Genomic DNA, 57,671 nt, shown 5'->3' with positions numbered 1-57,671 from the left:
ACGGTCCAAAGCCGCCATGGCGAGGGCTGGCGCGGCTGGATAGAGCGTCTGCTTAATCCTCTGCCCCTTTTAGGAACTGCACGGCGCTATTTGGCTCTCGCCCGCCTCTCGGCCGCTCTGGAAGCGCTCCTAAGCGCCGGGGTGACTATCATCGAGGCATGGGAGCTGGCTGGGGCTGCTAGTGGCTCGCCCGCCCTGCGCCGCCTGGTCCTTTCCTGGCGCCCGCTCGTGGACGCGGGGCAGACCCCGGCAGAAGCCGTGCGGGCCTCAGCGAGTTTTCCAGACTTGTTCGTCAACCAATACGCCACTGGCGAGATCAGTGGAAAGCTGGACGAAACCCTCCGGCGGCTGCACGGCTATTATCAGGATGAAGGGTCGCGCAAGCTCCATACAGTGACGCAATGGGTCCCACGGGCCATTTATTTGTGTGTGATGGCCCTTATCGCGTTTTGGGTGATTAGATTTTACGTCGATTATTTTCACCAGGTCGCAGCAGCCGGTGGATTTTGAAAATCGCTAGAATTCTTTAAGGGGATTTCGGCGGATGTGGACGGCTCTGGACAGCACGCCAGGGTCTTGCGTATTTTTTTGCGATGACATTAACCGACCTGCTCTCCAAGGAAGAATTGCGCCGGCGTGAATTTCCGGTCACGCAGCACAAGGTCTTCCTGGCGCACGCGGCCGTTTGCCCTTTATCGCGGAGGGTGTGCGAAGCAGTCGCTTCTTTTGCCCGGCAAGGCGCTACAGGAGATCAGGAGGCATTCGTTTATCCGGCCATCCTGACCCAAGCCCGCAGTCTGGCGGCCCAGTTGCTGCACTGCCAACCCGAGGAAGTCGCCTTAGTGGGCCCCACCTCGCTGGCGTTGAGCTTTTTCGCCAGCGGACTCAAATTGCGGCGGGGCGACAACATCCTGATTTATTTCGAAGATTATCCTTCCAATGTTTATCCTTGGATGGCCCTGGCTGAACAAGGAGTGGAGGTGCGCCTGATGAATACCCGTGGCCTGGGCGCCATCCGCCCCAAAGACGTGCTGGGCCAGGTCGATGAAAACACAAGGCTGGTCGCTCTGGCCTCCTGCCATTTTGTCAGCGGTTACCGGCTCGATTTTCAAACCATTGGCCGGCTCCTGCGCGAGCGGCGAATTCTTTTCTGCCTCGATGCGATTCAGACGCTAGGGGCTTTCCCTATGCCAACCGAACAGGTGGACCTTTTGGCCGCCGACGCGCACAAATGGCTGCTTGGCCCCTGCGGGGCCGGTGTTATGTACGTGCGCCATTCCATCCAGGACCGGCTTAACCCGCCGGTCTATGGCTGGCATAACGTCCAGTGCCCGGATTTCGTTGCTCAGGAAAAAATCGTTCTTCGCAGTGGCGCGGCCAAGTACGAAGCAGGCACGCAGAATCTCCTGGGTTTGGTGGGGCTGAAAGCTGCAATGGAGTTGCTGCTCGAACTGGGTATAGAAAATATTGCCAAAGAATTGCTTCGCAAAAGGGCCTGGCTCGCCCCCGCGCTTCAGGCCAAAGGATACACCGTTTTGCACGCGGACGTTCCGCCCGAGAATACCGGCGGCATCACCTCGTTCCATCAGCCCGGGAAAGACCTGGCCCCGCTTCATCAAAAGCTCCTTCAAGCCAATATCGTCACTTCGTTGCGCGTGGATAGGACGGGCACAAAGTACATTCGGCTCTCGCCGCATTTTTACAACACGGACGAGGAGTTGCATCGTCTGCTCGAATTGCTCTGAACCGGGAGTCATGCTGCCACTCGACATTCAATCCGTCGGCAACGAACTCGCCATCAAATGGGAGGACGGCACGGAGACGTATATCCCACTGGGAAAACTCCGCCGCGCCTGCCCTTGCGCCGGGTGCAAGGGCGAACGCGATGTCATGGGCAATCTCTACAAAGGCCCGGAGCAACCCCTGAGGCCCTCGTCGTTCGAGTTGCGCGCGCTAATCCGAATTGGCGCCTATGCCCTCCAACCTGCCTGGGCCGATGGTCATAACACCGGCATCTACAGCTTCGATTACTTGCGGCGCATAGCTCAAAGCTGACCTGCTCTTAATAATGCGGCGGGGGAGCAGTGGGCGGCGGAACAGCGGGGGCGGATGGGGCTGGTCCGGGAGGTGGCGGCACCGGTTGGTTCAAATAGCTGTTGGGCGTCGGCGCCCCCGGCGGTTGGGCCATCAATTGATCGCGCACATTCCGGTTAATCTGCGGCATTTGATCGATCACATATTGATCAACGCCGTTGTTGCGCAAATAGTCCTGCTGCTCGGGTGTCAATTCAAACACTTGTCCCGTAGCCTGCAACCGTTGGAGCATTTGCTGATCTGACAAACCAGCGCGCTTCATGGCCACAACTTCATCCATTGTGACAAAGCCGTCTCCATTGAGGTCGGCGGTCGGGGCGTTCAAGGCCATTTGGGGAGTAGCCGGGTGGGTTTGTGCGTTGGCAACGGCCTGTTGCGCCGCGCTCGTATCGTGGCCCATGATCTGGTCTTTATTTGCGCCAATCAGATAGCCACCGCCCGCGCCCACGGCGCCGCCCAGCAATGCGCCCAATAACCGATGATGTTCGCCGCCAACCAGGGCGCCCGTCGCCGCTCCCCCCACACCCCCGATGGCCGCCCCTTGCTCTCCCGACGTGCCCGGAAGTTGACGGCAGCCGGTCTCAGTGGCCAAAACGGCAGCCGCCAAGCCGCTGGCTGCCATGATTCGATACAAATTGGTCTTTCGCATAAGACTCCTTTTTCTGCAAAAAACCTCCAACCCCCTTCGCACTTTTAAAATGGGGTGAAATAGGTACAGGGGTTCTTCACAGAAGCAAACCTCGCGGAACTCGGCCCTACTATCTCGCCATAGGCGGGCGCGGCTTGTGGGGATGCTGGGAGTCGGTTTGATGCCGGTTTCCAAAGCGAGCACCGGTCGAGGCCGTTTGAGAGAAAACCGGGCTGTCCAGGCGGCTGGAGGGTTTGCCTGAATTCATCTCCTCGATGAGGTCCGCCACACTTCGCAGCACCCGCGTCGGCTGATAGACGTAGTCAATGACGTTCTCGATACGAGTGGAGCCGCTCAAGACCAGGTAGGATTGCAGACCGGCCTCAACCGCGCCCCGGATGTCTGTCTCCATGGTGTCACCTATGACCACAGTCTCATCGAGTTTGGCGCCGCCGGCCATGTCCGTGAGTTTGCGGCGGGCGCGATGGAACATGTAGCCATTGGGTTTCCCCAGGTAATAGGCGCGCCGCCCGGTGCTGGCTTCGAGAAACGCAGCGGTGGCGCCGGCCCCCGGTCGCGTCCCGTCGCTGGAGACAGGGCACCAGTTGTCGGGGTTCGTCGCCAGGAGCCGCGCGCCCCGCTCAATGCACGAATGGGCCTTGGCCAGTTTTTCCAACGAGGCCGCCCCCTCGCCCACTACAACGTAGCTGGGATGAATGGCGTCATTTGCTATCTTATGTCCATGTAAAGCCGTCAGCAGCCCCCCTTCTCCAATGACAAATACAGTGCAGGCCGGATGGGTTTCATTGAGAAAATCCGCTGTGTTCAGCGCGGAAGTATAAAAATGCCTCGGCGAAAGCCCTGGAATGCCCAAGTGCCCAAGACGCACGGCGAGGTCCTCTGGGGTAGGCGCGGAATTGTTGGTTAAAAAAATAAACGGCGCGCCGTTCATGATGAGCGCCTCGACGAAATCCTTTGCGCCCGGGACGAGGTGATTCTCGCGGTAAATGACGCCGTCCATATCGATCAAATAGCCTGTTTTCATAAGCGAGGCGGCCTGGCCTGTGCCGCAGAAGGGAAAAGAAACACCAATCCTTGGCACGGCGAGAATCGCCTCGACATAAGCAGAGCAAGACCCCTGCCGCCGGGCGCCAAGGCAGAAATGAGGCGTGTGAACCGAGTTACCGCAGCGAAGCTTCCTGGATTTGCGCAGCGTGGATAAAAGGCAACAACAGCTACCCAATATACTCTCGCATCATCCTCAGGTAACGGCGGCAGGTCTCCTTCATGTCACCGGGATTTTTATCCTGTTCGATGGAAGCAAACCCATCGAAGCCGACATCCTTCAGGGCATCGACAATGGCTTTGAAATCCATGACTCCGTCGCCAATCATTGGGAATCTGCGCATCAGGCCGTCGATGTCACGCATATGGAGATTCAGGAGTTGGTGGCGCACCTTGTAAACGGCCACAGGCGGGTATTCGCGCTGCAACATGGTCCAGCCGGCGTCGAGGTTGTACCCAAGAGCCGGGTCGCGAATCTCATCCCAGAGCCGGCGGAATGAGGCGGCCTCGGGCATTAGCGTATGAGTGTGCTGCTCGATGGAGAATTTCAAATCATGCGCCTTGGCCCGCTCCAGGCAGGCCCTGGTCGTTTCGACGTATCCAGCCCAGACGCTGTCCCAATCAAAACCAGAGGCAATGTCGATGTGGAACTTTTCGCCTGGCTTGGGATGAGGTAGTTCGTAATAACGCGGCAAATAATCGCCAGGCCCTCGCAACTCGCGCGCCCAGGGCGCCACGATATTGATAAGGCGCGCGCCCAGCCTTTGCCCGATGCGGCAGCCTGCCTCGAAGTGGTCCAATGCCAGCTCGCGCTCATCCGGTTTCCGGCTCGAAAGCCCTTCGACTACCGGCTGGAACAGGACGAACTGTGACACTTGCAGTTTATTCTGTTCCAGCTTCTGCTTGTAATGGTCCACCCGGGTATCGGTCCAGAAGCCTTTGAGGTCCCGGCTCGCGGTCACGATCAATTCGATGCCGTCGAAGCCCAACTCCCCGACAGTATCGATAGCCCGCTCGGGGTCCACTCCGGGAGAAAAATCGTGAAAGCACCAGCTTAAACAACCCACCTTGGGTTTGCCCTTGGCCGGCGCAGGCTCCGGAGAATTGGCCGCGCTGGATGCCAGCGGCATGGCGGCAGTGGCCAGGGCAGTGACCCGCAGAAAATCGCGGCGGTTGAGAGTGGTTGGTGTATTCATGATGGCGCCCCTTGGGGTTTTGACTGAGAGGACTTTTTCATGCGGAACGGCGGGCATAATGACTCCCGGCGATTCCCAAGTCAATTGAGTCCGATGTGATGCGGGAAGGCGCTGCAAACCTCGTTCAGGGTCACTCCTCGATTTTGGACAGTTTGGCCAGGACGTTGAGGTCTTCGAGCGTGGTGGTGTCGCCCTGGATTTCTGTGCCAGCGGCGATTTGCTTTAAGAGCCGGCGCATGATTTTGCCGGAGCGGGTTTTAGGCAAGGCGTCGGCGAAACGGATATCATCGGGCTTGGCCACTGGCCCGATCTCTTTGGCGACGTGCTGGCGCAACTCCTCCTGGAGCGCGTGGGCCGGCTGAACGTCTCCTTTCAAAGTTACAAATGCGACCAGCGCCTGGCCTTTTAAGGCATCAGGTCTGCCCACCACGGCCGCTTCAGCCACTTTGGGATGGCTCACCAGGGCGCTCTCGACTTCCGCGGTGCCGATGCGATGGCCGGCCACATTCAGGACATCATCGATTCGGCCCACGATCCAAAAGTACCCATCTTTATCCTGCCGGCTGCCGTCGCCCGTGAAATAACTGCCTGGCACTTCACCCCAATAAACCGATTTGTAACGTTGCGGGTCGCCCCAAAGGCCACGCAGCATGCCGGGCCAGGGCCGGCGCAGGACGAGCTTGCCGCCGCTGTTACGAGGGACCGCTTTACCATTGTCATCCACCACCTCGGGCACGATCCCGAAGAAAGGCAGTGTTGCCGAGCCGGGCTTGGTGGGAGTGGCGCCGGGCAGAGGCGTGATGAGGATGCCCCCGGTCTCGGTTTGCCACCAGGTATCGACGATAGGACAGCGCTTGCCGCCGATGACCTCGTAATACCACATCCAGGCTTCGGGATTGATCGGTTCGCCGACGGTCCCCAGGAGCCGCAGGGAGGTCAGGTCATGTTTCTTTGGCCACTCGACTCCCCATTTCATGAAAGCGCGAATGGCGGTTGGCGCGGTGTATAATACCGTCACTCCATACTTTTCCACGATTTTCCAAAAACGATCGGGTTCAGGGAAATTCGGAGCGCCTTCGTACATGAAACTGGTGGCGCCATTGGCCAATGGACCATACACGACGTAGCTATGGCCGGTTACCCAGCCGACGTCGGCTGTACACCAGTACAAATCCTCTTCGCGCAGATCGAAGATCAGACGGGTGGTGAGCTTGACATAGAGCAGGTAACCGGCGGTGGTATGAAGGATGCCTTTGGGCTTGCCGGTTGAGCCGCTGGTGTAAAGGATAAAGAGGGGCGCCTCGCTATCCAGCGGCTCGGCAGGGCAGCGCGCATCTACTTTTGTGAGTTCCACGTGCCACCATAAGTCGCGACCGTCCTGGAATTGTATCTCGTTGCCCGCCCGGCGCAAGACGATGACCTTCTCGATGGTTTTGCCAAGCAGCTTGCCATCGTGGTCTTTGAGGGTAAGGGCCTCATCGACGTTTTGCTTGAGCGGCACAACTGTCCCGCGCCGAAAACCGCCGTCAGCCGTGATAACCAATTTGGCCTGGGAATCCTGGATACGGTCGGCTACAGATTGGGCGCTAAAGCCGCCGAAGACGACCGAGTGGACGGCGCCAATCCGGGCACAGGCGAGCATCGCGATGGCTGCCTCAGGAACCATGGGAAGGTAAATCAGGACGCGGTCGCCCTTTGTAATGCCGTGCCGCTTGAGCACGTTGCCGAAAAGGCAAACCTCATGGTGCAATTGTTTATAGGTCAGAGTGCGTTCCTCCCCGGCCCTGCCGGGCGCTGCGGGTTCGCCTTCCCAGACGAGAGCGGCCTTATTGGCTGTGGCTGTGCCCAGATGCCGGTCGAGGCAGTTGGCGCTGACGTTGAGGCGCCCGCCATTAAACCACTTTGCGAAAGGTTCCTTCCATTCCAACACTTTTGTCCACGGTCTGCTCCAGACCAGCTCGGCTTTAGCTTGTTTGGCCCAGAATTTCTCAGGAGCTTCCACCGATTCCTTGTAGAGCTTGCGGTATTGGGCCAGCGAACGGATGTGGGCGCATTTCGAGAATTCTTTTGGTGGCGCAAAAACCCGGGTTTCCTGCAGGATAGATTCGATGCCGGCTGAGGCGGTTTGAGTATCAGGCATATCAGCGATGGTTCACCCCCATATAGGCGACAGGGTGTGCGCCGTCAACTGTGGAGCCGTGGGCCAAGGCATTCGGGCGATCTGCCAGTGAAAAGGTCGGTTCCCAACCTTTGCAGGAGACGTTAGGAGACGACGTAAGGAGTCGAGTCTCTGATCAAGATTGCCGGCTGGTCGCCTTTGGCTTCACCCGGGAGTTGCTATCAGAGACTCCTTACGTCGTCTCCTACACTCAGGAATGGGCTTCGACTTTGTCATTAGCCCTCCTCGGTCTGGCGATCCAGCACAGGGAACGCTAACGAGCCAAAACGCCGGCGCTCGACTTTGGACGCGCCATGGATAAGCTTCAGCCTTAATGAAGACCGCCTTTGTGTTCCTTTTTCTCGGATTATCGTGCGTACTCTCTTCCCTGGCTGCGGAATCGTTTCCTCTCTGGCCGAACGGGGCTCCGGGCGCATTAGGGAAAGAGGAGAAGGACATCCCGACTTTGACGCCGTATTTGCCGGAGCCGGCGAAGGCCAACGGCGCTGCCATCGTGATTTGCCCGGGGGGTGGTTACGGTATGCTCGCATCGCATGAAGGGGTCGATTACGCGCGCTTCCTCAACGAACAGGGCATCGCCGGTTTTGTTCTGAAGTATCGCCTGGGCTCGGCAGGATACCGCCATCCGGCCATGCTCGAAGACGCGGCCCGCGCCCTGCGCACCGTGCGTGCCCGGGCGCGAGAATGGAATCTAGACCCCCATCGCATTGGAATTATGGGCTCTTCTGCCGGGGGACATCTGGCCTCGACGTTGTTGACTCACTTTGACTACGGCAAGCCGGATGCCACCGACCCAATCGAGCGCCAGAGTTCACGCCCGGACCTGGGGATTCTCTGTTACGCCGTCATTACGATGGGCCAATACACCCACCAAGGGACGAAACATAATTTATTGGGAGACAATCCTTCTCCGGAGCTGGTGCGATTCTTATCAAACGAGACGCAGGTGACCAAGGAGACCCCGCCTTGTTTCATCTGGCACACCTGGGAAGACCCTGTCGTGCCTGTCGAGAATGCCCTGCTGTTCGCCGAAGCGCTGCGCCGAGCCGGTGTGCCTTTCGATTTGCACATCTATCAAAAAGGCGGGCACGGGATGGGATTAGGCACCGCCAAATGGAATCCGGCGGCCAGGCATCCCTGGACGCGCGACTTGGTGTTCTGGCTGGCTCTGCACTTCACCCCTTCGGGCTAAAGTCCCTCATGCGCATTACTGGTGGCAAAGCCGCGCGGAGGCTGCTGAAAGCGCCCAAGGGCCTTGAGGTCCGGCCGACGCCCGACCTGGTGAAACAGGCGGTCTTTAATAGCCTCGGGGCGCGCGTGGCCGGGGCGCGCGTTCTCGAACTGTTTGCCGGCACCGGCGCGCTCAGCCTTGAATGCCTCAGCCGGGGCGCCCTTTCGGTTGTCTGCGTCGAGAAATCTTCGCGCCATGCGGATGTCCTGCGAGATAATTTCCAAAATACCGGTTTTGGACCGGAAACCTTCCAGGTCCGCGTGCAGGACGCCTTTGCGGCGGTGGGCCAACTGGCGGCGGCGGGAGAACGTTTCGATTTCATTATCGCCGACCCGCCTTATGGCGAAAAGAATCTCAATCGGCGCTCGACCTCGCAGGCCCAGCACTTGTTGGATGATGCCAATTTGCCTCAACTGTTTTGCCCGGGCGGCCTTTTCGTCCTGGGTCATGCCCGGCGCGACACCCTCACCATTCCACACAAATGGCATGAGGAAAAAACCCTTCGGCACGGTGACAGCATGATGCGGTTCCTCAGTCCGCGGATTTGAAAGTCCGCACCTCTCATGTCCAAGCGCCTTGCCATCACAATCTCGGGGGCGGTATCGCTCGGCAGTTTCGAGGCCGGCGTGCTTTATGAAATCATTCACGCCATCGGCCAGCACAACCAAAACCCGGACACACCCGCCGAACGCAGGCTCTTCATCGACGTGCTCACTGGCGCCTCGGCGGGTGGCATGAGTGCGACCATTGCGGCCCAGAAGCTCTTGTTTGAAAGAAATTCCCTGGACGGTCCCTATTCGAATGCCCTCTACAGCCCATGGGTGATCGATGCGGACCTTGAATCCCTCCTGGCGATGCATGGGCAGGATGACCCGTCCCAATCCATCTTCTCATCCCAATCTGTAATTGATATTTCCAAGCGCTATCTCACAGCTCGCTACGAAAATGGGCCGTCGCCTGCGCCCATTCGCCACTCGGCCTGCGCGGCCCGGTTGCACCTGGGGCTGGCGCTGGCCAACCTCAACGGAGTCGATTGCGGCCTCGCCCTCCGGCCTGCCGGACAATTCATCTATACGCGCCATCAGGATCAACTGGCTGTCCGCCTCGATGCGATGAATGCACAGGACGATGCTCTTGCGGTTTGGGACCCCCTGCGCAACGCGGCAGTATCCTGCGGCGCATTTCCCTTTGCGTTCCGGGTCATTGAGGTGCAACGCCAGGCCGCCGACTACACCAACCCAGCTCCCATTACACCCCTGACCGGCGCCTGCGCTTTCGCCTACACGGACGGAGGCACGTTTCAAAACGAACCATTGGGCCTGGCCAAAAACCTGGTCGATCAAATCGATGGCCATCTCGATGTCGATAACCGCTTCTACCTGTTCATTGCGCACGGTCCAAAGACCTCGACCGCCAGCGGCTCATTCAATGCCGGCCAGGCCAATTTCCGCAATACGGCCCTGCGCCTGGCCGGCTCGATTTTCGACCAGGCGCGTTTTCAGGATTGGGTGACGGCCGAAGCGGTGAACTCGCAAGTGGCGCTCTTCAACCGGCGGGCCGAGCAACTGCGGGATTGGCTGCGCGAGCCCCTTCCCGAAGCCAATCAGCGCGCCGCTGTTCTGCAACACGCGGCCAGCGCCCTGCTCCCCGGCTTGTTCTCCACCGAATCACCGGTGAGCAACGGGCGTGCGCCGGAGACCCTCGATCAAGCCCGCGCTCGACTGCGCGCACAATTCCTGTCCGATTACAACCGACTGCCCGCAACAACGCGCGATGTTTGGATCGATTCGATTCTGACTTTGGAAAAGGCAGCCAGCCTTGCCTCTCGCGACGAGATGACCATCTTTGGCATCACCGCCGGCCAGAACGAATTGGCTGGGGCCGAGCTTTGCGCCTTTGCGGGATTTTTCGACCGGCGCTATCGGGACCATGATTACGATCTTGGCCGCCAGAAGGCGCAGCAGTTCCTTCAGCAAGAGACCTCCTTTGGGCCGATACAGTACACACCCGAGACGATTCGGCCCATTGATACGGCGCTCAACGGGCTGAAGCTCGAGCAGATGGACCGCCCGCTCCGCGAGCAGGTCCGCGACCGCTTGCGCGTTCGTCTCCGCGAGATGATAAAGGAAGCGGGCCTCAACCCTTGGCTGATTGGCGGGGTAGTGCGAGGTGCGATTGACCTGGTCTTCATCAAACCCGAACTGGAAAAGCTCCTGGGACTCTGAAGGAGATTAATTTTTTGCAGATCTTCTTGACCCGCCAGGGCCCTTTTATTAAGGTGTTAGTTGTGTTAAGCATTCGGCAAGTTGCTCTGTTGCTGGTCGTCGTCGTAAGTGACGACGCCGTAGGGCTTTGTCGAAGCTGAACTGGATTTCGACAAAAACCCACGGCTGGAAACGGTCGTGGGTTTTTTTATGCACTTGCGACCGCTCTCCCGGAAAAACTCGGGGCTCAGCCGCAATTGCAAACAGAACATGAACAAAACTATAAAGACCGCCAGTAAAGCCGCCGACAAAGGCGTGGAGCTTGGGCCACCCATGTCCGGCAGCGAAATCCTCGTGAACGCCCTCGAACGAGAAGGGGTGGATACCATCTTCGCCTATCCCGGCGGAGCGAGCATGGAAATTCACCAGGCACTAACCCGCTCGAAGAAAATCCGCACGGTTCTGCCGCGGCACGAGCAAGGAGGCGCCTTTGCGGCCGATGGTTACGCGCGGGCGACTGGCCGGGCCGGGGTGTGCATGGCGACCAGCGGGCCCGGGGCGACCAACCTCGTCACCGGCATCGCGGACGCCTATATGGACTCGGTGCCGTTGGTAGCCATTACCGGCCAGGTGCCCCAGGCCATGATCGGCAAAGGGGGGTTCCAGGAGACTGATATTTACGGTATGACCCTGCCGGTGGTGAAGCACAGCTATTTGATTACCGACATCAACGATATTCCGCGCGTTGTGAAAGAAGCGTTTCACATCGCGCAAACGGGCCGGCCCGGGCCGGTGCTGATCGACCTGCCCAAAAACGTCCAGCAGGCGCGTACCCAACCGGTCTTCCCAAGCGAGGTCCACATGCGGGGTTATAACCCCGCGCGAAAGGCCAGTGACATCGAGCTGAACGAGATTATCGGGCTGATCGAAAAATCCGAGCGGCCTCTCTTCTATGCCGGGGGTGGCATTATTACCGGCAACGCGAGCGATGAACTGCGCCGGTTTGCCGAAGCCGCCCAAATTCCGGTCACCACCACCATCATGGGTTGCGGGGCATTTCCGGAGTCGCACCGCCTCTCCTTGCGCTGGCTCGGGATGCATGGGGCGGCTTTTGCCAATTGGGCCGTCAACGGCGAGTTCGAGCGGCGCAAAAGCTTCACCGACCCAATGAATCAAATCGCGCCCGGAGCCGATTTGCTGCTGGCTTTCGGTGTGCGCTTCGATGACCGCGTCACAGGCAGGGTGGATAAGTTCTGCGAAACCGGCACTATTGTACACCTGGATATTGATCCGTCGGAGATCAATAAGAACAAACCGGCCAATCTGCCGATCGTCAGCGACGTGAAGTGCGCCCTTGGACGGCTGCTCCAGATGGTTACTGAACGCCCGATCGAGAAGAAGTTCACCGCCTGGCACAAGCAGCTCGAGTCCTGGAAAGCCAAGGCCCCTTTTGGCTACGTGGTGAGCGACGAAGTGATGAAGTCGCAGCACATGCGCGACCACCTCAAGGGGCGCGAGAAAGAGGTTATCCTCCCGCAAATGGCCATCGAGGCCCTGTATGAGCTGACCCATGGCGAGGCGATTATCACTACCGGCGTCGGCCAGCACCAGATGTGGGCCGCCCAATTCTATAAATTCAAATCACCCCGCCAGCTTTTGACCAGCGCCGGGCTGGGCGCCATGGGCTACGGCTACCCCGCCGCCCTGGGCGCAAAGGTGGCTTGCCCAAACCGGCAGGTCGTTGATATCGACGGCGACGGCTCGTTCCTGATGAACGTGCAGGAGTTGGCCACAGCGCACATTGAAAAGATCGCTGCCAAGGCAATTATCCTGAATAACCAGCACCTGGGCATGGTGATGCAGTGGGAGGATAAATTCTATAAAGGCAACCGCGGCCACACTTACCTTGGGGACCCGGACAACCGCCAGCAGATTTACCCCGATTACGTCGCGGTGTGCAACAGTTTCAACGTCAAATGTGAGCGGGTGGTGTACCGGAAGGACTTGCGCCCGGCCTTGCAGCGGATGCTCGATGCCGAGGAACCCTACGTGCTTGACATCGTGGTGCCGTACACCGAGCACGTGCTGCCTTTCATCCCAGCCGGCAAGACGGTTGCCGACATGATTTGGCAGGCCTGAAATACAGTATCGAATTGCTCTTGGGCGGCTACCGGTTTCGCAACCGCCATCCCCTGAGCCGTAACGCATTCCCTATCACCACCAGGTCGGACATGCCCATCGCGGCAGCGCACAAAATCGGACTCAAGAAACCTAGCGCGGCCAGGGGAATGCCAACGGCATTGTAAAAGAAGGCCCAGAACAGATTCTGCTTTATCGTCCTCAAGGTGGCCCGGGCCAAACCAAGGCTTTCCGGGACTGCCTCGATTTCCGATTTCAGGAGGATAATATCCGCCGCTTCACGGGCAATATCACTGGCGCGGCTAACGGCTATGCCGAGGTCTGCCTGTTCGAGGGCAGGGGCATCGTTGATGCCATCCCCCACAAACGCCACCCGCTCGCCCTGCTTCTGCAGGCGCGCCACTAATTCACCCTTACGCTCGGGGCGGACCTGGGCAAAAACATGCTCAGGTCGAATGCCGGCCTCTTGGGCAATACTCGATGCGGTCAGGGCATTATCGCCAGTAACGAGATACGTTTTGAACCCTTCAGCATCGAGTCGCTCAATCACTTCACGCGCGCCGGGTTTGAGTCTATCACGCACTGCAAACAGGCCGGCCAAAGAGCCTCCCAAAGCCAGACCTGCTATTGTCGCCCCCTGGCTGGACCATTCCTGGACAAAACTCCTTCCGGGTTCGAGGTCCACGCCTGATTCAGCCAACCAGGCCAACGAACCTAAGCGAGCCAGAGGGGCCGATGCGGCCCGATCGATGCTATTGACGAACCGCCCCTGGACACCGGCGCCCTGAATTTCCTGCCAATCGCTCAAATCCATGTTCGCTGAAGAAGCTTCTGCCAGCACCCGGCTGATGGGATGTGTCGAGTGCCGGGCCAGTGCAGCGGCCCAAGCGCGGCTGTTTCCGGACAGCCCCGCTGGATTGGCTGAGGGTTGGCTCTCCTGGACTGGCGGTTCCCAGGACTGTGCCAAAGCCGGCTTGCCTAATGTCAGCGTGCCGGTTTTATCGAAAACCACAGCGGTCACCTGGCCGGCCTTTTCGAGGGCGACGCCGTCGCGGATGAGAATCCCGCGTTGTGCGGCGGCATTGGAGCCTGCCATAATGGCGGCGGGAGTGGCCAAGCCCATGGCGCAGGGGCAGGCGATAATCAGGACCGCCGCGGCGCTGATGAAGCCGGCAGCCAGAGGGCCAACCGGCAGCGGAGCGTGCCAGAGGAACTGAGCGAGCCATTGATGAGCCAGGGTTGCTGATTGGGGCGCCAAGCCCCACCAAAGCCCGGCAGCCAAAGCAATGAGAACAACTATCGGCACGAACACGCTGCTGACCCGATCCCCCAACCGCTGAATATTGGCGCGGCTATTCTGTGCCCGTTGAACCGCGGCGATGATGTGCGCCAGGGCCGTCTGCTCGCCGGTGGCGTTCACGCGCATCAGCAGGCGCCCGTTCAGGTTCACGGTGCCGGTGTAGAGCTCAGCCCCCGGCTTCTTATCCACCGCTGCCGATTCACCCGTCAGCATCGATTCATCCACCGCCGAATGGCCTTCCAACACCAAGCCGTCCACAGGCACCCGGTCGCCTGGACGCAAAGCGATTAAATCCCCCTGTGCAAGCGCGCCCACCGGGACCTCGGTCTCGGCGCCATCGCTGTTCCTGCGCCGGGCCATCGCGGGCGCCAGGTCCAGCAAGTTGCGCAAAGCGCTCGATGCGCGCACGCTGACCCGGGATTCTACCCAATGTCCCACGCTGATGAGGGTAATAATCGCCGCTGCTTCCATGAAATAAATATGAACCACCTGGCCGCTCCGCAAGGCCCAGGCGCTGTAGGCGAACGCGGTCGTCGAGCCCAGCGCTACCAGCGTGTCCATGTTCGAGTTGCCTGCCTTGAGTTGCGTCCAAGCTCCGCGATAAAAACGGGCGCCGGCAAAAACCTGGACCACTCCTGACAGCGCGAAGGACATCCATTGAAACCACCGTGCCAGCCCTAAGCCAAATACCCATTCGCCCAGAACCAAAAAAACCGTGATGGGAACACCCAACCAGATATTCAGCCGCCATCCCGCAAGGTGCTCATGCTTGTGCTCCGGTTGGGCGTGCTCGACGATAGTTGCCCCATAACCCTCCTGCTGGACTGCTTGAACCAGCGCCGTTGTGTCTTGAGGCGCGGCAGCCGTCCACCGTACCGTGGCATGATGCGCGTCCAGATTTACAAAAGCCCCCTCCACCCCTTTGACGCCTTCAATGGCCTGCGCCACGTGCCGCGCGCAATTGCCGCACGTCATACCGGTAATCTCCAGCTCGGTAACGGGCCCCGGCCCGGGCTGTTTAAGCTGTGTCTCGTTTAATGGGATGAGTGGTTCAGTCGGCATAATTCTCATCGGCACTTTTAACCTTACGCCAGGTTTGGGTTGGATTCCAACCCCAGCGGAGCGCGCTTCGTCCGCGGGCGGAGGGCTAATGACAAGGTCAGTTCCAAACCTTTGTAGGAGATGACGTAAGGAGTCGCCCATTAGGGCACTGATCAAGATTGTCAGCCGGCCGCCTTTGGTTCACCCGGAAGTTGCTGATCAGAGACTGCTTACGTCGTCTCCTACACTCAGGAATGGCGGCTCGTTGCTTCGGCTCTGTCATTAGCCCCGCTCAAAGCACTGCGGCAAACCGCAGCCCCCGCGTGCTGATGCGCAGTTGGCCGAATCCGAACTGTTGGAGTATTGCTTCGTAAATGATGGTTCCGGTCAGAATCACATCCGCGCGGTTGGGGGGCAGACCCTGAACATGCCTCCGCGCCTCCAAGGGCAGGCTCCAAAGGTGCTCATTGTGCCATCGCAACCGGTCGAGGGTAATGGATGTCGCTTCAAGGCGCTCCCGATTGAAGCTCTCCAGCTTCGCTTCCATGCAGCCCAAGATGCTGGCCGTTCCCCCCGTGCTGATGAGTTGAATCTTACCATCGGCGCCATCTCTCTCTCGTTCCCGAGCTAGAAGCGGGTTGAGTGCCGGCTCTACTTCGCGTTGCAGGAACGATTTCACCCACGCACGGCATGCGGCCAGTTCACCGGGTTGTGGCGGGTCGCTGTGCGCTATTTTTTCCATCAGACGCACCGTGCCCAGCGCGAAACTGCAGGCAAAATCCTTTTGCTCGCCGCGCCCCAGAATAAACTCGCTGCTGCCACCGCCGACATCCACCAGCAGCAGCAGTTGGCTTGACAACCGCGGGTCGGTGGTCACCCCGCGAAAAACCCAATCGGCTTCCTGTTGGCCGGAGATGATTTCGAGGTCCAACCCGCTGGCCTCGTGGATAGCCGTTACCAGCTCGGCGGCATTCTGCGCGTCCCGCGCTGCGCTGGTGGCAATGACTCGAATGCTGCCCGCCCCCAACTCCCGCGCCCGCGTGGCGAACTGTGCCACCGCCGCGGCGCTCTGGCTGATCGGACCGGGCTGGAGTCGGTGGCTTTGATAGAAACCTTGCCCTCCGAGGCGGGTCTGATGGCTTTGCTCGAACACCGGGTTGACGCAGTGGCCGCTGGCCCGGGCCACCAGCAGTTTGATTGAGTTGGTGCCCACGTCAATGACCGCGCGACAGGCGGGCTGGGTGTTGCCCTCCGCCACAGGTTGTTTGTCGGCGCGATTTAAAACCTGGTCATTCATGCACGGCATTTTGTAAAGCGCCAGCGATTCTGTCCGGTTTGACCACAGTTCCAGTTCCGAAAGTCCTAAAGATGGACCATGCGCCCGCTTCTGGCGAGTGCTGAAAAATGCAGGCTAGCAGGCTAGTTTTCTCCTGTTCAATGGGACTCGCGGCGCGCCTCCCTGGTGCACAACGAGGTTCACTCCGGCAAGACGGCCCTGCTGATCTATGACGACAAGGTCAACCAGAATGTCGTGGTCACCTACGAGCCTTTAATCGCCATACCCCCCAAGGGTCTGCATCTGAGGGGCTGGTATCGGACGGCGGTTCCGGGCCACCGGTTTATGGTGTCGCTGAATCATTACGATGCCAACAAACGGTGGATTTCGGGACGGAATCGAGACTTTGCCATAACTGGAGACGGCCATTGGCAATCCGCCGATTATGTCGTGACGGACTTTCCCGCGGGCGCAAAGTACGTCCGCCTGAACCTCATGGGCACCCTGTGGACGGACTCGGGAGACAAGCTCGGGCTGGTCTGGTTCGATGATATCTCCCTGCAGGACGCGGGTACGGGCGAGGAATTGGCCAAAGGGGGCGATTTTGAGCAGGAGTCGCGCAAAGAACCGTGTCTGCCCGCTGACCAGTTACGTCCGGCGTTTGACTTCAGCGCTTGGGACAAGGCGATGGCGCAGACCATGGACACGTATCATTTCAACTCCTTTTCGGTGCGGGTGCCGGGGCTGGGGGGAGGCACCTTTTACGAACTCTCGCAGCCGAGCCTTGGCGGTTTCGGCGAGACCTCGCCGGAATACCCGCTGTTGCTGGGTTCTTATTGCCGGCAACTGGAGTCGCATCTCCGAGCCAAGGGGTGGCTCGACGATGCCTATATTTCCTGGTTCGATGAGCCGAGTGAGGACCAATTCCCGTTTCTGCAAAAGGGCTTTGGCAAACTTAAAGAGTATTCTCCTGGCATCACGCGGATGATCACCAAACGCGTCGAACCCGGTCTGATGGGCGGGCCCAATCTCTGGTGCTCAATCTCCGACCAGTACCAACCGGAACCTTCCGATGCGCGGAGAAAATTCCAGGAGCGTTTCTGGTGGTATGTGTGCACGACGGAGTATGACGGAGTTCACCAAGGACGGCGGTCCCATCGAGAGCCGGCGCGATCAAATTGCGCGCGCGATTGAGTCGTTGTGAGGCTGTGGCGCGCGTGGTGCATCAGGAGCGTAAGACGGACCGCTTTCCGACCTTGTAAGGGACGGCGTCTTCTTTGATGTGGAAACCGATTTCTGGCTTGGGCGGCAGTGGTGCAGGGGCGAGAAGAGGGCGCAGTTTCTCATAAGTCTCATGAGAGTTCTCGGTCGGTTGCGCGAAGACTAGCCAGACAGGATTGGTTGTCAATCATCTTAGCGTGATTTGTTCGCGACGTCCTTCGGGTTCAGAGTGTCGGGTTCAGAGTTGCTGCTGTGCTGCCGTTAGGCCATCAATTAGGTTATCATCATGAAAAATAAAGCGCGCCTTGAGCTGCTGGTCCTCTGCCTTGCGGTCCTCTCACCGCGTTTGCCGGCGAGAGCCGAAGAGCCATCGACTCGCAACACCATCATTCGAGCCCAACCCCTTCACGCGGGCCGGATTGACCCAAAGCTATTCGGTAATTTTATCGAATTGCTCGATGATGTTGTGCCGGGGATGTGGGCGCAAATGCTCAATGACCGTTCCTTTGAAGGAGTCACGCGCGCAGCCGATTGGTGCTATTACGACGGGTCCCTTGATATCTGTGACCGGCAATGGGATTCCAATCCAACCTGGGGTTACGATGCCGAAAACCCATTCAATGGCGCGCGCAGCGCCAAAGTCACGGCTACTGCGTCACGCCCCGGAACCCTGACCCAATCCGGATTGGCTGTAAAAAAGGGGATGAGTTATGAGTTCACGGGCTTTTTCAGGTCGGATAGCCCACACCTCAAAGCCACTGTGAGATTGAAAGTGCCCCTGCCCACCGAGAATTGGCTGACATTGGCATCAGCGCCGCTCTCAGCATTTTCGAAACAGTGGCAAAAACAGGCGTTGCAATTGGCTTCAATCGGCGGGACCGACCGCGTGGTGTTCGAATTGCACGTCGAAGGAGAGGGGCACTTGTGGGCGGATAAACTTTCGTTAATGCCGGGCGACAATCTTGAGGGCTGGCGCCAGGATGTCATCGAGGCCACGAGGGAAGTGCACCCGTCCATCGTGCGCTGGGGCGGCTCCGCCGTGGACCCCGGGGCGTATCGCTGGAAGAACGGCATTGGAGATCGCGACCAGCGGGTCCCGTTTCCTAACAAGAACTGGGGCCGTATCGATCCCAATGACGTGGGCATCGACGAATTCTGCCAGTTTTGCCAATTAACGGCTGTCGAACCGCTCATCTGTGTGAGCTTCGCGGACGGGGCTCAAAGTGCCGGCGAACTAGTCGAGTATTGTAATGGGAGCGCCCAGTCAAAGTGGGGGGCGAAACGGGCGTCCAACGGGCATCCCGCATCCTACCGGGTGAAGTATTGGCAGATCGGCAACGAGATAAGCGGGGATGATCCACATTATCTGGATGCGATTGGCGAATTCTTGCGGTTAATGCGGCAGGCGGACCCGGCGATTGCCATCCTCAGCTCGTTGCCAACGCGTAAACTGCTCGACCGGGTGGGCGCCGGTCTGGATTACATCGCACCGCATCATTACACCCAGAACCTCGCCGAGTGCGACCAGGACTTCCAGAATTTGGCGCAAATGCTCGATGGCATTCCGGGGTGTGGCCAGGTTAAGATCGCCGTAACCGAATGGAACATTGATGGCGGCAGTTGGGGCCTGGGCCGTGCCAGGATGATGACGCTTGCGGGGGCCTTAATGAACGCGCGCTACCTCCATGTCGTCATGCGCCACTCAGATAAAGTGGAGATCGCCTGCCGCTCTAATATGGCCAACAGCTACTGCGGCGCAATTTACGAAACCTCCGCCGCAGGGTTCGGCCTGCTCAAGCGGCCCAGCTATTACATCATGCAGCTCTACGCGCGCCATGCCAGGCCGCTTCCTTTAACATTGGTCCAGCCCAACTCCGGCCCGGACCTGTTCGCCTGCGAGTCACTCGACAAAAAATCCCTGGCTATCTTTGCCGTCAATCTGAAACGGCAGCCGCTCAACTGGTCCTTCGCCTTCGACGGATTCGCTGGCCGCGCGCGCGCGGTAAAAGCGGAGGCGGTTTGCGATGTTCTCAATGCGGGGCAGCCGGACGTGATGAATCACTGGAATGAACCAGAGCGGGTAAGAATTGTGCAACTAATGCCGCAGGCCAACAGCATCACTCTGCCTCCGCTATCCGCTACCGCTCTGGAATGCGAGATCGAATAGCTGCCCAATCCAGCACGCAGCACCTGCTTTTTATGCGGGAACCACCAGCAGAGGGCGGGCGGCATTTCGAATCACCCGCCGGACCGTGTGCTGTGAAAAGGGCCTCCAGCCTGGCTGGGCGCTGCTTTTGCCTAGAATCAACAGATCGAAATCGCCGCTCTTCTCGACGATTTTCTCCCAAGGCAATCCCTCCTCGATCAGCGTTTGCGCCTCGACCTGGCCGCTCAAGGACCACGCCAAACGGCCCATTTGGACGGAGCCTTCGGCCCAGCGTTGTTTCATGAGCTCTTCAGCCGTGCCTAACTCCCCACGCGCCGGTTGCGCATTGATATTGATGACGTGGAGAATTGTCAGCGTGGCCCCGCATTGGCTCGCCAGCGCGATAGCGCGCTCAGCCGCTTTGAGAGAAGCTGGCGAGAAATCTGTGGCCAAAAGAATTCTGCGGACAGGATTCCCCCGGTTTCCAGACAAGACCTTGGCGCAAGGGGACAAACAGGGACTTGCCGAGCTCGCCTCTGCGAGGTGTGTTGTAGGTTCCATACCCCAAAGCGATGGTTTCATCGGGCTTGTGCTACAGATTTTGCTCCGGTCAAGGGAACGGCGGCGTCCAAGGCCAGGTTTAATTCCAACACATTCACACCCGGTTCGCCCAGCACTCCCAGGGAGGCGGGATCGATGTACTGCCCGATAAGGTCCCGCACTTTCTCCAATGGAAGCCCGCGCGCTTTGGCGATGCGGGCGGCCTGGAGTTCAGCGTTTTGCAGGCTGATATGCGGGTCCAGCCCGCTGCCTGAGCCCGTAACCGCATCGGCCGGAACCGCGGCATTGGTTGCCAGGCCGTTTTGTGAGCGATAATCGGCGACGTTTTGAGCTATGGCCTCCCGTAGTTTCTGCGAGGTTGGGCCCAGGTTGCTCCCGCTGGAATTGGCGGCATCATAGCTATTGCCCGCCGAGGAGGGGCGTGAGTGGAAATACTTGTCTGCTGTAAACTGCTGCCCGATCAGCCGTGAGCCGCGCACCGTTCCGTCCGGTTCAACAATGAGGCTGCCATTGGCGCGGTCTCGAAAGAAGACCTGGGCAATTCCGAAAACGGCCAGCGGGTAAAGCCCGCAACAGACCACCGCAAGAACCAGCGTGGTCACGATCGAGCTGCGAAGTTCGGCAAAGAAGTTTTTCATAAGATTGTTAGGCCAGCCTCAGAGAGGTGATGAGCACATCGATGATTTTGATCCCGATGAACGGGATGATAACGCCGCCTAACCCGTAAATGAGCAGGTTGCGTTGGAGAATCGCCAGGGCCCCCATCGGTTTATAAGCTACCCCGCGCAGTGCCAGCGGGATGAGGGCGATGATGATGACCGCGTTGAAAATGACTGCGCTGAGGATGGCGCTGGCTGGGCTCTGCAGGCGCATGAGGTTCAATGGAGCAATAGCCGGAAAGGTGGCCATCAGCATCGCGGGCACGATGGCGAAGTATTTGGCGACATCATTGGCGATGCTGAACGTGGTCAGGGAACCGCGAGTGATGAGCAGTTGCTTTCCGATTTCGACGATCTCAATGAGCTTGGTCGGATTGCTGTCCAAATCCACCATATTACCGGCCTCGCGGGCGGCCTGTGTTCCTGTATTCATGGCTACGCCGACGTCGGCCTGGGCCAGGGCCGGGGCGTCGTTGGTGCCGTCCCCGGTCATGGCGACCAAGTGGCCGGCGGCCTGTTCGCTGCGGATGCGCTTGAGCTTGGCTTCGGGAGTTGCCTGGGCGATGAAGTCATCGACCCTGGCCTCGGCGGCAATAGCGGCGGCTGTCTGCGGATTATCGCCGGTAATCATCACGGTGCGAATGCCCATCTTGCGCAGTTGAGCGAACCGTTCCTTGATGCCGCCCTTAACGACGTCCTTGAGGTGAATAACACCCAAAACCTCGGGGCCGTCTGAAACGACCAGCGGCGTGCCGCCCGAGCGCGAGATTTCATCAACCGCTTGAGTGACAGCCTGTGGAAACCTCCCGCCCAACCGCTCGAGGTGCGCCCGCATGGCCTCGGCTGCGCCTTTGCGAATGGTCCGTATGCTCTGAGGAGCCTGGGGTGGATTGCAGGTGGAGGGACCCCTCTCCCCTTCGGCCCCTTCTGAAAGGGCGAGGGAGAGGCCTCTGCAGCTTACCGTTGTAGCGCATGATGCAGACTCCTCTGTAACCCGCGCCACCGGCATCGCCGCTACTAAAGCAACTCCGCCACCTCCTTGGCGATTTTGCTCCTGGCCGGCATCTGAGTCGTGTGGCCCGGCATAGAAATCAACGCCGCTCATCCGTGTTTGGGCCGTAAACGGGACAAATTTCGCGTGCGTTTCGGCTACTTCCCGGGCGCGCAGATTGAACCGTTGCTTGGCCAAAACGACAACCGAGCGGCCTTCCGGGGTTTCATCAGCGAGGGAAGCGAGTTGAGCGGCATCGGCGAGGCGCTCCGGGGCGACCCCTGGCGCAGGAATGAAATCCGTCGCCATGCGGTTGCCCAGGGTGATGGTGCCGGTTTTGTCCAACAGCAGCACATCCACATCCCCGGCGGCTTCCACAGCGCGTCCGCTGGTGGCCATTACATTGCGGCGGATGAGGCGGTCAATGCCGCTGATGCCGATGGCGCTGAGCAAACCGCCAATGGTGGTGGGGATCAGGCATACCAGCAACGCCACCAGCACCGGCACCGAGAAGAGCACGCCCGAATAAATGCCAAACGGTTTCAGCGTCACACAGACCAGCAGGAAGATAAATGTCAGGGCCGCCAAGAGGATAGTCAGGGCGATTTCGTTGGGAGTCTTTTGGCGGCTGGCCCCTTCAACCATCGCAATCATCCGGTCTAGAAAGGCCTGGCCTTTCTCCTGCGTCACCCGGAGCACGATACGATCGCTGATGACCCGCGTGCCGCCTGTGACCGCGCTGCGGTCGCCGCCGCTTTCGCGAATGACCGGCGCCGATTCACCCGTGATGGCCGACTCATCCACACTGGCGATGCCTTCGACTACTTCACCGTCGGCTGGAATTGTGTCGCCAGCCTCGCACACGACGAGGTCGCCCTTCTGCAACAGGGTCGCGGGCGCCTTTTCCTCCCGTTTATCGCGAAGGCGCCGGGCTATAGTATCCTTGCGCGCTTTGCGCAGGCTCTCCGCTTGCGCCTTGCCTCGCCCTTCGGCCACCGCTTCGGCGAAGTTTGCGAAAAGCACGGTGAACCAGAGCCAAATGGCCAATTGCGTGATGAAACAGCGCTCGGCGGCTGCGCCAGTAAAGATGCCGGCGGTGGTCAGAATCGCGCCGACCATGGTAACGAACATGACCGGGTTCTTAACCATCAACCGCGGGTCCAGTTTGCGAAACGAGTCCCCGATTGCCGGTCCGGCAATGTTCCAATCAAAGAGAGACGGAGGTTTTTGCTGCATAGTGTTCCCTAAAAGAGTTGTCCTTTACCCATGAGAAAATGCTCGACGATGGGTCCCAACGTCAGTCCCGGGAGAAAGTTGAGGGCGCCGACCAGGAGAATGGTTCCGAGCAGTAATACGACAAAGGTAAAGCCGGATACGGGGAAAGTGCCGGCGCTGGGCGGTGCAATCTTTTTGCGGGCGAGAGAGCCGGCCAGGCCCATGATGGGAACGATCATCAGGAACCGTCCAATCAACATGGCCAATCCCAGTGTGGTGTTGTACCAGGGAGTATTGCCGCTGAGACCCGCAAAGGCGCTCCCATTATTGCCGTTTGTCGAGCTGGATGCGTAAAGAATTTCACTCAATCCGTGCGGGCCGTTGTTGTTCAACCCTGCCAGGCCCCACGCGCTAACCGAGGCCCAGGCGGCAAAACCCAGAATGGAAACCGCCAGCACCAACGGCGCCAGCATCGACATCTTTACTTCGTACGATTGGATTTTCTTGCCAAGATACTCTGGTGTTCGCCCCACCATGAGGCCGGCGATAAACACGGCCAGCACCACGAATACCAGCATCCCGTAAAGGCCGGCCCCCACGCCCCCAAAGATGATCTCGCCAAGCTGGATGTTGAACAGGGGAACGAACCCGCCCAGGGGGGTAAAGGAATCGTGCATCGAGTTGACCGCGCCACACGAAGCATCGGTGGTGATGGTGGCGAACAGGGCCGAATTGAAAATGCCGAAGCGGACCTCTTTGCCTTCCATGTTTCCATCAGCGGCTGAAACTCCGAGTTGCTGGTGGAGCGGATTGCCCGCCGCCTCGGAGTGCCAGCATAACAAGGCACCAGCCAGAAATAGAACCGTCATCGCGGCCCACACGGACCACCCATGCGCCTGGTTCTTCACCATCCGGCCCAGGTAATAAGTCAGGCCGCTCCCAATCGAAAAGATCGAGAGCATTTGAATGAAATTCGACAGCGGCGTGGGATTTTCGAACGGGTGCGCCGCGTTGGCGTTCATAAAACCTCCGCCGTTGGTCCCCAGCATCTTGATGGCTACTTGAGAAGCCACCGGTCCCTGGGCAATCACCTGTTCCTCGATTTTTTGGTCCACCATAACCGGCACGTTGGTCATGACCGGCTGGCCCTTGTCGTCGAGCTTGGGAACGTCGATCATCACGGCGACGCCATTGGCCATGAGCGGGTTTCCGGCTGCGTCCAGTTTGGGCGTCTGTACCAGCACAGCGATATTTGTTGTAACCGGCTGGCCTTTGTCATCCGTTTTGGGGACCTGCACGGTAAATGGTTCGATGAGCTTGGCCTTTGTGTAGGGCTTGAAGTTTTGAAGCATGCCCTGCGAGACCAGGAAAACGGCAAAAACCAGGCAGATAGGCAGCAGCAGGTAATAGGTGGTGCGCATCAAGTCCCCCCAAAAATTGCCAATGGTTGCGGCCGAATGCCGCGCGATGCCGCGCACCAGGGCAGCGGCTAGAGCGATGCCAACCGCGGCTGAAGCAAAGTTGTGAATGACCAGGCCCACCATCTGCGACAAATAGGACATCGTGGACTCGCCTCCGTAGTTCTGCCAGTTGGTGTTGGTGGTAAAACTAACCGCCGTGTTGAACGCCAGGTCCGGACTGACCGGCCCCAGGCGCTGCGGGTTCAGCGGCAGCCACTGTTGCAACCGCAGAATTGCGTAAGTAAACAAGCAACTCACCAGGCTGAAGAGCAGCATGGCAAACGCATATTCTTTCCAATCCTGCTCCTTTTCGGGGTTGGCCCCTATCAGCCGATAGGTGAGTCGCTCAAAGGGTTTGATGATGGGGTCCAGCCAGGTCCGGCCATTGGCATCGAGGACCTGGACCAGGTAAAGCCCCATCGGTTTGGTGATGAGCGCTAACGCCCCCACATACAAACAAAGTTGCAACCAATCAATCGAATGCATAGTCGCTCTGGATACGGTATTTGTGGCCCTGCCCTGCTCAGAACTGTTCGGGGCGAATCATCGCCACAAAAAGGTAGATGAACAGCAACAAGGCGATGATCCCAACAAGGATGTTTTCCATGTTCACTCCAGTTAGAGTTTTTCGCAGAACTTAACGTAAAGTCCGCTGACGAGGAAAAACACAACGACAATGGAAATAAAAATGAGATCAGACATTGGCGCTCCCGGTCAGTCCAGCCGCTGCTGCGCTATGATGGCGCCGTTGCGAGCAAGGGACATTAGTTTGTTCGTTCATGCTGCCACCCTGCTGCAGCAATCCGGTTAAGCCTAATAAAGAGAGCGGGCCGATCCGTTAAGAAAGCGCAAAGCTGTTTTGCTTGAAATGAATCCCGGAAAGTGTTTCGATGCCTTTATGAAATGCCCCAGCACAACTCGCTCATCCCAACCCTCCAGCCCGGTAACCCGGCGCGCCTTTATCCGCACCAGTGCCATGGTCGCGGCGGGTATCAGCATCGTGCCACGCCACGTCCTTGGAGGGCCGCGCTTTGTCGCCCCCAGCGAAAAGGTCAACATCGCCATTATCGGCTGCGGGGGGCAGGGCCAGACCAATACCCACGCCCTTTTTTACCTCGATGACGCGCAGATCATCGCCGTGGCCGACCCGGTCGAATTCCAGGACCTTCACGGCTTTTATTACAGGAGCAATGCGGGCCGTCTTCCGCTCAAAAGTGAAATCGAAAAGCATTACTCGGGAAAAACCCCGAATTACAAGGTCGCCCCCTACGAAGATTTTCGCGAGATGTTCGATAAGGAGAAAGCCATTGACGCAATCCTGTGCGCGACGCCCGACCACAACCACGCGTATGTATCGGTGACCGCGATGAAGCAAGGCAAGCATGTCTATTGCGAAAAGCCCCTCACGCATAATGTGTGGGAAGCGCGGTTGGTCGCGCGGGTCGCCAAGGAGACGGGTGTGGCCACCCAACTCGGCAATCATGGCCACTCCGGCGACTTTATCCGGACCACCTGTGAAATGATTTGGGCTGGGGCCATTGGCGATGTGCGCGAAGTCAGCGCCTGGACCAGCGCCAGCCGCTGGAACAAGGATTTGGCCTCCGGCAGGCCTCCGTCCGAACCGATTCCCAAAGGAGTCAATTGGGACCTCTGGCTGGGCACCCGCGATACCCGCCCTTACAGCAAGGCCTATAATCCCGTTTCCTGGCGCGATTTCTGGGATTTCGGCACAGCCCCCATTGGCGACTTCTTTTGTCATAACTTTGACCCTGCTTGCTGGGCCCTGGACTTGCGCGTTCCACTTTCGATCGAAGCCCATGGAGTCGGCGGGGTGGATTCCTACATCGCCCCGCCCGGGGGCATTTACACCTACAAGTTTGGTCCGCGCGGCAACATGCCCCCGGTGACATTCACCTGGTATGATGGCGGGCTGATGCCGCCCCGCCCCGAAGGGCTCGAACCCGACGATCAATTGGGGGCCAACGGCAACGGCACGCTGTTCATTGGCGACAAGGGCATGCTCACCTGCGCCGGTTGGGGTGGACGGCCCGTGCTTCTGCCCGGGTCAAAGGACGAGGCCTATAAAAGGCCCCCGAAGACTTTGGCTCGCTCGAAAGGCCATCATCGCGATTGGCTCGATGCGTGCAAAGGCGGCAAGCCCGCCAGCTCCAATTTCGAATACGGCGCGGCGCTGACCGAAGTGGGCCTGCTGGGACTCGTTGCAATGCGGGTTGGACAGAAGCTCTATTGGGACGCCCCAGCCATGAAAGCAACCAACGCGCCTGCGGCCGACAAGTTCCTCAAGGAAACCTACCGCCCGGGTTGGGAGGTAGGGTAGAGGCGCGCCAAAACAAGAGACGGCTGGCATCGTTGGCAGCGCAGTTTGGCGGTCTGCTGCAGAAGAGTAATTTGCAAATGGCGCCGGTGGCCCTCGCGACGGCTCCCCTATTTCGTAGCCTGCAGGCGGGACAAATCCCTTTGACTAAGGACGAGATGCGCGTCCACATGTCGCCAGCGTGGTTTTGCTGGCAAATCCACTAGCAATTCGCCAGGGACAAGTAACAAACGCCCAACCGGAACCGATGAAAACCGTACCGCCGAGCGTCGCTGAACTCCAGCGCAAACATGGGGTCCCGGAATTGGAATGTATCGACCGCATTTATTTGAACGCCTACATGCCCAAGTTGACCAGCGCTGCCCGGCGTGGCGGGATTGCCGACAACGCTCGTTATCACCACGTCGGCGACTGCCGGGCGAGTTGCAAAAAGCATGATGTTCACGGCGATGGGAGTGCAAATTGCAACGGGAGGACCTTCCAGGAAGGCGGGTAAAGTTACCTAAATCGGCAGCAAGTCACTAGCCACCAGCTCGTTGCTATCAACTTGCGATATGTGGCACCTGCTCTGCTGAGAGGTGTTTGGATAATTTCTAACTGAGATAGAATATGACACTGAACATTAGACCCGTTGGCGACCGAATCCTCGTGGAAGCTGTCGAAGAGAAGGAAATCAAAAAAGGCGGGATTGTTATCCCCGACACCGCCAAAGAAAAGCCGATGGAAAGCCGCGTAGTGGCCCTCGGAACGGGGAAAACGGATGACAACGGCAAGAAGGTTCCCTTTGAAATGAAAAAAGGCGACCACCTGTTGGTTGCCAGATATGGCGGCACTGAAATCAAGCTCGATGGCAAGGAATACAAGATCCTCAATTCTGAGGATGTCCTCGCCGTGATCGAGTAATGATCAACCCCGAAAGCTTTCGGGGTCAACTTTCAACAATCAACTGGTTACTAATTTATGGCTGCAAAACAATTACTCTTCGACGAGAACGCTCGTCAAACGCTGCTCAAAGGCGTCTCCAAACTGGCCCGGGCCGTCGCGGCGACGCTCGGACCCAAAGGCCGCAACGTTGTGCTCGACAAGAAATATGGCTCCCCGACGGTGACCAAAGACGGCGTCACGGTCGCCAAGGAAATCGAACTGGAAGACGCGTGTGAGAATATGGGGGCGCAGATGGTTCGCGAGGTCGCCAGCAAGACCAGCGACGACGCCGGCGACGGCACCACCACGGCCACGATCCTGGCGGAGTCTATCTTCCGCGAGGGGCTGAAGTACGTCACCTCCGGTGGCAACCCCATCGGAATCCAACGGGGCATTAACAAGGCGGTCGCCGCCGCCGTGGAGCAACTGGGCAAGATCGCCAAGAAGGTGAAGGACAAAGACGAAATCAAACAGGTTGCCACCGTTTCCGCCAACTGGGACACCACCATTGGCGAGATCATCGCCGAGGCGATGGACAAGGTTGGCAAAGATGGCACCATCACGGTTGAGGAAGCGAAGACCATCGAGACCGCGCTCGACGTGGTGGAAGGCATGCAGTTCGACAAAGGTTATTTGTCGCCCTACTTCGTCACCAATGCCGAGACGATGGAGGCCCGCCTCGAAGATTGCTATGTCCTCAATTACGAAAAGAAGATCAGCAGCCTCAAAGACGTGCTGCCGCTGCTCGAAAAGGTGGCCAAAACAGCCAAACCGCTCTTGATCATCGCCGAAGATGTCGAAGGGGAGGCCCTCGCGACTCTCGTTGTGAACAAACTCCGTGGCACGATCAATGTGTGCGCCGTCAAAGCCCCTGGCTTTGGTGATCGCCGCAAGGCCTTGTGCGAAGACATCGCTGTGCTCACCGGGGGCAAATTCATCAGCGAAGACCTCGGCATCAAGCTGGAGAGCCTAACTCTGGAAGACCTCGGCCGCGTCAAGAACGTCACGGTGGACAGGGAAAACACCACCCTCGTCGAAGGCCACGGCAAGAGCTCCGAAATCCAAGGCCGCGTGAATCAGATTCGGCGGCAGATCGAAGAGACCACGTCCGATTACGACAAAGAGAAGCTGCAGGAACGGCTGGCCAAGCTGGCGGGAGGCGTCGCCATCATCAATGTGGGCGCCGCGACCGAGACCGAGATGAAGGAAAAGAAAGCCCGAGTGGAAGATGCCCTGCACGCAACCCGTGCGGCCGTTGAAGAAGGCATCGTGCCTGGCGGCGGCGTTGCGCTGCTGCGTTGCTTGGCGGCGATGGATACCGTCAAACCGGACGACGACGACGAGCGCATCGGCGTCGAGATCGTCAAGCGCGCCGTCGAGTATCCGACGCGCGTATTGGCCGATAATGCCGGTGTGGAAGGCTCGGTGGTGGTGCAGGAAGTCAAGAAGCGCAAAGGCAACGAGGGCTACAACGTCTCGACCGGCGTCTATGAGGACCTCGTCAAGGCGGGCGTAGTCGATCCGAAGAAGGTCACGCGCGCAGCGTTGCAGAACGCGGCGTCGATTGCTGGCTTGTTGCTGACCACAGAATGCCTCGTTACCGAGATTCCGAAAGAGGAGAAGTCCGGTTTAGCCCCTGGCGGCTAGGGTGGCATGGGCGGCATGGATTATTGAGCAAGCCGCCGTTCCGGCAGGAACGGCAAACCGCGACCGAGGTTGGCGGGCGCCAGCCTCGCTCGACCGTGGCCGTCTCTGCCGAATGATCAATACGAGCGAACAGTTTCGTCCCAAACGCGAGTCGTATGAAAACGCACGCTATCCATTGGAAGTGCAGCCTCACCGGAGCTATCGGAACTGGGACAAAGCTCTTCGAGAAGGAAGAGGCGAGCGGCTGGCTGCAGAATTGAATGAGGACTATCCGGACATCGATCATGATGCAGTGGTCCCCGAGCCCATGCCTACTGAGGCTGCAGATGCCAAATCACAAAAGATATGAATGCTACTCTTGTCAAACAAGCCCTGGAGAAAGTCCTTAACCCCAACGTCCTGGTCAACCTGGTTTCACAACGCGTCCGCCAGTTAAACTACGGCGGTGGAGACAGGGGCAGGCCACTCGTGGCGGATATTGCCAATCTCAGCGCCGCGGACATTGCCTTGCGTGAAATCATCGAGGACAGAATGGGCTGGGAAATGTCCGAGATGCCGGAACTGACTCGTCCGACGGGAAAGCACCGTCGGCGGCCTCAGCACTGGACAAGGACTTAGCCAAAGCAAGGAAACCATATGAGACGGCCCAAAGGAATTAAAACCAGGAAATCTGTAGCTAAACGTTTCAGGATAACCGCTACGGGGAAAGTGCTGTTCCACGGAGCTGGCCGACGGCATTTACTGCAAGGCAAAGGGCCAAAGCGCCGACGGTCGCTGCGGAAGGCTTCGATCCTTGGATCGACGGACATTTACCGTATCGTGCAAAATCTGCCGTTCAGCCACTAACAGGGCATGACCCCGTTAAAATGAGCGACTTATGAGAGCCCCATTCGAGCGTCAGCGAAGAGCGAAAATCAAGTTTGCGGTGCTTGCCGTCGGCCTCATGGTCAGCGCGCTTGTAGGAGTTATGCTTTTTTACATGGGACGCGCACACCCTCGCCTTTGATGGCCGCTTTGCAGCGGTGAGATGGCCGCGGGCGGGAACGTCGCGCGCTTCGAAACAAACCGCGCGCATGCCTGCAGCTCCAGAATGTTTCCGGAGTCGGCATTACGTAAACTTCTGCATCCCGCGCGCAGGCACCGACCTCCGGGAGACCGTAGCTAGCTCTTCTTGCCGGCCACTTGCTTCGCCGCAATGGCTTGCTGCTTTGTAAGCCGGTCGCTGCTGGCTTTGACCTGTTTCTGCGTGGCTTGCTTGTTCACTGCTTTAGGAGACTTGTCGCCCATGATATTTACTTTTCGCCTCATGTTTTTGTTCACCTGCGGCTTTGAAAGGGACTCAACCATGCTCCCGGACCGAGGGGATTGCAAGCTCCCATTCGGGATTCGTGGAGCAAGCTATCCCTTGGCAATGCGCATTTCGACAGAATGTTCCTGGTAGTCATCCAGCAAAGGAAAGGTGTTACCAGGAAGAGCTTGGCCATCGAGCCATAGCCGGCAGTTACCCGCAAAGGCGCCAGGAGTCCGGGTGATGCGAATGTGGTATTGGGTTTGGCGATAGCGGTAATGGACGCTGAACGTGTTCCACGCCTTCGGAAGGCTGGGGGTCAGGCGCAGTTGATTGCCTTCCAGATTCACGCCCAGCAGCGTTTCCAGCAGAAGGCGGTACATCCAACCGGCAGACCCCGTATACCACGTCCAACCGCCTCGGCCGGTATGAGGTGCGACGCTATAAACGTCGGCGGCCACGACATAGGGTTCGACTTTGTAGGTTGCAATTTGGCTCGCGGTGGCGCCGTGATGGAGGGGATTGAGCAAGGCAAATAGGTCCCAAGCCCGGTCGGTGTCTCCCATCAGCGCGAAGGCCATGATGGCCCAAACCGCGCCATGGGTGTATTGGCCGCCATTTTCTCGCACGCCGGGGATGTAAGCCTTGATGTAGCCCGGGTTAAGGGAGGAGTGATCGAAAGGCGGATCGAAAAGCTGGATCAACCCGGCCTCGCGACGGACAAGCCGTTCGCTCACAGCCTCCATGGCCTGGGATGCGCGCTGGGGATTAGCCGCACGGCTGATAACCGCCCAGCTTTGCGACAGGGAATCAATCTGACATTCTGGATTCATGTGCGAGCCCAAAGGTTCGCCGTTGTCGAAATACGCACGGCGATACCACTGGCCGTCCCAGGCGTGTTGCTCGATGTTTTGTTGCAGTTGCCGCGCCTGGGCGAGGCAGCGCTCAGCAAATGGAGTATCGTTGCGCTGGCGCGCCAAATCGCCAAACCGCATCAGCACGTCATAGAGAAAAAACGCCAGCCAAACGCTTTCTCCGCGCCCGTCTTTGCCCACCAGATTCATTCCATCGTTCCAGTCCCCGCAACCCATGAGAGGCAGGCCATGCGGGCCGAAGGTGAGTCCATGTTCAATGGCGCGAACGCAGTGTTGATAGAGCGTGGCGGACTCTTCGGAGCGTTGGGGCAAATCGTAGTACGACTCCTCCTCGGCTTTAAGGGGCCGGCCTTCCAGAAAGGGAACCAACTCATCCAGCACGCCGGTGTCGGCCACGCATGCGATGTAGCGGCAAGCGGCGTAAGGCAGCCACAAGAAGTCATCGGAGAAGTGAGTGCGCACGCCGCGCCCGGCGGTAGGATGCCACCAATGCTGCACATCGCCTTCGCGGAACTGATGCGCCGCCGCGCGCAAGAGATGTTCGCGGGTGAGGGCCGGCTCGGCATAAACCAGCGCCGTGACATCCTGCAATTGGTCGCGGAAACCAAATGCTCCCCCCGATTGATAAAACCCGGTTCGGGCCCACAGGCGGCTGCTCAAGGTCTGATACAGCAGCCACCCGTTGGCCAGCACGTTCACGGAAAGGTCCGGGGTTTCAACCTGCACTGCGCCGAGTGTTCGGTTCCAATATTGCCAAACGCCTTCGAGGGCGCCGCGGCTGGCCTCCGCTGAGTGGAATCGGCGAACCAGTGTTTGCACGTCAGCGATGTTCCGGCCCACCCCAAGCCGGAAGCTGGTTTCCCGTTGCTGTCCGGGGGCCAAATCAAAAGTCACTTGCACCGCGCCGCAAGGGTCCAACCCCGCTCCGGTTTTTCCTGAAAGCCGTGTCCGCTTCAGGGCTCTGGGGTCGGAGAGGCTGCCGTTTCGACCAAGAAATTCCCTCCGATCGCCGGTGAAGGTTCGCTTCGAATCACTGGCGTCCACGAAGGCGATCCGTTCGGCGAACTCCGTATTGAAAGGATTGCGTGCCAGCAAGGCGCCGGTTTTCGTTTCCACCTCGGTCTGCACGTGCAGCGAGGTCTTGTGGCGAAGTTCTCCCAGAACCCATTCCCAGTAGCCGGTAAGCGAGATCTGGCGTGGCCGGCCGGAAACATTGCGCAGTTTAAAAGCCGCGAACTTCACTGGCGCGTCCATCGCCACGTAAACGGTCAACTCGGAGGCGATGCCGTGTTCGGTGTGTTCAAACACGCAATAACCGAAGCCGTGGCGGATAACGTAGGGTGTTGTGCCGCGGGCAGGCGACGGGGTCGGTGACCAGAATTGTCCGGTCTGCTCATCCCGAATGTAGAAGGCTTCACCCGTAGAATCGCTGATGGGATCATTATTCCAGGGCGTCAAGCGAAACTCGTGGCAATTTTCAACCCAGGTGTAAGCGCTGCCGTTCTCCGAAATAACCGTTCCGAAGTAGGGATTGGCCAGGACATTCACCCAGGGCGCGGGGGTTGCCTGGTCGGCTGACAGCGTAATGACGTATTCTCGTCCGTCCGGGGTGAAGCCACCCAGGCCGTTATGAAAAATCAATTCTCGCGGCGGGAGCGGCTTAGGCGAAGCGCGGACCGGGTAATGATTTGGCGTGAGGACCGGGGCCTTCGGTTCGACGGCCGCCGGCTGTTCCAACTGTTCTCGCAGTGTTCCGTTCTCGTCGGCCAGCACGAGGCGCGCGACTGATTGAAGTAGCACACGGTCTTCGCTCGAGACCTGATCCAGGCGTCGGACAAAGATGCCACCCGACTTATCGAGCACTTGGGCTTCGATGCCAGAGGCAATCAGGCTAAGAATTTGGTCGTGCAAGGGCTGGCGATACACCGAAACGTCTTCATTCAGAATCACCAGATCGACCGGCAACCCTTTCATCCGCCAGTAGGAGTGGGCCTGGAGAAGTTGCTGGAGGAGGTCAAGCCGCGCGGGGTCGCTGACGCGGAGTAGGACGATCGGCAGGTCACCGGAGATGCCGTAGCCCCAAAGTCCGCTTTGCCCGCGGCGGTTATTCAGCAACACGCCGGAAGCGGCGCGGCGAGCGGGATTGGCATAAACCAAGGCACCGGCCAACCGAGCATAGAGTTGCGCATCGGCTTCGGAGGCATTGATGTGGCGGAGGGTGACCTGACTGTGGGTCCAGGCGAGGTCGAGGGCCCGATCAGCCATGCGGGGGTTGTAGTATTTTTCCACCAGCCCCAGCGCCGCCTCCCGGCTCTCGGCCATGCCCATGATCAGATCGACGCGCGTGGTCCCGTGGGGCGTTAATGTCACCGTGCGCCGTAACGAGGCGATGGGGTCCAGAACAGAACCGACGGTGTTAGACAGCGGCGAAATCGTCTGCAAAGCGGCTGGCTCGGCCAAGGTCCTGCCTCTGCCTATGAACCTGGCACGGTCGGTTTCGCAGGAGACCTCGCCCGGCTCGCCATCCTGACCTACCAGGATGCTAAAGAACCAGGGCGGCTTTTCCCCTTCCGCGCGGGGGCGGCGGGTGCAAAGAACTGCCGGACGGAGCCCCACGAACTCAGTTTGCACGAACAGGTTGCTGAAGGCCGGATGAGACGCGTCCGCAGCCGAGGCAGCGAGCACCACCTCGGAATAGCTGGTTAGTTCGATAATGCGCTGGGCGTGTGAATGGTTGGTGAGAATCACGCGGCGCAACTCGATGTCGTCTTCGGGAGAGACACTGATTTCGGTATGGATTTCCAGGCTGGCGTAGTGCTGGCGGAATTCGGCGCGCGCTTGGGTGAAGATGGCCTCATAGCGTTTGGTGGCGGGCCGGCACGGCTGGTGAGCGGCGGACCAGAATTCGCCCGTGGCCACATCGCGCAAATAGATAAAAGTGCCCCAGCAATCGCGAGTGGCATCCTCACGCCAACGGGTGACGGCGAGGTCCCGCCAGCGGCTATAACCGCCGCCAGCACTGCTGACCATCACGTGATAGCGGCCGTTGGACAAGAGGTGGACTTCGGGCGCGTGCAGATCGGGGTCGGTGAAGACGCGCATGAGGCCCTCGCCATCGCCGCCAAACCTGCGCGATTCGACCAATTCATACTCGGTGGAGAGCACCTTGGCGGTGGTGTTGGGGACCCGTTCCTGCAAGAGCAAGTCAGCGGCCCGGAAAGCAGGGCACGACAGGAAGCGCCGTTGCATGGGACGATCCAGCATACGATGCGCCAGGGCCAGCAGGCTCATCCCTTGGTGATGGGCCATAAACGAGCGGATGGTGACGCTGGACTGGCCCGGGGGCAAGCGCGAGGGAGTATAATCCACCGCCTCGTAAAATCCGTAGGTTCCCTCGCGGCCATCCAGGGCGAGTTGTTCAAGGTTGTCGCAGGCCTCCCGCGGCGCTACCATCAGTGCCATCACCGTCGCATAAGGGGCGATCACCAGATCCTCGCTCAAGCCGCGCTTCAAACCCAGGCCCGGCACCCCAAAGGCGCGGTACTGATAATTCAAGTGAGCGTCGGTTCGATTGTAGCCAGATTCGGAAACACCCCAAGGAATGCCCCGCAGCCGCCCGTACTGGATCTGCTGCCGGACGGCCCCGATACACGTTTGACCCAGCAGTGTGTTTTCATAGTCGGGCATCACCAGCAGCGGCATCAAATACTCAAACATTGACCCGCTCCACGAGGCCAACACCGGATCGCCCCCGACCTCCACCAGCAAGCGGCCCAAGGAAAACCAGTGGTCCTGCGAAACCTGCCCTTGCGCAATGGCAGCATAGCTGCATAAACGAGCCTCCGACGCCAGCAGATCATAATAGCTGGCGTCACTGCGGCGTTCGCTAACATTGAAGCCGATCGAGAAGAGCTTGCGCACCGGATCGAACAAAAAGCTGAAGTCCATCTCGGCCATCGCGGCGGTTTGCCTCTCCAAGGTTTCCAGTGTCAGGATGCGCTGGCGGGCGCGGCGGCTGGCTTCCTGGAGACAGCGCAACCATGGGTTAAGCTGCGCCGCCTCTTCCAGGTTCCCGTCTGAGGCAGGCTTGGCGCTATGGGTTTGCAACGCCTTTTCGAGCAGTGGACAAAGTGTTTCATCCAATTCTGCCACCTGGCGCAAACTGGGCGCCAGATCGAGCGCGGCGAGCTTCGCCGGGAGCGTAGCACCAATTTGGCCCGATTCGGCTTTGTGAGGAATCTGCGCTCCAGACCCGGACGCCAAGCTCAACCACGGCGCCAGGAACAGCACATCTTCCAGATGCTCGCGGCAGCTTCGTTCGAGAGATGCGACCCACCATTTCACTTCCTCTCCAGTTCCCCGCTTGAGCGCAGCCGCCCATCTGGCGGCCCGCTCGGCCGTCCGCCGCAGCAAGTCAACTCCGGCGCTGAGGGTTTCCGGCGGCTGCGCCAGATCCGTCTTGAGATGCTCCAGGTCTGGATTTCGGACGGCCAGTTCCTGGAGTATGCCCACCGTGTCGGAGAGACCAACAAAAACTTGAGGTGCGAGGATGGGTTGGTTGTTTAACTCCGCCAGTCCAGGACCCAAGGTCAATAAATGCCCTGCGAGATTACCGCTGTCCACGCTGGAAACATAGAGCGGAAGCAGGGGCTTGAGGGTACGGGTATCATACCAATTGAAGAAGTGACCACGGTGTCGTTCGAGGCGTTGCATGGCACTGAGGGCATCCTCCGTCCTCCGCAGGAGTTGACCCACTGACAGATAGCCGAAGTCGCGCGCCGCCAGGTAGGCCAGCAGGGCCAATCCCATGTTGGTCGGAGACGTGCGAGAAGCCAGAACCGGCTCGGGCTCTTCCTGGAAATTATCCGGGGGCAGCCAGTTTTCTTGTGCGGTAATGAACGTTTCAAAGAAACGCCATGTCTTGCGGGCCCTTCGCCGAAGGAAGGCCACTTGCCTGGGCTTTAGCTCCGGCGCCGACGAAGGCTCGATCGGCTGGCTGATACGCCAGGCGATCAAGGGAGAAGCCAGCCAAAGACCCAGGATGAGCGCGGCGAACGGCAATTGCCCGGGCTGCAGCCAACCCAGGAAAGCGGCGCAGGCGACGCTGACGGCCGGGCCGATCCACATAGTCGAATAGAACTCCAAGAGATCGCTGCGGGCGGCGTGTTCGGCCTCGCCGGCGGTTTGCCATTCCAACAGACGTTTGCGCGTAAACACCAATCGCACCAGCGTGCGAACCACGGCATCCAGGCTGATGAACGCGTCGTAGGGCAGGAAGACGAATGTGAGAAAGGCCTGGCCAAGCTGGCGCCCGAACACCCCAGCCAGCCCGCGCGCGTGCAGCCCAAGCGATACTTCCCGCCGCTTGCGAAACACTTCGACGATCCCCGACAAGCAGGCTGGCAGGGTGATGATCAACAGGGCCAACACGGGGCCGATCGAACCGAGGCCCGGGACCAGTATCCAACTGCCGAGCAGCAGCAGCAGCAAGCCGGCAGGGACAAGGCTGCGCCGGAGATTGTCCAGGATCTTCCATTGCGACAAGCCGGACAGGGGGTTAGCGACGCGGCGGGCATCCGGCCCAGGAACACGGGGCAACAGCCACTGGGCGATTTGCCAATCACCGCGAATCCAGCGATGCCGCCGATTGGCCTCCGTGTTGTAACGGGTGGGATATTCTTCGTACAACTCCACGTCGCTGACCAGCCCTGAGCGAGCATGGCAGGACTCGATCAAATCATGGCTAAGAACGGTGTTTTCGGGGAAACGGCCGGCGACGGCCTGTTGGAATACATCCACGTCATAGATCCCCTTGCCAATAAACGATCCTTCCTGAAAAACATCCTGGTAAACGTCTGAAACCGCCCGCGTGTATGGGTCGATCCCAACGTCGCCGGCGAACAGTTTGACAAACCAGGAACGTCCGGCACAGGGCAGGCTCACTCCCACCCGCGGCTGCAGGATGCCGTAACCTTCGGTTACCACGCCCTTCGCGGGATCGAACTGGGGTCGGTTCAGCGGATGCGCCATCGTTCCAGCGAGCTGCCGGGCGGCATCGCGGGGAAGCTGGGTATCGGTGTCGAGCGTAATAACGAATTTGATGGCTGGCAGGATCGTGGTATCGCCGACGATTTGGGCAAAGCGGTCTCGGGAGCCGCCGCGGAGCAGGGCATTGAACTCAGTCAGCTTGCCCCGCTTGCGCTCATAACCCATCCAGCGACCTTCGGTTTTGTTCCAGCGGCGTGGCCGGTGGAAGAGGAAGAAAATGTTAGACCGGTCGGATTGGTATTTGGCGTTGAGCATTTCGACACCCGAGCAAACCCGCTGGAGCAACGAGGCGTCTTGCGGACAGCTCTCCTCCGCTGCGTCCTGATAATCAGTCAGCAACCCAAAGCGCAAATTCTGGTCGCGATTGGCCAGGTAGTGAATCTCCAAACTCTCGATGAGCCGGTCGACCGCCAGGGCGTTCGTCAGCATCGTCGGCACGACCACCATGGTGGCGCACTCCGCCGCGATGCCGGTCGAGAAATCCAAACGCGGCAGCAGGCGCGGTTTGACCAGCAGGGTGGAAAGCCAATTCATCAACGCCACGGCTAATTGGCTGGAACAGAGCAGGAATACGAGGCTGAAGAATAGCAGCTTCCACCACTGCATCTCGAGCGCTTGCGCCTGGCGCATTAGTCCCAGACTCCCCACCGCCGTGAGCAGGAAAACTCCGCCTGTATAGAACGCCAGCGGAAAGGACCGGATACGCCGTTCGAAGGCGGTCCGCCAGGGCTCTCGCATGTCGGCCGCTTTTTCCAGCGCTGCCAGGCCTTTGTCGATCAAGTAAAAACCCACATGAGCACTCCGGTCTTGAAAGCCCTTTTCCCGCGCACCGGCTTCGGCCAGTTGGACGGCCTGGCGCGCCAGCTCCGATTCAGCGAGTTTGCTGTAGCGGGAAATGGTCTCGACGGAATGGCGGTAGCGGTCGCGGGTGAAGAAATCCATCTTCCCGTAAACCCCTGAGGGATCGAGGCGGAGCATCTGATCGACCGGGCTCATGGCCTCCACAAACTCGCGCCAGTCGAGGGCGCCTAGAAAGCGCAGACTGTTGATCGTGTGGCTCACGGAGACCTGGTCGGCGGCCTGATTCTGACTCTCCAGATGGACCAGTTGTTCTATGGAGAGCCCTTGCTCAGTAAGCCGCTGCTCCAGCCAGGTCCGCGCCAGGTGCATCGCCGGGCTTTGGCGCGACAAGCGTTGCGAAAACTCCGCCACGAAGGCGCTCGACAAAGGCAGCGTGGACTGCGCCATCTCGGCCACCACGACGACGAGGTGCGCGGGATTCTCCTTGGACATTTCCTGCAGGCGCTCAACCCAGAAGTCGGCGAGATTGCGCTCCTGCCGGCCGATCGTCAGGCGCGAGGTGACCCGCCGCAAATTCTCAATCAAGGCCAGCCGGAGCATGATGGGAATGGCCCACAGCTCGCCCAGTTTCAAGGTCGATACGGTTTGATAGGCCGCGATGAAGGCGCGCAGCGGTCCGGCATCAATCTGAGCATCGACATGCGAAATCAGTTCGAGCACCAGGTCGTAGACCCGCGGCAACCTGGCCGAAGGACCCGAAATGAGGCGCGGCAACTCCCGGCTGTACCCGCGGGGCAAATGTCTTCGAGCCATCTGGATTTGCTCTTCGATCAGGTAAAAATTATCGAGCAGCCATTCAGCCGCGTGGGTAACGCGCCGGGATTGGTCCACGGCCTGGGTCGCCCGATTGTAGGTGCTTAAAACCTGCTCATTTTCACCTAGCCGCGCCAGCAACCGGTTGGCTCCTCGCCGGGTGACGACGGGATGATTCTCGGCCAGGGTCTTGGCGTGCTGGACGAGTTGTTCGAGGCTGAAGACTTCTCCCCGCAGCGGCGGTTCCTCTGGCGGAGGGCGCACCTGCACGTGCTCAGCCACTCTGCTCAGCAACCCCTCCAGGCTGATTCCTTTTCCGGACGCAGTATTCAGGATGATTCCCTCAGTTCACACAGGACGCCCCATTTCCTTAGAATATGCCACAGTGGAGCCATGATGGCACGCTTCCCTTTATCACCTGGTTGGCTCGCCGGCGCCGCGCCCGTCCAGGTTGCCCGCGCTGGCGTGGTGCAGGGCATGCTTCCATCGCCAATGGTAGTAGGGCGTGAAATTCAGCACCCGGGTGTAAGGCCCAGGATGTCGTTCGCTCTCCTCGACTTGAAAAACGAGCCATGCCCGCAGTCTGGGAACCGCAACCGCGCCGCGATCAGGTCGTCGCCAAGTCATGCTGTCTTGTTGGGGGATCATTCAGGAAGTGGAGACGCTGGTTAGGAGGATTTTAGCATCCATTTCGTTTCCAGCTCTCTCTCGTTAGTCGAACCTCCGCCTGTTTCTCAAATTCTCCAACTGCTCTCGGGCCGCCACCCGCTCTCGTAGCTGCCGCAGGATTTCTGCATTATTCTTGGCGGCCCATTCCGAGAACTTCCTGTTGGTGTTCTCCACCTCCTCTTTGAGGTGGTTGAGTTGAGACTGCTCAAGTTCCTCCGGAACGCACTCAACTACAATATGAGCGCCTCGAACGCTTCCTTCATGGGTTGAAATCAGTGGAGGAGGCAGGCTTGACTCCCCGCGCCCTTCGGTAAGGCGAAAAACTGATTCATAAGTCATGATTGTCGATGGTGGCGGCTACGCCTTTCCCTTCAGGAACGGGGCGAACAGATCAATCGGCACCGGCAGGAAGGTGGTGGTGTTGTGCTCGCTCGCAATCTCGCGCATGGTCTGAAGGAAGCGGAGTTGGAGCGCGATGGGCTCTTTGCTGATCAGGGCGGCCGCCTGCACCATTTTCTCGGCCGCTTGAAACTCGCCTTCGGCGTTGACAATCTTTGCCCGGCGCTCCCGTTCGGCCTCCGCTTGTTTGGCCATCGCCCGCTTCATGCTGTCGGGCAGCGCCACGTCCTTCACCTCGACGGCGGTCACCTTGATGCCCCACGGCTCGGTTTGGCGGTCGATAATCTCCTGCAACTTCTGATTGATCACATCACGCTGGGAGAGCAGGTCGTCCAACGGGGCCTGGCCCAGCACGCTCCTCAGGGTGGTCTGCGCGATCAACGAAGTGGCCTTCCAAAAATTCTCCACCTTGACCACTGCGGCCATCGGGTCCACGACCCGAAAATAGACCACCGCATCCACCGTAGCGGGCACGTTGTCACGGGTCATAATCTCTTGCTTCGAGACGTCGATGGTTACCACGCGCAGGTCCATCTTCACCATGCGGTCCACAATCGGGATGAGAATAATCAAACCCGGCCCCTTGGCCCCGAGCAATTTGCCGAGGCGGAAAATAACACCGCGCTCGTATTCGCGCAGAATCCGCATGGCCTGCGGCAAGATGATTGCCACCAGGATGAGCACCACCACAATGGCGGGGATTATTTTGGTTAAGGCGGATAGGTCTGGCATGGTTTTCACACTTTTTTAGCTGTTATTCGCTTTTAGGTGACTACGGGCGACAGGTTGACGTTTTCACTTTGCCGCGAGAATCGATGCCTCTCGATCAAGCTGGCGATTTTTCTGAGCCGTGAGCCGCCGCGCTTACCCGCCAACGGCTCCGGCGACGACCGTCGTTTTGCTGAACTTAGCCTCGCTTTATCCCGAGCAGGTGTGGTGCCGTCCGTGTCTCCGAAGTTCCAACTGGCTGGGGTTTAACTGAGTCCACATAGAATAGGCTTTGCGCCCGGTTGCAATCCGTGAGTAAAATCGTGCAAATCGCTCGACTTTAGCTAGGCCCGCCATGTACTTTGCACAGAAGACATCGATAGGATCGGGTCTTCGATATACCCACTGCCTTGAATGGCAACCTACCGGAAGCGGATGAAACCCGGCGGCATAGTTCAAGCTGAAACCTTACAACGCCGTTCTCCACGATCTGCTGTGCAAGACGCACGGTCGAGGAATTGGCCCTCGTGCGAATTGCACGGTCTGTGCGTTCCTCCATGTCGAGCTAACACCATCCTGAAGAGTGCAACTGGCTTTAAACTAGTCGCTTGAAGAAACCAGCGTCCGAATGGCCTTTCTCTAGCTGGATGAGCGAAATGACCGTGAAAACTGACACAAAGAACCAGGCTCTGACGTTTGGTGACTTCATGGCTGACCCTTACTACGCTTTGGGGCTCGCGCCGGGCGAACGGATTTGTGGGGCTGGCCCTCAACGCGCATCCGGTTGGGTTTCGAAGACGACTGTGTTTGAATATATCGGAAGGTCAGCACGATAGCTGGGTCCCAACGCGGAGCCTTTGGAACAGATAGCTCTATCCACCCTGCATTTTGCATGATATGATAATAGCACCTTCATTGGCCGGACGCCTGTGCGCTCGACTCGACGCAGGGAAGCGCATGATCTACCGATTCCGACATGGAATTATCGGACCATTGGCCATCTTCTGGCTAGTCGTCACGGTGGCGAGCGTCATATCCGGGGCTTTGGCGTGGAGTCGCTTCGCGCATAGCGTGGAAGCGTCGGTGGTGGCTGAGCAGGTTGGGAAGTCAATGAAACACCTCCAGCAAATCACCTGGGTGGCCGGGTTGCTTGGGGTCGGGGCCGGATTGTTCGCCTTGTACTTTTACCGGATTGATTATTACCAGGAGCGAGCGCGCCGGGAATTGCTGGAAGAGAAGCTCCACGCGGAACAGGCCGTCCGGGAGAAGAGCGCCTTCCTGGCCAACATGAGCCATGAGATTCGCAGCCCCATGAACGCGATCCTCGGCTTTAGCGAACTGTTGGAGCCGGACGGATTGACCCCCAAGCAAGCACAATATGTGCGGGCCATTCGCGACAGCGGCGCGGCGTTGCTGCATCTGATCAACGACATTCTCGACCTATCCAAGCTCGAAGCCGGGAAGTTGGAATTGCATCCCGATCCGACGGACATGCACGATTCGTGTGAGTTCCTCCGCACCGTTTTCGGGCAGCAGGCCGTAATAAAATCGCTCCAGCTTCAGTTCGAGCTCTCACCCAACCTGCCGCGTGCCTTGTTGCTGGATCGCCTGCGACTGCGCCAGGTGCTGGTAAACTTGCTCAGCAATGCCATTAAATTCACAGACCGGGGCTGTGTTAAAACGCGTGTCTCCTGGGAAAGCCGGGGAGACAGTCGCAGCGGCACGCTGTTGCTCGAGGTTGAGGATACCGGCATCGGAATCCCGGCTGCCAAGCTGGAGGAAATTTTCAAGCCTTTCGTTCAAGCTGATTCTCGCCCAACGGCGGAAAACGAGGGAACCGGTATCGGGCTGACTATCGTTAAGCGCCTCACCGAGTTGATGGGCGGCAGCCTTGCCGTGGAAAGCAAAGTTGGCCAAGGCACGATCTTCCGCTTGCGGTTCGCGGATGTTCCCGTCTCGGGGCGCTTGCCCGTGGGTGATCACGCCGAACCGGGCGAGGCAGTGGACTTCAATGACTTCGTGCCGGCTACGCTATTGGTGGTGGATGACAACCAGACCAACCGTGCCCTGATGGCTGGGATATTTGAAAAGACCCATCATCAAGTCGTCTTTGCCAATAACGGCTGTGGGGCGTTGGAGTATCTGAAAACGGACCGACCCGACGTGGTGTTGCTCGATATCCGAATGCCGGTAATGGACGGGCAAACGACCTTGGTGGAGATCCGCAAGCAAGCCAGTCTGGTGTCGTTGCCAGTCATTGCGGTCACCGCATCGAGTAAGGTGGGTGAAGAGCGGGAACTGCAAAACCAATTCAGCGGCTACATCCGCAAGCCCTTCTCGCGACAAACGCTCTTTCTAACGCTTGGCCAATTTCTCCAGCGCTCGGCGCCCGAGAAAGGACTGGACGCCCAGAATGTCGTAGAGACCTTCAAAAGCGTTCCCATCCCCTCGCCCTACCAGGCCGCTCATTGGCAGGAACTCGCTCTTGAACTGCGCAGCCAGGAAGCAACCGAATGGCCGGTGCTGCGTGACAGTCTGGCGGTTAATGAAACTCGGGCCTTTGCTCACAACCTCTTCCTCCTCGGACAGCAGGCCCAATGTGCCCCGCTGATCACTTATGCCGCCACGCTCACCACTTTGGCCGACGGCTATGCCATCAGCCAAATGGAACGTCATCTCGCTGCGTTCCCCAAACTCGTTCACTCCATCGAGAGTTCCGTGGTCCAGGCCCAACTGCAACCGGCATGAACGCCCCTTTGGCCGAAACAAACACTGGCTGCCTGCTGGTCGTCGACGACCAGGAGTCCAACATCCAGATCGTTGGCGCCGCCTTGGGCAAACTCGGTTTCGAGATTCTGCCCGCGACCAGCGGGTTCCAAGCCTTCCAACGCCTGACGGTTCGCCGACCCGACCTCATCCTGCTCGACCTGCTGATGCCGGAAATGGATGGATTCGAGGTCTGCCGCCGCATTCGCGAGAACCCGGATTGGGCGGAGCTTCCCATCATTTTCCTTTCCTCGGCCGACGACAAGGGCTTGATCGTTCGCGCGCTGGAAAGCGGCGGCGTGGACTACATCACCAAGCCCTTCAACCACGCCGAGTTGGTGACCCGTGTCCGAACCCACCTGGCCCTTAAAAGGGCCCGCGACGAACTCATGCAACTCGCCGAGGACCGGGATGAGTTGCTCGGTATCCTGACCCACGACCTCAAAAACCATTTGGGTGGCATGGACATGAGCGCCCAATTGCTCCGCGACCGTACCGAGGCGATGGCGGATCCGAAGCTTCGGTTGATGGCCGAAAACATCTCGCATTCGAGCAGCCAAATGCTCGCTTTCGTGAAGGAGTTTTTGGCCAATGCTTCGGCCGACCATGGCCTGAGCATCAAGACCGAGTCGCTGAACCTCTCGGACGCCGCGGCGCGCGCGGTCCAGCAACATCAGGAATCGGCCAAACGGAAACAACTCGCCGTCGAGGCCGTTATCCCGGCCAGCAACGGCGCGCTCGTGCAAGCCGATAGCGCCGCCCTCAATCAGGTGCTCGATAATCTCCTTTCCAATGCCATCAAGTTCTCTCCTCCCGGCAAGCAGATTCGCCTCACGGTCTGCCCGCCGGGTGCCAGGTATGTGGACTGCCAGGTTCAGGACGAAGGCCCAGGGTTCAGCGAAAAGGATAAAACTCGCATGTTCCGACGCTATGGCCGCCTTTCCGCACGGCCCACCGGCGGCGAACCTTCCACCGGGCTGGGACTGAGCATCGTCAAGAAGCTGGTGCTGGCGATGCATGGTGAATTGGCGTGTGAAAGCACCCTGGGCCACGGCGCCACCTTCGTCTTTCGCTTGCCCCGCGCGACCGTCCAGCATTGATCCGAAATCCTATGGACTTCCTGGTCATCGACGACGACAAGACGTTCCGAGACGCGACGTGCCTGCTCATCGACGGCGAGGGCCATTACGCGGAGGCCGCCTGCTCGGGAGAGTTAGGCCTCAGGGAGCTAAAGGAAGGGAAGTTCGATTCAGTTCTTCTGGATCTAAACCTTGGGCCGGAAAACGGCCTCGACATCCTGGAGCAGATTCTCCAGCGCCAACCCAATCTGCCGGTGATCATTTTTACCGCCCAAGGCAGTGTGAAAAACGCAGTCGAGGCCATGCGGCGCGGCGCGGTGGATTTTCTGGAAAAGCCCTTCACCCGCGAACAGTTTCACCTGGTGCTCGCCCGAGTGCAGCGCTTCCACCAACTCAACCAGAATATCGAACGGTTGGAACGGGAGGTTAAGGACAGCAAAGCTCAGAGTCCTGAAATTCTGCTGGGATCAAGCGCGCCACTCGTGAAGGAGGCAATCGACACGCTGCTGCGGGCGGCGAAAACACCCGCCTCGATTCTGATCTTGGGCGAAAGCGGCACCGGCAAGAGTGTGGTCGCCCACGCCGTTCACCAGCAAAGCCATCTGGCCAATAAACCTTTTATCACCGTGAGCTGTCCGAGTTTGTCCCGGGAACTGCTGGAAAGCGAACTGTTCGGCCACGTCAAAGGTGCGTTCACCGGCGCTCTGCGCGACCATTGGGGCAAAGTTAAAGCCTCCCAGGGCGGAACACTCTTCCTCGACGAGATCGGCGACCTGCCATTGGAAATCCAGCCTAAGTTGCTTCGGCTTCTGCAAGAACGTGAATACGAGCGGGTGGGCGAAAATGTTACCCGCCAGGCCGACGTGCGCATCATTGCTGCTACCAGCCAGGATCTCAAAAAGCGCGTCGCCGAGGGCGCCTTCCGTGAAGACCTCTATTTTCGGCTCAACGTGATCACAGCGGAGATGCCTCCGCTGCGGCAGCGTCCAGGCGACCTTATTCGTTTTGCCGAACATTACTTCAAACATTTTGCCGCCCTCTGTGGACGCCGCCTCGATGGTTTTTCCGAAGAGGCCTCCGCCGCTATTCTTGCCTACGTGTGGCCGGGTAACCTTCGTGAGCTGCGCAACGCGATCGAACGGGCTGTGATCATGGCCAAAGGAACCAGGATTCTCTTGGAAGACCTCCCTGCCGAATTACGCGGCCTGCCCGTAGCCGGAGGCAATGGCAGCGACGCTTCGCTGCAGGTTGGTTCCTTGATTTCCTTGGAACGGTTGGAGGAAGCGCACCTGCGCAAAGTCCTGGAACGAACCTCCAACCTAGCCGAAGCGGCTGAGGTGCTTGGAATTGATCAAGCGACGCTCTACCGCAAACGCAAGAAAATCAGGTTGGAATAATCGTTCTGCCAAACGCGCGCTTTCGCCACTGGTAGCCCAACCGAGCGTGGGAGTTTTGCACCAACGCGCCCAGCGGCGTGAGTCCCACAGATCACCTTACTCCGCTCCTTCATGCACTTTGCACGAAATGCATACTCAGAATTAACGTTTCGAGATTCCTATGGTGTTGAAAGGCAACATACCTGAGGTGGAGAGCCCGGCGGCATGGTTCAAGCTGGAACCTTAAGATCATGGAACGTGTTGATCCGACAAGCGAGCTTGGGAAAATCCTCGTTTGGTGTTCCGGCCAAAAGGCCACCGATCTCCATACGCAGGCTGACCGCCGCTACTCCATCCGCGAAGACGGCAAACTCCAGCGAATTGCCCCGGAGCAATTTCCGGTGCCCGGCAATGATGACGTCATGAGGATGCTGCGCCAGGCGTTTTCGAACTCAATTTACGATCGGATCGAGAAGCAACACGAGATGGACTTGAGCTTTCTGTGCGCGCAGGTGCGCTATCGAGCCAATTTCAGCAAGCAACAAGGCAAGCAGTCCTGCTCCTTCCGGGTCGTGCCGCAGCACATGCTCAAACTGCAGGACTTGGAACTGCCGGACACCGTCGCCGACCTCGTGAAAGAGCCGCGTGGGCTGCTCATCGTGACCGGCGCCTCCGGCCAAGGTAAGAGCACGACCATCCGTGCCCTTTTGCAGCGACTCAACGAGACCCTGGCGTTGCGCATCATCACCATCGAGGATCCCATCGAGTATCTGTTTGAAGAGGATAAATGCCAGTTCGAACAACGCGAAGTCGGCGTCGATACCGAATCTTTCGCCAACGGGATTCGCAACGCGGTGCGCCAGGACCCCGAGGTGATATTCCTGGGCGAGGTCCGCGATGCCGAAAGCGCCCTGGCTGCGATGCAAGCCGCCGAAACCGGTCACCTGGTGCTCACTACCCTGCATGCGGATTCCGTGCCGCGCGCCATCGACCGCATCCGGGAGTTCTATCCGGCGCCGGAGCAGGCGAACGCCAGCGCCCTGCTGGCCCGAAGCCTGAATGCGATGGTCTGCCAGCGGCTCATCCCGAGCTGCGCCGGGAAACGCATCCCCTGCCTGGAGATCCTCAAGCGCAACATCGGCACCCAGGACGCCGTCGCCCGGAACGACCTGGCGCTCCTCGCCAGCAATATCGAAGCCTCAGTGAATGAGGGCATGCATAGCTTCGACCAGTATTTGATGCAGCTTTTCAAGGGAGGTTACGTGACCGTGGAAACGGCCAAACACTATGCCAATAACTGGAGCCGAGTGGAAATGGACATGCACGGCTTTGCCCCCTCCGCCGGCGGCCTCCTCAAGCCTGACGTCGCGCGGTAAGCCTCCGGAGGCTCTAACGAAACCAAATTATGTATATATTTGAATTCATCTACCGGACGATCGTGAATCTCTTCCGAGAGGCCTGGCGCGTGCCACAAGCCATCGCCGGCGGCGCCAAGGACAGACGACGCCAAACCCGGCGAGAGGTGTCCGAAGCCGAACGGCTCGACCGGATACGCCAGCCCTGGAAGTACCTCGGAAAATGAGCAGGCCAAGACGGTGCCTTACCTATCTCCCCTGCAAGCCAGCGCATCCTTCATTGCAGCCGCACATAAACACGGCCGCCTTGAAGCTAACGCCTCTGGCAGCCTCGATGACTCCGATGACTCTTGCCAGTTCAACCTTCCCGCCGCGTGGTTCAGGCAATTTCACCCCAAGCGGTGCGGTCATGAGATAAACACCTTAGTTGTAAGACCTTCATGGGCCGTGGGTCGTCGAAAGGGGCTGAACTCCAGCTTGCAGGAATTGGCGCACAATTCTCTTCTTTCCATTCTTCCCCTGCGCTTGCAGAACGATTTTACCGTCTTCGGAAGGCGGCAATTGGCCCAAGAACAAGCCATCGGCGGCGACAGGGACCGACTGTCCATTTGCGGTTAGGACCGTTCCTGGCTCGGCCCAACCATGTAGGTCGATGGCGCAGCCTTTGCCCACGAGCGAATGTTCCAACGGCGTGGTCTGGACAAGCACGCACGGCGGTTGCTCCAATGTGAGCGTCTCCTCAATCGCCTGACGCCTGGCTTGGTAGAGCACCTCAGGGCTCCGCGTATGATGGGAGTAGTCTGGCACAACTTGCATGGCGATTTCAACGCCGCGTTGACGGGGATCGATGAGCGCGGCGACACGTGATGAGAGGTTTGCCCTGATTTGGGAAATCCTGTTCTCCAGCAGCCAAAGGCACTCGTAGTCTTGCAGGCCAGCGCGCATTTGCTCCCAGCGTAGTGAATTGAGCAGGCCATCTTTACTGGGATACACCTGCCAGCCGTCACCCCGGTGCTCGCCGGGGGCGTTGACGGGATCGTCGGTCCAGGCGTTGAACCCCCAGTGCAGATAGCCCTGCAAGTTGTAGCGGTAGTTGAGCCAGTGCATAAGCCGCGTCTCAATTAAGGGCACATCCACTGTTTTGTTAAGCAGCGAACCGCCTTGAAAAATGCCTACTGTGTAGAACCACAATTCATTGCCTTGGCTTTGGGCTTGTTCATAATCACCCTGCCAAGTAGCCAGATGGTCCAACTTGGGCACCCAAACCTCGAGCGCGCCCAGGCAATGCGCAGTCTCAATCGCATCGATGCGGCGCAACTCGGGAGCCAGGCGGTGCACGAAGTCGGAGGCTTTGCGCCAGGCCATGATGTTGTTGTTGGAGGGCTCATCACAAATGTGGAAGACGGTCTTTGCCAGCCAGCCCTTGGCGCGCAGGTGACCGACAAAGGCTGGAATGAATTGGGACAGGTACTTCTCACCGGACACGGAAATGCGCTGGCCATCGGCCTCCTTTATCGGGAAGCTGCTTAAAGAAATCTCGCTGCCCGACCATCCACCGCTGCCGAACTGGGCAACAAAACCGGTCTCCAGCAAATCCATGCGGCGGGTGTCCCAGAATACCTGGGCTTGCTTATCGAAGCGTGAAAAATCAAATTGAAATTTGCCCTCCGCACTGCCGCTGGCCTCGATCAATCCCAGGCCCAAGCGGAAGACGTTCTGCCGGTGATCGGTCATGTTCTCCGCGTAGAGCTTTAGGAGACGATAAAAGCGCTCCTCGTCGGACGGGTCCAGGTGATGGTGCTTTCGGAATTCAGAGGTCGAGAACCATTCTGAGACCAACAGATGGCGTTCCTGGGGGAGGACAAGCGGATAGACCTGCAGAACCAGCGGCAAGGAAGCCCTGACACTGCCCGCTGTTGCAGTCAAAGTGGCCCGGTACTCGCCCGGGGGCGTCTCCGGCGCTATTTTTAGAGTCAGATAAGCGGCTTTGCGGGCTCCTTTTCGCAGGGCACATTTTGAGTCCTCGCTCAGATAATCGGGGAACCATGCCGGAGCGGGGCGCAGGAGATCGCCCTTTTGCCGGTTGGGCGAGTTTTTTTCGATGAAAATGCTCCCGACAAAACTCCAATGGACATTCCGTTCAGGAAAGACAGCCGGGCCTTGTGACTGCTGAAGCGGGCTGACTGAAAATTTCATCTCCTCCAAATCTTCATTGGCCAGGAACACGCACTGGCCGGAAATGGTTTCGTTGCGCAGCCCGAACAGGTTAAGCGCGCTCTGGCTGGATCCCATCGATCCATACCCGTCTTCAAAGACCCGCTCCATATCGCTCGTTGCGAAACATTCGAGCTTGGGCAAGGCAACCTGAGGCGCCAGCGAGGTTGGTAGATTGGGGTTGTCCTTGGCGCCTCCTACCCCTCTGGCCGTAAAACTGGAGAAACCGAAATCAGAATTGGAACCAATGCCCCGGCCATCCTCGCAACTCAGATACTCTCCAATTCCTGGATTGCCGGTCTTATACGTATCATCTGTTACCTGCGTAGCGTAGGTTTGAGAAAGACCGCGTGTGGATAAACCGGCTGAAGCAAGCAGTAGAACTACTGACAAGAAATTGCTTTTGGGTCCGCCGAGGAGGAAAAATTGGTTTTTCTGAGCCAAGGCGCATTTTTGAGTGTTTTCCGCCACTGGTGAAGAGACCGTAAAGCCAACTGGTGGGGTTTGTCAAAACAAAATGGGATCTTGCCGCTTTGCAAGATTTTCCAATGGGGGCCAAGGCGTGCCTTCACCAGCGGTGGCAAGAGCGGTCTCTGGGTGACAGGCTCAATACGATGCAGGCACCGCGGCCTGCTCAGCCTAGCCTTGGAGAACAAGAATCCGGGCATGGAAAGGCGGAAGTTTTGGGCGCGTGAATTGTTTTCGTGCGCCGAGGGGGTGAGGTTCTCGCCGTCGCCTATTGGTTTTGCGGCTTAATCTCGAAGCGATGGCCGACCGGCTTTCGCGCCGAATCAATGTCCGCCTCGCTATCCTGGATCTGGCGATCCAGCCTTGCTAACTCTGCCGTCCTGCGGGTATCAAGCTCCGGACTTCGCGCCCACTCAGGAAACGAATACAATTGAACGTCACGCCATCGAGTATAATACAAATTGTTCTTTTCAAAAACCAGGCGCAGCACCCGTTGGGCTTGCTGCGTGATCGGCCCGGCCCGGTTGGCCAGGTTCAATCCGTTCGCCAGTTGCTCGCTCGTGGCGGTTGCTGCCCCTTCGCCATCGATGCGGACTTCATACGAGCCGGAGGCCAAACCGTTGATTTGGAGTTCGAAGCGGTCGAGATCTTCCAGGATCGGCGCCAGCTTCAGGGCCGGTCCGGCTCTTTCGTCAATGGGCATGGGCAGCGCGTCGTCCAGCCGTTCAAAGCTGACGGTGTTATTGGCCGCCTTGAGATTCTCGACCCGGCAAGCATCCGTCGCGGCTTTCCCGGTCGCGCAATCGATCTGGACCCTTGAAACCAGGGCGGGCGCGCCGAGTCCCTTCAAAATCGCCCAAGCCATCACGGTATGGCCGATGGGTCCCGGATGTACTGCGTCGCCGCCGCCGACAAAACCATTGGGATTGTTGGGACGCTCCCGCAGCAGCATCTTCATGTAGGGATCAAATTCATCAATGAAGGCCGCCCCTTCTTTGGCGGCAACCTCTTTCAGGCCATCGGAAAACTTGCGCAAAGACTGGTTCCGGACGTCCTGGTCGGGATCGGGCCGCTTGTCTTCAATCGGTTGCGGTGTCAAAAACGCCACCCGCGATCCGCTGGCCTTGATCTCTTTGCCGAGCTCGGTTTGGCTGCGGACATAGGCCTTGAAGATGTCTTCCCGAAACGCCTGGTACGAGTGATCGTTCATCCCGAAATCAATCGTCACCAGGCTCGGCCTCAGCGGGAGCACATCCCGCTCCAAACCGTGTTTCACCGCTTCCTCAACCATCTGCTGCTGGCTGGTGGCATCGGCGGCAAAAAGCTTGGACTCCTCCGGGTGCGATCGCTGTCTCAACCAGGAGGTGTCGCCGCCCCAGCCAACGTTGCGAAACCAGAGTTTCCACTCGGGATGCCTGGTAAGGGCGTACGTCTCGATGTAGGTGGTGTAGAGGCGCTGTTCCGTGATGCTGTCTCCCAGGAACACGACGCGATCGCCGTCGCGGATCAGGAAATCCCCGGCGGGGGCGCCCGCGGCGATCGAACAAAGAACCGCAACAATGAAGAATTGTCTGCGCAGGGTTTTCATAATGCTCATGCTATGCCGGCAAACGGCTGGCCAGCAAGTCAGTTTGGACCATCAGGACCATCACCTGCCCCCCCCTATCGGATGGAACTGCAACCTAGGCGGATCCACCGGGCCAAAAGGGGGGAGGATGACAGATTACGGCATGGGTTTGAAAGGAGCTGGAAAGGGCAGGGCACGGCTGCGTGGAATTGAGCTTTGTGGCGTAACAGTTGGAGTTAAAATGTGCGAAGTGTGAGGCCGTCGCGGAGCATGAGATTGACCTGCTCGCAACCGACCCAAGAATGACCCACTTAAACTTGATATGGCCGCGCGCTTGCGCCGGGAAACCACCCTGTCGATCAAAGCGATTGCGGCTCAGGTTCACCTTGGCAGTTCCAAAGCCGCCAATGCGAAGCTGCACATGCACATGCGCCACCGCAATGAATCCGACTCATCACAGCCCCTGCTGGGCATTTAAGATCTTCAATAGCGAAGAACCAAGAACCTGCCAAACCAAACTATGGTTTGACCCCATCCAATGGCGATATTACTATCCAAAAATTTCCCTCCGGCCCTGCGCGTTCTACCTATTTCGGCGCAATGGTTCTCTATGGGTTTATGGGTTTTATGGGTTAAACACCCCATTGCGCTATTCCCACGACTGCGTTAAGAAAGGAACGCCTTAAAAGCCTTTCTCATGCAACCGATGGGCAAATGTGAACTGGAGTGCCAGCAACAGGCCGGTTCCCCAGGCCGGTGACGCAGGTCCCGTCGGTGGGCAGCCAGTCGGAGCGCCCTTTCGCGGTTGTCCACGGATGCCTGGTTCTGGCTGTCCTGACGGGAGGGTTGGCTTTGCGGGCGAAAGCCAAAGCTGACGAAATCTCGACCGCCGCGCCCTCGGCTGTCGAGCAGTTCAAGCGGTTCATCTCTTCGCCTCCTGTCATCAAGAACCTCGTGTTCCAGCAAAAGGTCCCAATGGACGGCGGCGCCCGCCCTTTAGACGGCACTTTCGCGCTGTCCACAAGGTTCGAGTACTTCCAGGCAAAATGGCAGACCAATGGACTTTTATTCCGCAGAATCAACACCCTCGATGATGAGACAAATTTCGCGGTTGCAGGTCAATTGGTGTCCTGGTCGGGGCACAAGCACGCCCTTGTTGAACCAAGGGGGGAATTGACAACTTGGAACGATCTGGATCCCTCGACTCGTGGCAAGGACATCTCGATTTTTTACACGAGCCGCTCTTTGCTGGATCCTCTGCGCGAGGTCCTGAATATGGGGGTTATGTATGTGGATATTGGCGCGATTAAGTGGGACGCGAATCACTTCACGGTGGCCGCCAGGCTCGATCAGGAGCAGGTGCGCGTAACGGGCGCCCTTTTCGAATCCCCCAGCCAGCGCCCGGACCACCTTGAGGTTTGCTACAGCTTTCCAAATGCAACGAACCGCTACGTGATTCGCTACGGGTATGGCGACGCGCGGAAATCTTCATTGCTGCCAACCACGATTACGAATTTCTGGTTGAAGAAGCAGCAAAATCAGGCTGAGAGGGAAATCGAACTCGACGAGTGGCAAATCCTGGACCTGAAGACGCAGGACGCTTTGCTGCCTGACGAAGCCTTCGCCATTGCCCCGTTTTCCACCCAGAATATTTGGGTTAATCGCGTGTACACAAACGGAGGAATTTACGAGTGGAAGACGAACGGAACGTATCTGTTAATCACCAGACTTGACGGCGCAAGGTCGATTCCTCGTCCTCCTGGTAAGACTGCCACCGCGGCCCTTTATTCCGGCTGGGGTACTTTCAATTTTTTGATTTTCGCTCTCATGGTGAGAGCGAAACGTACGGAGAACAACAAAACATTAAAGGAAGGAGTCTTGGAATATGACATTCAAGTTTAAGGTGCAGACGGCGCTCATGGTGGGGGGACTGGTTGCGGCCAGTTATGCCAACACTTGCTTTTACGCGCAGACGACTGGGCTCTGCTTTTACTCTGGCAACGTGGTTGACGAAATCGTTTGGGCCGATGGCAGTAACTCCAAAGTGAGCGCCACGGCGGATTGGTATGCAAACGCGAATTCTTACACCTCAGGCTCAGGCGCTGGCGGCTATACCAGCTATGTGCCCACTACCGCTACTCTCACATGGTGCAGCGGTCCGGCGAAGTTCCAGGACCCATCAGGCCACACCGATTCCATCCCCGAATGGGAAAGCAACAGTGCTGATTGCAATGGGTTTGCGGTACCTCTCTTCACACTCTCAGCCACTAGTGCTGTGAACTGGGGCACCACGGGGGGGCAAGCTTGTCAATGACTGCTGGAAGCTTAGGGTCTTGTCAGGTCAAGGGTCAAGGCCGGCTATTCGCAGGGAATGGCCTACTCCCTAAGCCGCAGGACTCCTGCGAAGGTATGCGGCTTAGGTGTGCTCCCTCTTCTGGTGTATTAAGTTGCTTTGAATTCGAAAAACCGGTCGGCTTGCTTGTGGGCAGAATTAAAACAGCTTTTACGCTCGTTGAACTGCTCGTTGTAATCGCGGTCATTGCGGTTCTTGCGGCAATCTTGCTCCCCGTGCTGCATCGGTCTCGCGCTCAAGCCGATTCCATCTACTGCCGCAACAACTTGCGCCAAATCGTGCTCGGCACGGGCATGTACGTTCATGACACCGGCGCTTACCCACTTCTTCCCGGCTTGGTTTCCGAACTTCAACCCTACACAGCAGCCTCCTGGCCCATGGACAATTACTCTTTTCCCGATGGCACTAAGTACCTAGGACCAGGACGGGGGCTCTACGCTTGTCCGTCGTACAATCGAGTGCAAGGAGGGTTTTTGTCGGCTGGATCTCTTGCATGGAGAGGGATGACGACCCCTGCTCGTGGGAGCTATGGTTATAATGCCTATGGGCCGGAGCCGATGTCAGCGCTCGATGGGGGGCTTGGTGGCACGGAGAACGCGCAGGCCATTGAAATACCGACTCGGGAATCTCAAGTTGTCAACCCCAGCGATATGATCGCGTTCGCGGATTCGACGTTGGATATTATGCAGTGGCCGCTTGGAGGGAGTGTGGATCTCAGCACGCCGTTTTTGTATCTGAACCTCTATCGTGAAGATCTCCAAGGTCAACCTACGGGCGATCCGGCTGTCCAAGCAACCCTGCAGCGCCATGCGTGGAAGTGGAATGTGGGGTTCTGCGATGGCCACGCGGCGAATTTGCGATCAAACCAACTGTTCGACCGAAGCAACGTTTCTGTTCGACGGGCCTGGAGCATTGATAACCAAGATCATCCAGAGATTGCTGGCTCGCCCTCCCAATAGACAGGCGGAGGAGGAAAACAATGAGTTCAAAAGACCATGAAGCATTCTTTAGGTTTAGCGCGTGGACGCTGATACTCACCGCGCTGACGAAGGTGTACAGCTCCGCGGGAAGTGTGAAGATCCTTCAGGTTCAGGACGCACTGCTTCACGTGGGATACCGGCCTCTCATTCTGTCCGCCGCGGTGTTGGAGATTGGAATGGCTGCCTTTCTCCTGAACAATCGGAACACCCTCCTGCGCTCCTTAGTCCTAATCTGGTTGAGCGGCAACTTCCTCTTTTACCATTGGGGAGGCTACCTCCTCGGTGTTTACCTCTGCCCGTGCCTGGGACGGCTGACTGACAACCTGCCGCTCCCGCGCGGGTTTGCCGAGGTGATGCTTCAACTGCTGGTGCTGTATTGGTTTTTGGGAAGTATCAACATGATTTGGCAGCCCTGGGGCTCAGCGCAGTGGGCGCGAATGGTCGGCGCTGCCAAGACACTTTTTGCTGCGCACCGGGCACGCCCAACGGGCGCTTGAAGGCTCGGCGGCAAGAAACCAAACCAGTCCGGCAACCTTGGTCTGCTCGTGAAACCAAATGCAAAAATCGCCAGCGCGCTTCTGATTGGTTTGGTGATGGGAGCCCTCCTTGGCCGCGGGTTGCCGCGTTCGCCAGAGGATGCCCGTCGGGGTGCGAGCGCGTCACAAGCGGGAATGCGTGTGTTTCAGAGAAGACAACCCCCCAGACCGGCTGAGGCCGGAGCGACCCGAATTTCAGGCCGCATCACTGCGAGCCAGGTTGATGGCGTGCTGGGAACAATCTTAACCGAAAGACGTGCCGAACGCCGGGAGCGACTTCTGGCAGAACTGGTCGACGCGATTGATCCGGCTGATTTTGAGGTGGTGCTGAAGAAGCTGGCCGACCGCCCCGAACTCGATGTGCGGCATGGTTTGGTTGCACGCTTGCTCACCCGATGGGCCCAGTCTGATGGCAAAGGGGCGCTGGCGTACGCGCAGGCGCTACCCGCGTCCCGTGAACGTTCGGCGGCGTTGAATGCCGTAGTACAGGGATCGATGGAGCAGGACCCTGCAGGCGCGATGAACTGGCTGAGGGGGCTTTCGAACGGCCGCGAGAAAGCCCTGTTGTTACAGACCTCCATGGGTCCATTGGCGGCTCAGGACCCCAACCTTGCATTGGAATTTCTGAAAACGCTCAAGGGCACACCGGAAATTTCGAGATTGCAGACAATCCTGTTTCGCCAGTGGTCGGCGGGTGATCCGGCGTCGGCTGCGGCAGCGGCAGCGAGTGCCGGAATCAAAGACCCGGCGACCTTGGGCGCAATAGCCTCTGCCTGGGCCACGAAGGCTCCTATCGCCGCACTTCAATGGGCCAAGAGCTTGCCTGAGCAGTCGGGCAAGCCTGAGGTGATGGGCGCACTATGCGGTTCGCTTGCGTACAGCGACCCGAACACAGCGGCTCAGCTTGCCCTGTCGCTGCCGCAAGGACAACTGCAGGAGGCGGCAATTGCCAGTGTGGCTTCCGGAATGTCGGACAGCGACATCAGCGGCGCAATCTCGTGGGTGAGCGAGCTTACGAACAATACCGCCAAGAGCGGAGCGCTGCAGCGACTGGCCGGGGAATGGAGCCAGACGGATCCTCAGTCAACGGCAGCGCTGGCTCTCTCGCTGGACCCGGGGCGAGCCAAGGACAGCATCATCGGCACCGTAGCCGGGAACTGGGCATCGAGTGATCCGGCTGCAGCGGCGGCTTGGGCAGGGACAATACCTGCTGGTAATGAGCGCAGCCAGGCGATGCAGGAAGTCGTAAGATCATGGGGAGGCAGCGATCCGAGCGCTGCCGCCCAATTTGTCCTGAGCCAGCCGCCCGGGGGCCTGCAAGATAGCCTCGCGGGCACACTGGCCAGCCAATGGGCTTCGACTGACCCGGCCAGCGCCGCAAGGTGGGCGGTTGACGCTCTGGCCGGGGACGCCCAGCGCGGCGCGGTCTCGAGCGCCGTTTTGGCATGGACCCGGCGGTCGCCGGACGACGCGGCGTCCTTCGCCGCTGGCTTGCCGGCGGGTCAGGTCCAGGACACCGCCGTTGGAAGCATTCTGACCTCGTGGGCGGCCTCGGACCCATCGTCCGCTGCGGATTGGGTAAGCCAGTTTCCTGATGGGAAACTCAAGGATCAATCGCTGCAAGACCTGATGATCGGGTGGGGGATAAAAGACCCCGTGGCAGCGGCGAACTGGCTTCAGGGGCTCGACCCGGGTTCGGGCCGGGATGCCGCAGTGGCCGCTTTTGTTGGCGTCGTTTGCCACACAGACCCTCGGTCTGCGGCCACTTGGGCGGAAACCATCGGGAACGATGCTGAGAGGCTGTTTCGGATGGAGAGCGCCGCTCGGGCCTGGATGGAAGTGGACAAGGCGGCGGCGCAAACGT

46 protein-coding genes (1 of these 46 running past the window's edge) are annotated in these 57,671 nt (G+C 58.8%); 27 read left to right on the top strand and 19 right to left on the bottom strand.

Going from position 1 to position 57,671, the window contains the following annotated elements:
- The 3 genes from VG146_04395 to VG146_04385 all read left to right on the top strand — a co-directional run.
- On the top strand, window positions 1-510 hold the 3' portion of the coding sequence (locus tag VG146_04395; GenBank protein ID HEV2391586.1) for a type II secretion system F family protein. 492 nt of this gene lie to the left of the window's left edge; 510 of the gene's 1,002 nt are visible here — the last part of the coding sequence; the start codon falls outside the window, past its left edge; its stop codon occupies window positions 508-510.
- Between the two features lie 83 nt (window positions 511-593).
- A complete protein-coding gene (locus VG146_04390) occupies window positions 594-1,745 on the top strand; it encodes an aminotransferase class V-fold PLP-dependent enzyme (GenBank protein HEV2391585.1) in 1,152 nt (383 codons plus the stop codon).
- Between the two features lie 10 nt (window positions 1,746-1,755).
- Window positions 1,756-2,055, top strand: coding sequence for a DUF971 domain-containing protein (locus VG146_04385; protein HEV2391584.1), 300 nt, complete (start codon window positions 1,756-1,758; stop codon window positions 2,053-2,055).
- 7 nt (window positions 2,056-2,062) lie between these two features.
- Here the strand turns inward: VG146_04385 and VG146_04380 are convergent, their stop codons facing one another.
- From VG146_04380 to acs, 4 genes are all read right to left on the bottom strand, one after another.
- Complete coding sequence (locus tag VG146_04380) at window positions 2,063-2,743, bottom strand: glycine zipper domain-containing protein (GenBank protein ID HEV2391583.1); 681 nt, start codon at window positions 2,741-2,743, stop codon at window positions 2,063-2,065.
- A gap of 109 nt (window positions 2,744-2,852) precedes the next feature.
- Window positions 2,853-3,767, bottom strand: a complete 915-nt coding sequence (locus VG146_04375; protein ID HEV2391582.1) for an HAD-IIA family hydrolase — start codon at window positions 3,765-3,767, stop codon at window positions 2,853-2,855.
- Between the two features lie 190 nt (window positions 3,768-3,957).
- Window positions 3,958-4,983, bottom strand: a complete 1,026-nt coding sequence (locus VG146_04370; GenBank protein ID HEV2391581.1) for a TIM barrel protein — start codon at window positions 4,981-4,983, stop codon at window positions 3,958-3,960.
- A 130-nt stretch (window positions 4,984-5,113) separates the two neighbouring features.
- Complete coding sequence (gene acs, locus VG146_04365) at window positions 5,114-7,123, bottom strand: acetate--CoA ligase (GenBank protein ID HEV2391580.1); 2,010 nt, start codon at window positions 7,121-7,123, stop codon at window positions 5,114-5,116.
- 352 nt (window positions 7,124-7,475) lie between these two features.
- Here acs and VG146_04360 point away from each other — a divergent pair, with 352 nt between their 5' ends.
- The 4 genes from VG146_04360 (at window position 7,476) to ilvB (ending at window position 12,736) form a co-directional block, all read left to right on the top strand.
- Window positions 7,476-8,354: an alpha/beta hydrolase gene (locus VG146_04360; GenBank protein ID HEV2391579.1), complete on the top strand. Its 879-nt coding sequence runs from the start codon at window positions 7,476-7,478 to the stop codon at window positions 8,352-8,354.
- A gap of 8 nt (window positions 8,355-8,362) precedes the next feature.
- Window positions 8,363-8,941, top strand: a complete 579-nt coding sequence (locus tag VG146_04355) for an RsmD family RNA methyltransferase (GenBank protein ID HEV2391578.1) — start codon at window positions 8,363-8,365, stop codon at window positions 8,939-8,941.
- A 15-nt stretch (window positions 8,942-8,956) separates the two neighbouring features.
- Window positions 8,957-10,618 (top strand): patatin-like phospholipase family protein, encoded by a 1,662-nt coding sequence (locus VG146_04350; GenBank protein HEV2391577.1) that lies wholly within the window; start codon window positions 8,957-8,959, stop codon window positions 10,616-10,618.
- A gap of 249 nt (window positions 10,619-10,867) precedes the next feature.
- On the top strand, window positions 10,868-12,736 hold the full coding sequence (ilvB, locus tag VG146_04345; GenBank protein ID HEV2391576.1) for a biosynthetic-type acetolactate synthase large subunit: 1,869 nt from the start codon (window positions 10,868-10,870) through the stop codon (window positions 12,734-12,736).
- Between the two features lie 28 nt (window positions 12,737-12,764).
- Here ilvB and VG146_04340 read toward each other — a convergent pair whose 3' ends face one another.
- Entirely contained in the window at window positions 12,765-15,098 is a 2,334-nt protein-coding gene (locus VG146_04340; protein ID HEV2391575.1) for a cation-translocating P-type ATPase, read from the bottom strand.
- A 271-nt stretch (window positions 15,099-15,369) separates the two neighbouring features.
- Window positions 15,370-16,374, bottom strand: coding sequence for a hypothetical protein (locus VG146_04335; GenBank protein ID HEV2391574.1), 1,005 nt, complete (start codon window positions 16,372-16,374; stop codon window positions 15,370-15,372).
- A 165-nt stretch (window positions 16,375-16,539) separates the two neighbouring features.
- Between VG146_04335 and VG146_04330 the strand changes: the two genes are divergently transcribed.
- Together VG146_04330 and VG146_04325 are read left to right on the top strand one after the other, a co-directional pair.
- Window positions 16,540-17,547, top strand: coding sequence for a glycoside hydrolase domain-containing protein (locus VG146_04330; protein HEV2391573.1), 1,008 nt, complete (start codon window positions 16,540-16,542; stop codon window positions 17,545-17,547).
- A 313-nt stretch (window positions 17,548-17,860) separates the two neighbouring features.
- Complete coding sequence (locus tag VG146_04325; protein ID HEV2391572.1) at window positions 17,861-19,741, top strand: alpha-L-arabinofuranosidase C-terminal domain-containing protein; 1,881 nt, start codon at window positions 17,861-17,863, stop codon at window positions 19,739-19,741.
- Between the two features lie 30 nt (window positions 19,742-19,771).
- On the opposite strand, the gene VG146_04320 is transcribed toward VG146_04325, so the two are convergent.
- From VG146_04320 to kdpF, 5 genes are all read right to left on the bottom strand, one after another.
- A complete protein-coding gene (locus tag VG146_04320) occupies window positions 19,772-20,173 on the bottom strand; it encodes a universal stress protein (protein ID HEV2391571.1) in 402 nt (133 codons plus the stop codon).
- A gap of 125 nt (window positions 20,174-20,298) precedes the next feature.
- The gene (kdpC, locus tag VG146_04315; GenBank protein ID HEV2391570.1) at window positions 20,299-20,919 is read right to left on the bottom strand and encodes a K(+)-transporting ATPase subunit C; all 621 of its coding nucleotides are present in this window, start codon (window positions 20,917-20,919) and stop codon (window positions 20,299-20,301) included.
- Window positions 20,920-20,926: 7 nt separating this feature from the next.
- A complete protein-coding gene (gene kdpB / locus VG146_04310) occupies window positions 20,927-23,167 on the bottom strand; it encodes a potassium-transporting ATPase subunit KdpB (GenBank protein ID HEV2391569.1) in 2,241 nt (746 codons plus the stop codon).
- Between the two features lie 8 nt (window positions 23,168-23,175).
- A complete protein-coding gene (kdpA, locus tag VG146_04305; protein ID HEV2391568.1) occupies window positions 23,176-25,092 on the bottom strand; it encodes a potassium-transporting ATPase subunit KdpA in 1,917 nt (638 codons plus the stop codon).
- Window positions 25,093-25,129: 37 nt separating this feature from the next.
- Window positions 25,130-25,213: a K(+)-transporting ATPase subunit F gene (gene kdpF / locus VG146_04300; protein ID HEV2391567.1), complete on the bottom strand. Its 84-nt coding sequence runs from the start codon at window positions 25,211-25,213 to the stop codon at window positions 25,130-25,132.
- A 261-nt stretch (window positions 25,214-25,474) separates the two neighbouring features.
- Here kdpF and VG146_04295 point away from each other — a divergent pair, with 261 nt between their 5' ends.
- From VG146_04295 to rpmI, 7 genes are all read left to right on the top strand, one after another.
- Entirely contained in the window at window positions 25,475-26,944 is a 1,470-nt protein-coding gene (locus tag VG146_04295; protein ID HEV2391566.1) for a Gfo/Idh/MocA family oxidoreductase, read from the top strand.
- Between the two features lie 244 nt (window positions 26,945-27,188).
- A complete protein-coding gene (locus VG146_04290) occupies window positions 27,189-27,437 on the top strand; it encodes a hypothetical protein (GenBank protein ID HEV2391565.1) in 249 nt (82 codons plus the stop codon).
- 113 nt (window positions 27,438-27,550) lie between these two features.
- Window positions 27,551-27,844, top strand: coding sequence for a co-chaperone GroES (locus VG146_04285; protein HEV2391564.1), 294 nt, complete (start codon window positions 27,551-27,553; stop codon window positions 27,842-27,844).
- Between the two features lie 57 nt (window positions 27,845-27,901).
- Window positions 27,902-29,512 carry a chaperonin GroEL gene (groL, locus tag VG146_04280; GenBank protein ID HEV2391563.1) on the top strand — a complete coding sequence of 537 codons (1,611 nt, stop codon included), beginning with the start codon at window positions 27,902-27,904 and terminating at the stop codon, window positions 29,510-29,512.
- A 112-nt stretch (window positions 29,513-29,624) separates the two neighbouring features.
- Window positions 29,625-29,861 (top strand): hypothetical protein, encoded by a 237-nt coding sequence (locus VG146_04275; protein ID HEV2391562.1) that lies wholly within the window; start codon window positions 29,625-29,627, stop codon window positions 29,859-29,861.
- Window positions 29,858-30,130, top strand: a complete 273-nt coding sequence (locus VG146_04270) for a DNA-directed RNA polymerase subunit omega (GenBank protein HEV2391561.1) — start codon at window positions 29,858-29,860, stop codon at window positions 30,128-30,130. The genes VG146_04275 and VG146_04270 overlap by 4 nt, the downstream gene beginning before the upstream one ends.
- An 18-nt stretch (window positions 30,131-30,148) precedes the next feature.
- Complete coding sequence (rpmI, locus tag VG146_04265) at window positions 30,149-30,358, top strand: 50S ribosomal protein L35 (GenBank protein HEV2391560.1); 210 nt, start codon at window positions 30,149-30,151, stop codon at window positions 30,356-30,358.
- Window positions 30,359-30,673: 315 nt separating this feature from the next.
- On the opposite strand, the gene VG146_04260 is transcribed toward rpmI, so the two are convergent.
- The 4 genes from VG146_04260 to VG146_04245 form a co-directional block, all read right to left on the bottom strand.
- Complete coding sequence (locus VG146_04260) at window positions 30,674-30,820, bottom strand: hypothetical protein (GenBank protein ID HEV2391559.1); 147 nt, start codon at window positions 30,818-30,820, stop codon at window positions 30,674-30,676.
- 90 nt (window positions 30,821-30,910) lie between these two features.
- Window positions 30,911-39,607, bottom strand: a complete 8,697-nt coding sequence (locus VG146_04255) for a glucoamylase family protein (protein HEV2391558.1) — start codon at window positions 39,605-39,607, stop codon at window positions 30,911-30,913.
- Window positions 39,608-39,751: 144 nt separating this feature from the next.
- On the bottom strand, window positions 39,752-39,964 hold the full coding sequence (locus VG146_04250) for a hypothetical protein (GenBank protein ID HEV2391557.1): 213 nt from the start codon (window positions 39,962-39,964) through the stop codon (window positions 39,752-39,754).
- Between the two features lie 399 nt (window positions 39,965-40,363).
- Window positions 40,364-41,137, bottom strand: a complete 774-nt coding sequence (locus VG146_04245) for an SPFH domain-containing protein (protein ID HEV2391556.1) — start codon at window positions 41,135-41,137, stop codon at window positions 40,364-40,366.
- Window positions 41,138-42,070: 933 nt separating this feature from the next.
- On the opposite strand from VG146_04245, the gene VG146_04240 reads away from it, so the two are divergent.
- The 5 genes from VG146_04240 (at window position 42,071) to VG146_04220 (ending at window position 47,916) form a co-directional block, all read left to right on the top strand.
- Window positions 42,071-43,861 carry an ATP-binding protein gene (locus VG146_04240; protein ID HEV2391555.1) on the top strand — a complete coding sequence of 597 codons (1,791 nt, stop codon included), beginning with the start codon at window positions 42,071-42,073 and terminating at the stop codon, window positions 43,859-43,861.
- The gene (locus VG146_04235; GenBank protein ID HEV2391554.1) at window positions 43,858-44,979 is read left to right on the top strand and encodes a hybrid sensor histidine kinase/response regulator; all 1,122 of its coding nucleotides are present in this window, start codon (window positions 43,858-43,860) and stop codon (window positions 44,977-44,979) included. The genes VG146_04240 and VG146_04235 overlap by 4 nt, the downstream gene beginning before the upstream one ends.
- Window positions 44,980-44,990: 11 nt before the next feature.
- The gene (locus VG146_04230; protein HEV2391553.1) at window positions 44,991-46,355 is read left to right on the top strand and encodes a sigma-54 dependent transcriptional regulator; all 1,365 of its coding nucleotides are present in this window, start codon (window positions 44,991-44,993) and stop codon (window positions 46,353-46,355) included.
- 230 nt (window positions 46,356-46,585) lie between these two features.
- The gene (locus VG146_04225; protein ID HEV2391552.1) at window positions 46,586-47,710 is read left to right on the top strand and encodes a PilT/PilU family type 4a pilus ATPase; all 1,125 of its coding nucleotides are present in this window, start codon (window positions 46,586-46,588) and stop codon (window positions 47,708-47,710) included.
- A gap of 29 nt (window positions 47,711-47,739) precedes the next feature.
- Window positions 47,740-47,916: a hypothetical protein gene (locus VG146_04220; GenBank protein ID HEV2391551.1), complete on the top strand. Its 177-nt coding sequence runs from the start codon at window positions 47,740-47,742 to the stop codon at window positions 47,914-47,916.
- 211 nt (window positions 47,917-48,127) lie between these two features.
- On the opposite strand, the gene VG146_04215 is transcribed toward VG146_04220, so the two are convergent.
- The gene (locus VG146_04215) at window positions 48,128-50,296 is read right to left on the bottom strand and encodes a DUF4091 domain-containing protein (GenBank protein ID HEV2391550.1); all 2,169 of its coding nucleotides are present in this window, start codon (window positions 50,294-50,296) and stop codon (window positions 48,128-48,130) included.
- Window positions 50,297-50,639: 343 nt separating this feature from the next.
- Window positions 50,640-51,959, bottom strand: coding sequence for an SGNH/GDSL hydrolase family protein (locus VG146_04210; protein HEV2391549.1), 1,320 nt, complete (start codon window positions 51,957-51,959; stop codon window positions 50,640-50,642).
- Between the two features lie 301 nt (window positions 51,960-52,260).
- Here VG146_04210 and VG146_04205 point away from each other — a divergent pair, with 301 nt between their 5' ends.
- Entirely contained in the window at window positions 52,261-52,416 is a 156-nt protein-coding gene (locus tag VG146_04205; protein HEV2391548.1) for a hypothetical protein, read from the top strand.
- Window positions 52,417-52,633: 217 nt separating this feature from the next.
- Here the strand turns inward: VG146_04205 and VG146_04200 are convergent, their stop codons facing one another.
- A complete protein-coding gene (locus tag VG146_04200) occupies window positions 52,634-52,882 on the bottom strand; it encodes a hypothetical protein (GenBank protein ID HEV2391547.1) in 249 nt (82 codons plus the stop codon).
- Window positions 52,883-52,913: 31 nt separating this feature from the next.
- Here VG146_04200 and VG146_04195 point away from each other — a divergent pair, with 31 nt between their 5' ends.
- Entirely contained in the window at window positions 52,914-53,840 is a 927-nt protein-coding gene (locus tag VG146_04195; GenBank protein ID HEV2391546.1) for a hypothetical protein, read from the top strand.
- Complete coding sequence (locus VG146_04190; GenBank protein HEV2391545.1) at window positions 53,824-54,252, top strand: hypothetical protein; 429 nt, start codon at window positions 53,824-53,826, stop codon at window positions 54,250-54,252. Before VG146_04195 ends, VG146_04190 begins: the two co-directional genes overlap by 17 nt.
- A 128-nt stretch (window positions 54,253-54,380) precedes the next feature.
- On the opposite strand, the gene VG146_04185 is transcribed toward VG146_04190, so the two are convergent.
- Complete coding sequence (locus VG146_04185; GenBank protein HEV2391544.1) at window positions 54,381-54,596, bottom strand: hypothetical protein; 216 nt, start codon at window positions 54,594-54,596, stop codon at window positions 54,381-54,383.
- A 252-nt stretch (window positions 54,597-54,848) separates the two neighbouring features.
- Here VG146_04185 and VG146_04180 point away from each other — a divergent pair, with 252 nt between their 5' ends.
- From VG146_04180 to VG146_04170, 3 genes are all read left to right on the top strand, one after another.
- On the top strand, window positions 54,849-55,250 hold the full coding sequence (locus VG146_04180) for a hypothetical protein (GenBank protein ID HEV2391543.1): 402 nt from the start codon (window positions 54,849-54,851) through the stop codon (window positions 55,248-55,250).
- A gap of 113 nt (window positions 55,251-55,363) precedes the next feature.
- Window positions 55,364-55,768 (top strand): hypothetical protein, encoded by a 405-nt coding sequence (locus VG146_04175; GenBank protein HEV2391542.1) that lies wholly within the window; start codon window positions 55,364-55,366, stop codon window positions 55,766-55,768.
- Window positions 55,769-55,816: 48 nt separating this feature from the next.
- The coding region (locus VG146_04170) for a hypothetical protein (GenBank protein ID HEV2391541.1) at window positions 55,817-57,671 on the top strand (1,855 nt) is incomplete at its 3' end.

The organism is Verrucomicrobiia bacterium, from assembly GCA_035946615.1.
Taxonomy (GTDB): Bacteria; Verrucomicrobiota; Verrucomicrobiia; order Limisphaerales; family UBA8199; genus DASYZB01.
Note: the sequence above shows the minus strand (reverse complement) of the source record. Positions and strands in the feature narration are given on the sequence as shown.

Bases quoted from the DNA above. Each gene is read 5' to 3' on its own strand.
- VG146_04245 (HEV2391556.1), bottom strand. From the start codon at position 41,137: ATGCCAGACCTATCCGCCTTAACCAAAATAATCCCCGCCATTGTGGTG.
- VG146_04335 (HEV2391574.1), bottom strand. From the start codon at position 16,374: ATGAATGACCAGGTTTTAAATCGCGCCGACAAACAACCTGTGGCGGAG.
- VG146_04350 (HEV2391577.1), top strand. From the start codon at position 8,957: ATGTCCAAGCGCCTTGCCATCACAATCTCGGGGGCGGTATCGCTCGGC.
- VG146_04250 (HEV2391557.1), bottom strand. From the start codon at position 39,964: ATGACTTGGCGACGACCTGATCGCGGCGCGGTTGCGGTTCCCAGACTG.
- VG146_04240 (HEV2391555.1), top strand. From the start codon at position 42,071: ATGATCTACCGATTCCGACATGGAATTATCGGACCATTGGCCATCTTC.
- groL (HEV2391563.1), top strand. From the start codon at position 27,902: ATGGCTGCAAAACAATTACTCTTCGACGAGAACGCTCGTCAAACGCTG.
- kdpA (HEV2391568.1), bottom strand. From the start codon at position 25,092: ATGCATTCGATTGATTGGTTGCAACTTTGTTTGTATGTGGGGGCGTTA.
- VG146_04210 (HEV2391549.1), bottom strand. From the start codon at position 51,959: ATGAAAACCCTGCGCAGACAATTCTTCATTGTTGCGGTTCTTTGTTCG.
- VG146_04290 (HEV2391565.1), top strand. From the start codon at position 27,189: ATGAAAACCGTACCGCCGAGCGTCGCTGAACTCCAGCGCAAACATGGG.
- VG146_04205 (HEV2391548.1), top strand. From the start codon at position 52,261: ATGGCCGCGCGCTTGCGCCGGGAAACCACCCTGTCGATCAAAGCGATT.
- VG146_04230 (HEV2391553.1), top strand. From the start codon at position 44,991: ATGGACTTCCTGGTCATCGACGACGACAAGACGTTCCGAGACGCGACG.
- VG146_04270 (HEV2391561.1), top strand. From the start codon at position 29,858: ATGAATGCTACTCTTGTCAAACAAGCCCTGGAGAAAGTCCTTAACCCC.
- kdpB (HEV2391569.1), bottom strand. From the start codon at position 23,167: ATGCAGCAAAAACCTCCGTCTCTCTTTGATTGGAACATTGCCGGACCG.
- VG146_04380 (HEV2391583.1), bottom strand. From the start codon at position 2,743: ATGCGAAAGACCAATTTGTATCGAATCATGGCAGCCAGCGGCTTGGCG.
- VG146_04325 (HEV2391572.1), top strand. From the start codon at position 17,861: ATGAAAAATAAAGCGCGCCTTGAGCTGCTGGTCCTCTGCCTTGCGGTC.
- rpmI (HEV2391560.1), top strand. From the start codon at position 30,149: ATGAGACGGCCCAAAGGAATTAAAACCAGGAAATCTGTAGCTAAACGT.
- VG146_04275 (HEV2391562.1), top strand. From the start codon at position 29,625: ATGATCAATACGAGCGAACAGTTTCGTCCCAAACGCGAGTCGTATGAA.
- VG146_04190 (HEV2391545.1), top strand. From the start codon at position 53,824: ATGACATTCAAGTTTAAGGTGCAGACGGCGCTCATGGTGGGGGGACTG.
- VG146_04180 (HEV2391543.1), top strand. From the start codon at position 54,849: ATGTCAGCGCTCGATGGGGGGCTTGGTGGCACGGAGAACGCGCAGGCC.
- VG146_04260 (HEV2391559.1), bottom strand. From the start codon at position 30,820: ATGAGGCGAAAAGTAAATATCATGGGCGACAAGTCTCCTAAAGCAGTG.
- VG146_04185 (HEV2391544.1), bottom strand. From the start codon at position 54,596: ATGAACGTACATGCCCGTGCCGAGCACGATTTGGCGCAAGTTGTTGCG.
- kdpF (HEV2391567.1), bottom strand. From the start codon at position 25,213: ATGGAAAACATCCTTGTTGGGATCATCGCCTTGTTGCTGTTCATCTAC.
- VG146_04355 (HEV2391578.1), top strand. From the start codon at position 8,363: ATGCGCATTACTGGTGGCAAAGCCGCGCGGAGGCTGCTGAAAGCGCCC.
- VG146_04235 (HEV2391554.1), top strand. From the start codon at position 43,858: ATGAACGCCCCTTTGGCCGAAACAAACACTGGCTGCCTGCTGGTCGTC.
- VG146_04195 (HEV2391546.1), top strand. From the start codon at position 52,914: ATGGACGGCGGCGCCCGCCCTTTAGACGGCACTTTCGCGCTGTCCACA.
- ilvB (HEV2391576.1), top strand. From the start codon at position 10,868: ATGAACAAAACTATAAAGACCGCCAGTAAAGCCGCCGACAAAGGCGTG.
- VG146_04385 (HEV2391584.1), top strand. From the start codon at position 1,756: ATGCTGCCACTCGACATTCAATCCGTCGGCAACGAACTCGCCATCAAA.
- VG146_04220 (HEV2391551.1), top strand. From the start codon at position 47,740: ATGTATATATTTGAATTCATCTACCGGACGATCGTGAATCTCTTCCGA.
- kdpC (HEV2391570.1), bottom strand. From the start codon at position 20,919: ATGAAAAACTTCTTTGCCGAACTTCGCAGCTCGATCGTGACCACGCTG.
- VG146_04200 (HEV2391547.1), bottom strand. From the start codon at position 52,882: ATGACAGGAGGCGAAGAGATGAACCGCTTGAACTGCTCGACAGCCGAG.
- VG146_04375 (HEV2391582.1), bottom strand. From the start codon at position 3,767: ATGAAAACAGGCTATTTGATCGATATGGACGGCGTCATTTACCGCGAG.
- VG146_04340 (HEV2391575.1), bottom strand. From the start codon at position 15,098: ATGCCGACTGAACCACTCATCCCATTAAACGAGACACAGCTTAAACAG.
- VG146_04295 (HEV2391566.1), top strand. From the start codon at position 25,475: ATGAATCCCGGAAAGTGTTTCGATGCCTTTATGAAATGCCCCAGCACA.
- VG146_04360 (HEV2391579.1), top strand. From the start codon at position 7,476: ATGAAGACCGCCTTTGTGTTCCTTTTTCTCGGATTATCGTGCGTACTC.
- VG146_04225 (HEV2391552.1), top strand. From the start codon at position 46,586: ATGGAACGTGTTGATCCGACAAGCGAGCTTGGGAAAATCCTCGTTTGG.
- acs (HEV2391580.1), bottom strand. From the start codon at position 7,123: ATGCCTGATACTCAAACCGCCTCAGCCGGCATCGAATCTATCCTGCAG.
- VG146_04370 (HEV2391581.1), bottom strand. From the start codon at position 4,983: ATGAATACACCAACCACTCTCAACCGCCGCGATTTTCTGCGGGTCACT.
- VG146_04285 (HEV2391564.1), top strand. From the start codon at position 27,551: ATGACACTGAACATTAGACCCGTTGGCGACCGAATCCTCGTGGAAGCT.
- VG146_04390 (HEV2391585.1), top strand. From the start codon at position 594: ATGACATTAACCGACCTGCTCTCCAAGGAAGAATTGCGCCGGCGTGAA.